Here is a 48,155-nt window from a genome sequence, read left to right on the forward strand (position 1 = left end):
GAGCCAGCGTGCTGTGGGCTCTCCTGCGCGACAACCGGGTATTCACCCCCGCCCCACCAGTCGCGCAGGCGGCTTGACTCAGTCATTGAAACTCCTTTCGCGGGGTCAATCGGCGAGGATGTCGCGGACCCTCGGGATCACCTTCGTGCCGTAGAGCTCGACCGCACGAAGGCGGGCGCTGATCGGTTGTGAGCCCGCGGTGTAGATGAGGTCGAATCTGCCGACACCGAGTGCGCGTACGGCGCGAGCGATCTTGCGTGCGACCGTCTCAGGCGAGCCGATGCACAAGGAGCCGTGCTCGATCTCGGTGTCGTATTCCTCCCGGCGCAGTGGCGGCCAGCCCCGCAGCGCGCCAATGCGGTCGCGCATGATCCGGTAGCTCGGCCAGTACACCTCACGGGCTTCTTCGTCGGTGTCGGCGACGAAACCGGGCGAGTGCATCCCCACCGGATGCGCGACGGTGTTGAACTGCGCTGCCGCGCGCCGGTAGAGGTCGATGTAGGGCGCGAAGCGCTCGGGGGAACCACCGATGATGGCGAGCATGAGGGGAAGCCCGTAGCGGGCGGTGCGGACGACCGACTGGGGTGAGCCGCCGACACCGACCCAGGTGGTCAGGTGCCCGGACTCGGTGGTGGGGAAGACCTCGGCGTTCTCCACAGGGGCCCGCATGGTGCCCTTCCACGTGACGGGCTTCTCCTGGAGCAGCCGCACGAAGAGCTCGATCTTCTCCTCGAACAGCGCGTCGTAGTCGCTCAGGTCGTACCCGAACAGAGGGAAGGACTCCGTGAAGGAGCCGCGGCCCAGGATCACCTCGGCCCGGCCGCCGGAAAGAGCATCGACCGTTGCGAAGCGCTGGAACACCCGGACGGGATCGTCGGAGCTCAGCACGGTGACGCCGGAGGAGAGGCGGATACGCCTGGTGCGTGTGGCGATACCGGCGAGTACCGTTTCCGGGGTCGACACCGAGTATTCGGGCCGGTGGTGCTCGCCGAGTGCGAGGACGTCGACGCCGATGTCGTCCGCCAGGACGGCTTCCTCGACGACCTGCCGAATCGACCTCGCATGGGAGACGAGACCACCGGAGTCGTCCTCGGGCACGTCACCGAACGTGTCCAGCCCGAAAACGAGTTCAGACATGGGTGGACTCCTTACTGAGCAGCTCTCGTACGCGCGGGGCGACTTCACTGCCCAGCAGTTCGATCGTGCGGGCCCGGGCTCGACGAGGCAGGTGCATGATGTCGTACTTGAGGTCGAAGCGGCTCAGACGCAGAGCGCGGGCCACTTGGGCGATCTTGCGGGCGACGGTTTCCGGGGACCCGACGAAGAGCGCTCCGTTGTCGAGCTCCGCCAGGTAGCGTTCGCGGGTCGGCTTGTAGAAGCCTCGTTCCTCGGCCAGTTGGGTGACGACCGGCTCCCAGTACTGCCACCAGGTCTCGGTCGCCTCCTCGTCGGTGTCGGCGATGAGTCCCAGCGAGTGCTGGCCGATCGGTTGCGGGTCGTGTCCGGACTGCTGGAGCGCCCGCTGGAAGAGATCGACGTGGCCGGTGAACCGCTGTGGGCGTCCGCCGATGATGGCCAGCATCAGGGGCAATCCGTAGCGGGCGGCACGGACCACGGAGTGCGGGCTGCCGCCCACGCCGATCCAGGTGGGGATCCCGCCGGGTCGCATCCGGGGACGCAGCCGCTGCTCGACGAGCGGTGCCCGAAACGCCCCGGACCACGTCACCGCTTCCTCCCGCTGCAGACGCATGAAGAGTTCGAGCTTCTCGTCGAAGAGCGATTCGTAGTCGGCGATGTCGTAGCCGAACAAGGGAAACGACTCCGTGGCCGACGCACGCCCGAGCACGAGCTGGGCCCGGCCGCCGGACACGGCGTCCAAAGTGGAGAAATCGTGGTAAATCCGAACAGGATCATTGGTGCTCAGTACGGTCACCGAGGTGCCGAGGCGGATGCGTTCCGTGACGGCGGCGACAGCGGAGAGCAGTACGGGGGTGGCGCTGTCGACGTGTCCCGATCGGTAGTGCTCGCCGACACTGAAGACGTCCACCCCTGAGGCTTCGGCGAGCTCCGCCTCCTCGACGAGCAGCCGGACCGTCTCGGCGTCGTCGAGCGCGCGACCATTGTCCGTTGCGACCTCGCCGAACGAGTCGAGCCCGAATTCGAATGTAGAGGCCGTCATGGTCTCCTCCTCATGCGGTCCCGCAGGCAGCAGACCGTCCGGGTCATTTGATTGACGAGTCAAGCATTAACCTATATATTTGACATGTCAAGCAGAAGCACTCGGTGACGGGCCCCACACTCACGGCCCCCGCGCCGACCCACTTGCTGCGCCAATCAATTTTCTGCTTGCAGAGTCAAGCGCTACGATTCGCCCATGAGCAGCAGCAAGAAGCCGGCCGAGCCGATGAGTGCGGCCGAGGACGCCTTCATCCGCGCCTTGAGCCGGGTGCTGCTGGCGATGCCGCGCGCCGTTGAGCACGACATGGCACGCGGAGGGCTGCTACCACTCAGCGAGTACACGGCACTCATGCATCTCTCCGAAGCCGAGGGCCGGACGATGCGGATGAGCGAACTCGCCTCCGCGTCCAACCTCTCCCTCAGCGGCATGACACGCATCGTCGACCGCCTGGAGCGGCGAGGTCTTGTCAAACGCATGAGGTGTGACGAGGACGGCCGCGGCTGGAACGCCGTCCTCACCGACGCCGGTCTCGCCGCGTTGACGGAGTCCTGGCCGATCCACCTCGCCAGCGTGCGCCGACACGTCCTCGACCACGTCCAGGGCGAAGACCTGCATCAGCTCACCAAAGTGCTGCAACGCATCGCCACTGACCCCTGACTCATCTGGCATGCACGCTTCGAGTGCCCGCCGGGCGAGCGACGGCGCGGCTGCACTGGACCGCCGCACGTCACTCCGCGTCGGCGCGGCCGAAGGCCGCACAGCCCGGCGGGCACGGTGCGGTCAACGCACCGTCAGGCGCCGCAGGCGTGACACCGCCGTATGCGCGGACCCGTCGACCTCGAGGCTGACGTAGCGGGCCGTCTCGGAGGTGGTCAGCCGGCGCACGCGGCCCCGGCCGGTGAGGGGCCCGGTGTCCCGGTAGGTGATGCCGTCGGTGCTGAAACCGACCTTCGCGCCCGGCGCCGATCCCGCCGTCCACTCGGTCTCCACCAGGCGGAGCGGGCGGGCCGCGCCGAGGTCCACGACCATGCGGCCGCGCGCGCCCGGTGTCCACGCCGTGTGGGCGTCGCCGTCCACCGCCGCCGCGGGGTCGGACATGCCCTCCGGCAGCGGGCTCGTGGGGAAGACGGTCCTGCCGAGGGCCAGGTCGTCGTGCGGGTGGGCGGCCGCGCCGTCCAGGACGACGGTGATCGTCCGGCCCGCTCTGACGACGGCGACCGCGCTGCGCCCCTGAGCCCGGACGCGCAGGGTGCAGGAGGCCCCGGACAGGCGCACGGTCGCGCCGTCGACGACCTGGACCCGCAGGCCCGACGGCAGGCGTCGGCTCGTGAGAGGGGTGAGCGTGAAGCGCGGGGCGAGCACGACCGCCGTGGCTGCGGGCAGTGCGGCGTCCAAGGAGGTGCCGTCGGCGGTCAGCCGCTGCGTGCCCTCGAAGACCACCACGTCCGTGCCGGTGCGCGGGATCGTGATCCGCGTCCTGACGGACGCGTCGGAGAGGTTGAACAGGGTCAGGTGTCCGTCCGTCAGCGTCGTGCGCACCTCGGCGTTGTCCGCCGTGGGTGCGGCCCCCCGGGCGATCGCGCGCAGCTTCCCGGCCGACGTGCCGGGGAAGCCCTCGACGAGGAGGGGTGCCGCCGGACCGTCGCCAAGGACGATCTTGTCGTCGTAGACGCCGATCGGGTTCCGGCCGTCACGCACCACGAGCCCGGCGCGTCCCTCGACGTCGAGCCAGCCGCCGCGGCTGCTCACCGCCGGCCTCGGCCCGGTCGTCAGGTCCCTCCAGTCCCGGCCGTCCGTGGAACCCTGGATGCGGTAGGCGCGGCCGGCCGCCGATTCCCAGCGCAGGGTGACCCGGTCGACCCGGCGCTCGGCGCCGAGGTCGACGGCCAGCCAGCTGTCGGCGCGCGGGCGGTCGGCCTTCGACACCGCCCAGCGGGTGGCCGCGTCGCCGTCGACCGCGAGCGGCGCGCCCTTCCCGGCGTCGGCCGACGAGGCGGTGGCCGACCCGCCGCGCGCGAGGTCCGCGCCCTGGGCCCCGTCGCGCACCTCGAAGGCGTACAGGGAGTACCCGTAGGCCGGGTCGGGCCGCACGCCGAGCATGCGGACGTGGCGCACCGTCGTGGGGGTGAAGCCGAGGTCGTCGACCCGTCCGGCAGGTGTGTCGCGGGAGGTGTCGCGGGCGCGGACGGCCGCCTCGCCCTCCTCGAAGCGGTAGGTGCGCGCGCCGTCGAGCCCCGGCATGCCGGGCATGGTCAGGTTGTGCACCTCGAGGTGGCCCTCCGCGTCGGCGGTGCCGCTGCTCGCGTAGACGACGGCGCCCGTCGGGAGCGTCGCGAACCCGGCCCAGCCGCCGTCGAGGCGCAGCAGCGTCGCGCTGCCGTCGAAGCCGTCGCGCAGGGACTCGTATACGCGCACGGTACGGCCCTGAACCCGCGCGTCGGTGGCGGGCAGGAACATCGGGGTCGCGCCGCTGAGCCGGAACAGCCAGTCGTCATGCCCCGGCTGCCAGGCGAACTTCACGAACCCGGGCTTCGTCACGGCACCGGCCCACGCGGTGCGCGACTGGTGCGACACCAGTCCGGGGCCGGTCCCGAAGTCCGTGACGCCGGAGGCCCGCGCGAACAGTTCCTCGCGCGAGAGCGCCTCGACGGGCCGTCCGGACGCCGCCGCCCACACATGCAGCAGGTAGCTGATCGCGATCTCGGCGCGTGCCTCCGGCTCGTACTTCGGCTCCCCCGAGAACTTCGCCAACCGGTACTCGGGCGGATACTGCTGGTACGCCTCCAGCCGCGACGCCAGTTCCCGCTCCGCGCGCGCCGCGGCCCGGTCGCGCATCACCTGGGAGAGGAAGGCGAGCGGGATGACGTCCCTGCCGTAGAGGTGTTCGCGGTCGTCGACCATCGGCATCAGCGGTTCGCCCGCGTCGCTCATGACGCCCAGCAGCGTGCGCCACAGCGGCTGGGCATTCGGCTGCCGTGCGAGAACCTGCGGGAGGGGGCGTCCGGCGGCCAGGAAGTGCGCGGCGTTGCGGCCGGAGGTGCGCCACAGCTCCTCTTGGTAGTGCGGGCCGAAGGAGCCGTGGTTCTCGACGATGAAGGTGTCGTACAGGTTGCGGGCGGTGTTCTCGGAGACGGCGACGCCGTCCACGCGAGCGGGGTTGGCGAGGTCGGCGGGCGGCAGCCCCGCCTCGTTGCGCGACCAGATGCCGTACCACGTGGCCCAGTCGGCCGCGCGGCGGTCGTCGTGGGCCCACGCGAGCGCCGGTGCGAGGGTCTGCGCGTACAGGCCCATCTCTTCCAGCTTGGTGTCGCCGATATGTCCGCCGCTCAGGCCGTTCGGCGTCCAGTCGCCCGAGGCGGGGTCGTCGCCGCTGCCCAACGACACGGTGTAGGCGGCCTGTTCGCGGACGATGGTCTCGACGTTCTGCCGGGTCGCGGTGTCGAGGTCCTTCCACAGCAGCCGGGCGGCAAGGACGAAGTACGACTGGAAGGTGGTGTCGAAGAAGAGCGTGCGGCCCCACTCGTCGCCGCCGGTGAGCCGGTTCGACGCGGCGAAGTGACGGATCGTGGCGAGCGTGCGCCGCTCGAGGGTCTCACGGTCGGTGCCCGCGCGCGCCGCGTCGTAAGTGCCGTGGGTGAGCAGGACCGCGTTGCCGAGGACCACGGCGAACCCGAAGTCCTTGGCCCGGTAGTGGCCCTGGGCCTGGTCCCACTGCGTCTCGGACCACCGGGTGTGGTCCAGGAGCACCCGCAGGTAGGTGGCCGCGACGGCGTCGGGCGGCGTGTCCGTGCGGCCGTGCGCCGCCTGAGCGCTCGCGGCTGCGGTGAGCGGGGGCAGGGCGGCCAGCGCGCCCGTGAGACCGGCGAGGTGCAGGAAGCGGCGGCGGTCGAGGGGCAGGGATTGATGCGACACGGGGCGATACCTCGGAGTCTGGACAACGTTGTCAGAAGAGGGGCGCCGCACATTCTTCGGCGGTCCCGGTCCGCGCGTCAACGGGTGTGACGTCGGCCGTTCACCGGTTTTCGCGGGGGCCGTCCGTGCGGCCGGGGTGTTCCGGGCAGGTCTCGTCGACCGGTGGGGGCAGGGCCGCCCACCGGCCGGGGGGTCGTGCGGCAGTCCGGGCCGCTGCCCGTGTCACATCCGGGGCCTGAGCCACCTCAGCTTCGCCGCCGACTGGTACGGCCCGCCGCCCTCGTGCCCGTTGAAGTCGTACACCTCGATGGACTTCTCCTGGTGGGCCCAGGCGTTGAAGGCCGCGAACACGGTGGAGGGCGGGCACGTCTGGTCCTCGAGGGCGGTGGAGAAGAGCGCGGGTGCCCGGCCGCGAGCGGCGAAGTGGACGCCGTCGAAGTAGGAGAGCGTGCGCAGCGCGTCCTCGGTGCGACCGCGATGCGTGCGAAGGAACAGGCCGATCTCCCGGTACGGGGCCGAGTCCGTCAGGGTGACGGCGCGCGGGAAGTCGCACAGGAACGGCACGTCCGGGGCGACCGCCAGCAGGTCGGGGACCAGCCCTCCCACCGCGAGGGAGATCCCTCCGCCCTGGCTCTCCCCGATGACCGCCGTACGGGAGGCGTCGGTGAGCGGGTGCGCGCGGGCGGCCTCCACCGCCCGCACGGCATCCGTGAACACCCGCCGGTAGTAGTAGTTCTCGGGCGCGTCGATCCCGCGGGTCATGAATCCCGGGTAGGCGGGGGCGGCGCCCACCGGGTCCGGAGTGCCTCCGCCCCCGCCCCAGCCGCTGCCCTGCCCGCGGGTGTCCATCACGAAGTGCGCCCGGCCGGTGGACGCCCAGAGCAGGTGCTCGTGGGGCAGTCCCCGCCCGCCTCCGTACCCCACGAACTCCACGACGAGGGGCACCGGTTCGGCGGCCTCCGCGGGCAGCGTCAGCCAGCCCTTCACCGGGTGACCGCCGAAGCCGGCGAACGTGGCGTCGTACACCCGCACCGTGACAAGGCCCGTGTCGACGGGCTCGAAGCGGGCGTCGAGGTCGTGCTGCCGCGCCTCCGTCAGTGTGGCGGACCAGAACGCGTCGAAGTCGTCCGGTTCGGCGGAGGCGCTGCGGTAGCGGTGCAGCTGTTCGCGCGGAAGGTCGAAGAGCGCCATGCGGGACTGTCTTCCTCAGGAGGGCGGATGATCAGGCGGTGCGTACCCGGTTCCGGCGGGGGCCGGGTCTATCCGCGGGCCATCGCGATGGATCCGGCGAGGCGTTCGCCCGCTTCGTAGATCATGTACGGGACGCCGCCGTCGGTGCCGAAGGAGGGGGCAGCGGCCCGGCCGTTCTCGGGTGCCGATGAATGGGAGTCGTAGAAGACACCGAGGTGCTTGCGGAGCGAGAAGTCCGCCCCCACTTCGGTGATCATGAGGTCGCCGCCGCTCGCCTTGTCCTTGTTGTAGACGACGAACGCGGAGCCGCCGCGGGTCAGCAGGTGCGGGCCACCGACGTTGATCGCGCCGACGTCCGAGTGGCGCACCAGCGGTGTCTGGGCGAAGGTCCAGTTGCGGCCGTCCGCGGACCAGCCCCAGCCGATGTCCCGGTGGTCGGTGGTGTTGTTGGTCATGAACAGCATGACGTAGCGGGCGCCACGGGAAGGCAGTTCGTGCCGGAACACCCGGGCGTAGGACGTCTCGGTGGTGCCGGCGGGCATCATGGACGTGTTCAGGACCACCTTGTCGTAGGTGAAGTGGATCCCGTCCTTCGAGCGGGCGAGGCGGGTGGTGGTGTTCTCGCCGTGGAAGTACAGCCAGAACTCCTTGACGTCCTCCTTCCACAGCACATGCGGCGAGGAGACGTGGCTGACCGAGTAGTGCGGGTCCCATCTGTTGGACACGATCGGGTTCGACGGGTACTCGGTGAACGGGCCTTCCAGGGAGTTCCCGTAGGCCAGGCAGATGCCGCCCGGCGCGTCGTGCGGCGCGTAGTAGAGGTAGTACCGGCCCAGGGGGTTGGCCAGCTTGTCGTAGACCCCGCGGATCGTGGGGAAGATGATCTCGCCCGTCGGGTTGTACTTCAGCTTCGACGGGGTGAGCAGCGTGCGGACGTAGGTGTAGTCCGGGAATCCGCCGGGCGCGGCCGAGGCGGACGGCGTGGCCAGCCCGCCGACGGTGAGCGCCGCGCCGGACACGGCGGTGGCGCGCAGGAACATACGGCGGTCGAGGCCGGACTGCGGCTCGGGCATGATCGGCTCCTTGGGTCGGATACTGCGGGTTCGGTGGCCGGGGGTTGGGTGGCTACGGGGTTGGGGTGGTTACGGGGTTGGGTGGCTACGGGGTTGGGTGGCTACGGGGTTGGGTGGCTACGGGGTTGGGTGGCTACGGGGTTGGGTGGCTACGGGGTTGGGTGGCTGCGCGGGCCGGTCGAGGCGTGGGGCGGGCCGGCTCCGTCACAGCTCGGTGAAGGCGGTGACGCACAGACCGCCGAAGGCCACGGCCCACACGTACGGCAGGGTGCGCAGCATCACCTGGTGCGGGGAGACGCCCGCGTACTGGGCGCTCCACACGGTCTGGGTGCTGGTCGGGTCGGACACGCCGAAGACCTGGTTGTACGAGGCGGTCATGCCGAGGACGGCGACGGCCGGGTAGATGCCGGTGGCGACGAGGACGCCCGCGATGCCGGCGCCGAGGCCGAAGACGTTCAGGGGGCCGCGGAACAGGCACAGCGGCACCAGCAGGGTGAAGACAAGGATGAACAGGACGGTGTTCTGCGGGCTGACGGCCTTGACGAGGGGCTGCAGGGCGTCGACGGCGCCGGGCAGCTTGACCGCGGCGAGCAGGATGCCGATCGCCACGAAGAGGGTGATGGGCGGGGCGGCCACCTCGAATCCGCCGTAGAGGGTGCGCAGCAGGCGGCGGTTCATCTCCCGTGGCCGCGTCGTCGTCACCAGCGCGTACAGCACGCCGCCGAGGAGCGAGGGGATGATGGCCACGTCCAGGCCGAGGGCGAGGGTGAGCGGGACCGCCGGGGTGAGCAGGGCGTACCAGGGGGCGTCGCCGAGCCGCCGGCGGCGGTCGCCGCGCGAGGGCCGGGCCTGCACCGACTTCAGGGACCAGGTGTGCTCGACGCCGCGGCGCCGGGACTCCACGAGGACATAGGCGACGGCGGCCACCAGCGCGAACGGGAACAGCTTCACCATGAAGCCGCGCACCGTGTCGACGGGCAGGTCCAGGGCGGTGGAGAAGAACTGCCACACCGGCAGCTCGAAGGGCACACCGACGGCGATCCCCATGAGGACCGTGCCCGCCGCGGTCACCTTGGGGATGCCGACCGCGATCATCGCGGGGATGCCGATCAGACCGGCGAGCATCGCCGCGGGCGCCGATCCGGTCACGGTGCCGACCACCGCGGACACGGCGAGCACGCCGAGGGCCACGAACACCGGCCGATCGCCGCCGAATTCGACGATTTTACGGACCAGGGTGCCCGCGATACCGGTCTCCTCCAGGAGCTTGCCGAGCCATGAGCCGAGCAGGATCGCGATCATCGTGGCGGCGAGCGCGGGCGCCCCCTCCTGGAGCACCGTGTCGAGCACGCTGCCCTTGCCGGTGAGCGGCGCGTCCGCCAGGAACGCGATCACCACGGCGAGCAGCACCAGGGCGAACGCCGTGGGCAGCTTGCGGGTGAGCATGGCGGCTACTCCCGCCGCCATGACGAGCAGAATGACGACACCCATCGTTCAGTTCTCGCTTTCACAGGACACGGCGGCGGCCAGCGCCTCCGTGAGCAGCAGAGGGCTGCGGCCCAGGCCGCAGACGGCGTGGGCGTAGGCGTGCGCGGCGACCTCGTCCGCGCCCGCGACGTACGCGTACAGGCGGCGCCGCCCGAACCGCAGTGCCGTGTGGCCCAGCGCCCGCTTGAACTCGGCGCGGACCGCGGCGTGGTGGAGCCAGGCGTGCGCCTGCTCGTGGGCGAGGGCGGCGGCGCGCACCGACCCTTCCGGGAACCAGTGCCGCCAGCCGCGCTCGGCGACCAGCCGCTCGGCCCGCTCGACGGTGTCGGTGTACACCTCGACCACCGGCGGCCGGGAGCGGTAGCGGGCCAGCAGCCCGGCGTCCAGCCCGCCGTCCCGCTCCACGACCCGCACGGTCGCGGCCCGCGGGGTCATCCGGTGGCCGAACTCCGTCGCCGCCACCGCCCAGTGGCGCAGCAGCACGGGGTCGCGGCCCTCGTGCGTGGGTGTCCCTCCGAGCAGCCGTACCGCGAGGTCCACGTCAAGGTCACCGCTCATGTCCGCGACTCCACGACGGCGACGACCGGCTCCCCGGCGCCGCGCGGACGCAGCTCGGCGCGGGCCAGGGCGAGCAGCGCCTCGGGCTCCAGGACACCGGAGAGGTCCGCGATCCGGCCCCCCACCAGGAGCCGCACGGCCGGGGCCCGTACGCCTCCGTCACCGTAGGAGGTCGCGTCGCGGACCAGCGCGGCGAGCGCCTCGCCGGAGCCCTCCACCGTCATCGTCTCCACCCGCGCGTCCGCCGCGCCGAGCCGCACCACACCGTCCGCGTCCACCACCCGCACCGGATGGCGGTCCGCCCGCAACCGGCGCCGCACCTCGGTGCCGTAGACCGTGTACGCGTCCGTGCCGGCCAGCGTCCGCACACGGGTCTCGGGTGTCTTGAGGCTGGTGGCGGCGGCGCGCAGCCGCTCGTCGGCATCGGCGCGGTGCGCCCGGTCCTGGGTGCGCAGCTCGGTGGCGCCCGTCGCGACCGCCCGGACGGTGTTGGTCTGCGGGTCGACCGTCACCTCCACCTCGACGCCGTCGGCGGCGGCGCCCTGGGCGACGACGGCCCGCTCGGCCTCGGCGCGTACGGCGAGGATCTGTTCCTGGGTGGCGCCGGGCACGATGCGCTCGACCTGCTCGCGCACCAGCGCCAGCGCCACCCCGATGGGGCTGATGACCTCGCTGTGGCGGGCGATGCGTCCTTCGAGCCCGGCGGAGGCGGCCAGGTGCGGGGTCACCGCCGCCGCTCCCCCGCCGCCGCCCACGAGGAGTGCGGTGTCGCGGTCCAGGCGGTAGTCGCGGATCATGGCGTCCACCACCGACCTGACCTCATCCGTCCCCGCGTCGAGCACCGACCGCGCCGCACCGGCCACGTCCGTGCCGAGCGTGGCGGCCAGCGGGGCGAGGGCGGCCCGCGCGACCTCCTGGTCGCTGCGTGCGAAGTCCTCCTCCCCGACCCGTCCGAGCGCGTTCGCCGCGCACGTCATCGTCACCGCGAACCGGCCGCCCGCCGCGTCGAGGACCACGTAGTCGTCCGGGTCACCGGCCATCGGCCGCACCATCGCCACCCGGGCGTCCCGCAGTTCCTCGAGCGAGGCGAAGCAGGCGTATGGCAGGCCCGCGATGTGCGCGCTGCGCGGGCCCACGCCGGCCACCTGCCCGCGGGAGACCCGCACCATGGAACCGCCGCCGACCCCGACCGTGCGGACGTCGAGGGCACTCAGATAGGAGGTCTTGCCGAGGATCGTCGCGTGGCGCACCGCCACCTTTCCCCGCCGCACCACGCTGATGTCGGTCGAGGTGCCGCCCGTCTCCAGGAACACGCCCTCACTGACCCGCTCTTGCATCAGCGCCCCGGCGACGCCTGCCGCCGGGCCCGACAGGATCGTCAGCAGCGGACGCCGGCGCATCTCGTCCAGCGACATCACACCGCCGTCGCAGCGCATCACCATCAGCGGCGCGGTCACCCCGGCCTTGGTGATGGACGCGTCCACCAGATCGGCCGTGGTCAGCATCCGCGGCAGGATCGCGGCGTTGACCACCGCCGTCCGGGTCCGCTTGTGCAGCCCGTACATCGAGGTGATCTCGTGGGCCGCGGCCAGCGGCAGCCCCGTGGGCCGCGCCACGTCGAGCACGGCCTGTTCGCCCTCGGGCCGGTCCACCCCGAACGGCTCCGTGGCGACGAGGACCTCGGCCCCCTCGGCGCGCACCCGCTCCACGGCCGCCCGCACCTCGGCCTGCGCGGACGGGTCGGCCACGTGCGCGTACACCAGCGGAAGCCGCTTGCCGGGGGTGAGCTCGAGCTTGCCGAAGGCGGCGAGCCGCCGCGTGATCACCGCGCCGGGCCCGCCGCCGATCCCGATCAGCCCGACCGTGGCCACATCGCCCTCCAGCAGGGCGTTGGTGGCCTGGGTCGTGCCGTGCGCGAGGAACACGACGTCGCCGGCCGTCCGGTCGACCTTCGCCAGGAGCTGTTCGAGCGCCTGGACGATGCCGTGGGCGACACCGTCCTCGTGGTGGTGGCTGGTGGGCACCTTCACCTGGCCCACCAGTGTGAGCGTGACGGCGTCGACCGCCACGGCATCGGTGAACGTGCCACCCACGTCGATGCCGACGCGGATGCGGCGGTCTGGAGTCATGGCGGGCACCTCCTTGTGTGTTGACGTGCTTCAGGTAGTCCAGGACGGGGGCCGGAAGTGCTGTCGGACGGGATCAGTAGCCGCGGATGTCGGGCCAGCGGCGCTGCACACCCGCCCGGTCCAGGAGGCGGCCGAACTCCTCGAACCGCTTGTCCTCGGCCTGCACCTGGTGGGGCTCCACGCCCTCGTCCAGGCAGTGCGCGGCGAGCGCGCCCGCGACCTCGCCGACGTTCCACTCGACCGGGTGGAGCCGGTAGCAGCCGTTGGTGATGTGGGTGGTGCCGATGTTCTTGCCGGCGGGCAGCAGGTTCCGCACCCGGCGCGGCACCAGCGCGCCGAGCGGGATCTCGAACGGCACGGAGCCGACATCGATGTACGAATCGCCGCCCGTGGAGGGGTGCAGGTCGATGCGGTAACCGCCCACGCCGACCGAGTCGCGGTAGCGGGTCCTGCCGTAGGGGCCGACCACGTCGATCGCGACGTCCTGCTCGACGACGGTGGTCACCGCCTTGATGCGCCGCGACTCGCGCACATAGGCCGCCTTGGCCAGACCGTCCGCGGTGCCGGTGACGTCCGGGCGGATGCGCAGCCCCGGGAAGCCGGTGCCGCCGTCCGCCCTTGGTGCCTCCGTCTGCAGCCAGTACAGCACCGACAGCGACAACTGGCGGGCCTCGTGCAGGGCTTCGGCCTCCTGGCCGATGTACGGCTTGAGCCAGTAGTCGTTCAGCGGCCAGTTGACGAGGGTGATGTCCGAGCCGAAGGCGCCCGGCCGGTGCAGTCCGCGGGCGAGGATCCGGCGGAATCCCCACAGCTCCTTGTCCCCGGCGTCGGCGCTCTGGTCGGCGCTGACCGCCAGTGGGTCGAGGTCCGGGTTGGGCACGAAGGTGCGGGGCACGGACTCCAGGGTGCGCGGGTCGGGCGCCTCGAAGCCGAGCAGCGGACCCGGCCAGAAGTCGGGCCGGTAGGCACGCCAGAAGTCGTAGTCCTCGGGCCGCTCCACGGTGTGCTCCTCGCCCTCGTGGTGCGAGAGCGCGAAGCACACGGTGATGCCCTGCTGGTTCTCGGGCCGCGCCACGGCGGGGGCGTGCGGCTCGCCGAACTCGTCCTGCGCCTCGGCGCCGTTGGCGTGCTCCACACCGGCGAGGGCGAGCAGCTCACCGGTCTCCGTGGCGTCGACGACGTACCGGGCGGTGAACGTGGTCCGCCCACCGGAGCGCAGGTCGCGCACGGTCACCGCGCGGATCATGTCGCCGTCCGTCTCTGCGGAGACGGCGCGGTGCTCGGTCAGGACGGTCAGCAGGCCCGCGGCCCGGTACGGGGCGAGCATGCCCTCGAGGACGGCGAGTGCCACCCGCGGCTCATGGCACAGCTTGCTGACCCGGCCGGCTCCCGGGTTCAGCTCCGCGAGCCCCAGCGCCTCGGCGCGCAGCGGGTACCACTGCCGGTAGTAGGCGCGGATTCCCTCGCGCAGCGCCCGGTAGGTCGCCGTCGTACCGAACCGCTCCACCCAGGGGTGCTCGTCCGGCGGCACCGCCTGCGCGGTGAGCTGACCGCCGATCCAGTCCGTCTCCTCGGTCATCACCACACGCCGGCCCGCCCGGCAGGCGCCGAGCGCGGCGGCGACCCCGCCGAGGCCGCCACCGACGATCAGGATGTCCGGTTCCGCTATCACGCTGCTCCTTGGGGTCGTATCCGAACCGCGGTGTGCGAACCGCGGTGTGCGTCAGGGGGCGTCATGGCCGCCGGCCGGGCGGACCCGCCGTCTCGCCGGTACGGAACGCGCAGGCCACCAGTGGTTCGTGGGTCTCCTCGCCGGCCACCATGGCGGCGAAGAGCCGGACGGCGGCCGCGCCGAGCTGGTGCCGGGGCACGTCGAATCCCATGGGCACAGGCGCCGCGGCCAAGTCCGGCGGCGGGCCACCGAGCAGCCCGAGCGAGACGTCCCCGGGGCAGCCGAGACCCGCCTCCCGGACGGCGGCGTCCAGCGCGCGCCAGGCCGCACCGGTGTCCGTCTCCTCCGCGACGAACGCCGTCACCCCGTCCTCGACCAGCGCGCGCACCCGCTCCGCCGTCACCTCGCCCGCCGGGTCGGCGCAGCGCAGCACCGCCTCCGGTCCCGCGTCGCCGCCGACGGCCGCCAGCCCCTCCACAAAGCCGCGCTGACGATCCGTGGACGCCGGGGCGTCGTCGTCCTCGCGCACCAGGACGATGCGCCGGTGACCCAGCGCCGCCAGATGCTCCACGACGGCGCGGCTGGCGCTGACGTAGTCGGCGCCGACCCAGGCCAGCCCCTCCAGTTCCTCGCGGCGGCCCAGGTGGACCACCGGGAACCCGTCGGCCACGAGCCGCTTGAGCTCGGCGCCCGGCGCATGACGGCCGAGGAAGAGGCAGCCGTCGGCCAGGCGCACCCGGCTCAGCGCGTCCGGCCCGCCCGCGCTCGACCCGGTGAAGAGCACCAGGTCGTAGCCGCGGGCGGCCGCCTCCTGCTCCACACCGACGAGGAACGGGTAGTACGAGTGCTGCACGTCCGTCGGGAACGTCGCGGTGAAGCTGAAGACGCCCAGGAGGTTGTTGCGCGCGGCGGCCAGTCGCCGCGCGGCCGGGTCGGGCACGTACCCGAGGCTGCGGGCGGCGCCGAGGACGCGCTGCCGGGTCTCCTCGGAGATCGTCGCCGCCTTGCCGTCCGTGCGGGCCGACAGCACCAGCGAGACCGTGGCCTGCGAGACTCCGGCGAGCTGGGCCACCTCCGCCTGCCGCGGGCGTGACGTACGGCCGACCGAGCCCGGATTCCGCCCCGGCTTCGCCCGCTTCCTCGACTGCTCCACGCGTGATTCCTTCTCCCCGCCGATAGGTAATGCGCATTACCTATGCGCATTACCGAGCACTCTGCGGGTGGCGTGTGGAGTAGGTCAAGACCTGTGCGGCGGCTTTCCGTTGAACGGCACCGCGATCGGCACCGGATTACGCCCGGCTCTTCGGCCTGCCCGCGTGCGCGGCGGCGTGGCCCAGTGAGCGGCAGGCGACCACGGCCCAGGCGGCGACGAGCAGCGCGTAGAGGACGACGGCGGGCCAGGTGAACAGCGGCGAGCCGGTACGGGCGGCGAGGGCGCCGGTGCCGGTGACGCAGGCGCCGAGCGGGAAGATGAAAGACCACCAGGTGGGCGCGAAGGGCAGCCCCGCGCGGAGCTCCCGTAGGGTCAGCGCCGCGGCGAGTACCAGCCACAGCATGGCGAAGCCCCAGACCCCGACTCCGCCCAGCAGCGCGAGGGCCGCCGCGCCCCGCACGTACGGCGCGGGCAGCGCGCTCGGCGCCGCCGCGGCCAGCGCGCCCAGCCCGGTCACGACCTGGCCCAGCGCCCCCAGGCCGATCCACACCGTGGGCACCATCGCACCCGTGGGCGCGTCATGGTGCACCAGGCGGCTGTAGACCATGGCCAACACCAGTAGCGCCGCCACCAGGCCGAGCCCGAACATCGCGTAGCAGCCCAGCAGCAGGGCCAGTCGCGGCTGCCCGGCAGGCGTGTGCGGGACCAGCAGCGCACCCGTCGTGGCGGAGACCAACGGCGGCACCACCGGCATCAGCCAGCCGCCGAACGCCGCGTCCGGTGCGAAGCGATGCCGGGTGACCATCAGGTACGGCACCGCACAGGCCGTGGCGAGACCGAGTGCGGTACCGAGCACCCACAGCACGCAGTCCACGTCCAGTGCGGCCCGCGTCCCGATCACCGGCGGGCCCAGTTGCAGCGCACCGGCGCCCACCGTGAGCAGCGCGACGGCCGGCGCGCCGAAGAATTGCATGTGCATCGGATCGGCGGCGTGCAACCGCAGCGCCCGCTGCCGGACGTAGCCGGCCGTCAGGACGACGAGCAGCAGACCGGCCCCCGACCAGACCACCGTGGCGGCGGCCCGCAGTCCGGGGAAGCTTCGGGGCAGGGTGACCACCGCGTTGGCGACGATGCCGGTGCCCATGACGGCCGCGAACCAACTGGGGCCGAGCGGCCGACGGCCCGTTGCGTTCGCCGTGGGCACGGGGGTTCCGAGGGCGGGGAGCCCCGGGTCCACCTCGCGCTCGGTCGGGACGGCTCGGGCACTGCTGGGGTGGGGTGTCACGGCGTGGAACGCCTCTTTTCTCGTCTTGGGGATCACCGTCGTGAACCGGCCGGCCGGGTGGCCCGAGCCCGACAGATCCGGGTCGCGGCCAAGTCCGTCGACCCGTTGGCCTCACGAGGCTATGGCGGCCTCTCGTGCCTGCCGCATACCAGCGCGCGCCACAACACCCTCACATCGGGACTGGACGGGGATCGGGACTCGCCGGGGGGAGCCCTCGCCCCGGCGCGGGGATCCCGTACCCGGCCGTGACATCCCCGCGCCGCTGGGAGCGCCTGGGCTCGCCTGCCCCGACGGTGGGTCACGGTGCCGGGCGCGTCTGCCCGGCTACGCCTGCCGGGGCGAGGACGCCCTGCGCCGGCAGGCCCGCTCCATCCTCCAGGGCAGGCCCGCCCCCCGTCCGCCTCCTGCGGCGCCCCCTGGGGGCCTTGGGCAACCGGGCCCTCACCCAGGTCAAGAAGACCCACACGGACGTGGCGCGCATCGCGGGATTCCCGGTCAATGCCCGCTGGATGCGCGAGAACCTCGTTCACGACACCCGTGACGACCTCATCGCCGTCCACTCCCCCGCCCTGGCCGTCACCGGCGCCAAGGACATCCAGGTCGACCCCGCGGACCTGGAGGAGATCCGCCGGCTGGTGCCGGGCAGGACCGAGATCCACCGCGTCCCGGACCTCACCCACATCCTGCGCCGCGACCCCGCGCACCACACCCTCCGCTCCTACCGCCGTCTCCTGCGCGGCCCGGTCGACCCCGGTCTCCTCACCCTCATCGCCACGTGGCTCACCCGCGAACTGGACGCCACGTCTGGGGAGATGACCCGCGAGGGCCGGACGACCGCCCCCTGACCCCCGGGCGCCCGCACGCCCGCCCCCGCACACGCACGGCAACCCAACGGACACCCGGCGAAGGATATTGGCATGAGCACCTCATCTCTCCCATCCCCCGTGTCTCCGGCCGCTCCCGACAGCCGCCGAGGCGACCTGATCCTGTTCATGGCCATCGCCTTCGCCCTGAGCTGGGCGGCTTGGTTCACGGCGATCGGGCTCGGCGGATCGGCGACGAGCCCACCCACCGCCCTGCCGTATCCGTTCGGCGCCTTCGGCCCGTTGATCGGCGCCCTGGTGATCCGGGTCCGCCGCGGCCGACGCGGTGAGCCCGCCCCCGAACACGCCGTCCGGTTCCGGCGGAAGACCCTGCTGTGGGCGCCACTGCTGCTGGTACTGGCCTCGGCGACCGTACCGTCGGCCGCGCTGCTTGCGCACGCGGCGGGTGACCCCGCGCTGAGCCTGCAGGACGCGAAGGATGTCTTGAAGGACGCCGGTGGGCCCGCGGCGTTCCTGGTCAGCATGGTGATCTCCGGTCCACTCTCCGAGGAGCCAGGCTGGCGCGGCACCGCCTACCCGAGGATGCGCGCGTCGATGGGCCGCTTCCAGGTCGGCCTGGTGCTGGGTGTCATCTGGGCCGTGTGGCACCTGCCGCTGTTCTTCATCGACGGGACCGTCCAGAACGATCTGGGCCTGGCGACCCCCAGCGGCGTGCTCTTCGCCGTCAGCGTCATCCCGATGGCCATGCTGACCGCCTACGCCTACGAACGCGCCGGTGTCGTCGCGTCGATAGCGGTGCACTTCGCCGTCAACACGACGATGGTCCTGCTGGACGTCAGGACCCCCGTGACCCAGTCCATGATCATCGGGATCCAGGCGATCGTCGCCGTGCTCCTCCTGGCCACCAGCCGCCCGGCGGGCAAGCCCGCCACGGACGCCCCGGTCGCCCTCGCGGCCCCGGCACCCCGGACGGACGGCACCGCCCGCGTCTGACAGCCGCCCCGCCACGGAAGAAGGACGAAGGACTCCGACCGATGCGACGAAGAGCGCGGACGGATGCCCGGACGCCGCCGGTCGATTCGGGCTCCGATCACTTCGCCTCGTCGGAGTCCTCAAAAAGCCGCCACACACACCCACTTCCTGCCATATATGGTGGACGGGTGAGTTCACATGACCTGGAGCCCCGGCGTCCGTCCCCGCGGGTGGAAAAGATAGACAGCGCGCTGGCGGTACTGATCATCATCGGGATCGCTTCCGGATCGTTCTGGCTGGCCTCCGGCCTCACCTCGTCCTACATGTGGCTTCTCACCTGACACGCCCCTGCTCAGGCTGTACCGCACCGACCACAAGCGCGCGCCGGGTCACGACCGCCGTCTCCGGGCCGGGCACGATGGTCAGCGGGCCCGGGGCATGCGGCGTCGCGCCGGGCCGCTGAGAGGGGAACCCGGTTCAGTCCGGCAGGCCCCACGGCTTCGCGTCGCCGACGGCCGGTACGTCGCGCGGTCGCAGATCCGGGTGGGCGCCGCGCGGGGCGACGACGGCCGTCTCGTCCCGGCCGAGCGGGATCTCGATACGGCCGGGTCCGGTCTCCCGGTACCGCAGTCGGCGGCCGTGCTCGTCCCGTACGTCGATGGCGCCGGCGATGCCGTGTTGCAGCACCAGCGGCGCACCCGCCTCGCTGTGGACCCGCACCCACCGGGTCCGGCCGCCGGAGCGGTCCGCGTCGACGAGGAACGCGCCCTGGGCGCGCAGGGCCTGGAACGAGACGTCCGGCCAGCGCCGTGACACGGACGGGAAGACCCGGACGACGCCTCCATGGCTCTGTATACCCATGTCGAGGATCGACTGGGCCGTGCTCAGAGGGCTCTCGATGCCCAGGTTGGTGTCCTCCGCGTACATGGTGTTCGCGGTCATGTAGCAGTCCATGTAGGACTCGTCGAAGAGGTTCCCGGTGAAGGTGGTGAGGAAGTCGAGGGCGTCCTCGGGCCGCCCCATCCGCGATGCCATCGAGGAGGCCGCCGCGTAGCTGTACCCCGCCCAGAGGCTGCGGTCCTCGGTCCAGTGGTCGAAGGTGGTGCGCATGATGTCCCGGTCGGCCGACCGGTCCCAGGTGAGCTCGTGCAGCGGGTACAGCCACAGCATGTGGGAGAAGTGGCGGTGGGAGTCGGCCAGTGGTGTGCCGGCACCGATCGTGACGCCGGTCGCATCGCGCGGGTAGTCGACCAGACGCCGCAGGATCTCCCGCCAGCGCCCGGCGCGCGGGTTGTCGGTGCGGAGGATGCGCAGACAGTCCAGGAGCGTGGCGCAGCCCCAGCGGAGCAGGGAGAGGTCGTAGGTGCAGTCCACCGCGTCCGCGTACTCCGGGGACCGGGTGAGCGGCAGATGCAGCTTGCCGTCACCGCCCTCGCAGAGGAAGTGGTCGTAGTAGTTCACCGCTTTGACGAGGATCGGGTAGAGGACGTCGCGCACGATGCGGATGTCCATGGTGTGGCGGTAACTGAGCCAGACGTTGTGCATGGCCCAGGAGAGGTTGCCGTTGTTGTCGGTCTTGGTGGCGGTGCCCGGGACGCCGACGGTGTGGGCGCCGGGGCGCAGCGTCCAGTCGGAGGGGTGGGACAGGGCGTAGATCTGCTCGTTCGGGATCTCGGGCGGGAGGGACAGCGGCAGATTCTTCTCGAAGTCCTTGAAGGTGGAGGTGACGGAGTCGAGTTCGAGGTGGTTGGAGCCGTGGATCAGCCAGGTGGCGATCTGGACGTTGAGGTTCCACCAGACCGCGGTCCAACTCCCCCCGGTCTCCGGGTACCAGGGCCCCCATTCGGACATCGAGGGTCCTCCGGCGCGGGTGGCGCAGGCGGCCTTGTAGAGCTGGATCCAGTAGAAGTCCTGAATCCGCTTGTCGGGCACGGAGAGCAGGCTGCGCTGGTAGAAGCGGTTCCACCAGCCGCGGTGCGCGCCCACCAGTTCGTCCGGGTCCTCGGCCAGGGTGCGCGCCACCTCGGCCACGGCGAGTTCGGTGGTTTTCGACAGGTCGTCGGGGTAGCGGTAGACGATGTGCGCGGCGAGCAGCCTGCCGGTGCCGACCCGGCGTTCACGCCAGGCGGTGGCCCACCCGCCGCCGGCGATCAGCGGCTGTTCGACGTAGTGGGTGTCGCCCGTGGAGCCGGTGCGGGGGTCGGGGTTGCCGGTGTAGTCGGCGGGCTTGCCCTTCGTCCGGGGCGAAGCGGCGGGCATCCAGGTGAACGACCAGGCCGCGCTCTCCTCGCCCGCGCTCGGCCGGGTGGAGATCAGGAGTGCCGTACGGGCGTTGTGCACCAGCATCGAGAAGCGGACGCTGCCCCGGGTGGTGGTGACGGTGCCGGTCAGCTCGGCGTCCCAGATGTCCAGGGTCCAGTCGACACCGGTCACCTCCCCTGCCAGCGTGAGGTCGAAATGTCCTATGGGCAGCCGTGAATAGCCGTACGTGGCGGCCCACTGGGGTCGCTGGTCCTGTACGTGATAGTGACTGACCATCACTTTCACGGAGTTGGCCGTGGCGCCCCGGTAGACGTTAACCCCGAGCAGGCCGTTGGCCAGGAAGGGACCGTCCTTCCAGTCACCGGGCATCCGCCGCCACCGCAGGGCCGCTGCCCTGGCCAGCCGTTCGGACAGGCTTCCCGCCTCGCCGGCCCGCCGGGGCGCGGCCCAGGCGGTCCCGGATCCGCCCAGCCGCCCCCCGGCCCCGAGCGCCACCGCCGAGCCGGCTACGGCCGCCGAGCCGATCACACCTCTTCGAGAGATCCCGTTCCCTGTTGGCGCGGTCACGTATGTGCCTCCCATGGACGGTTGTGAACTACCGGCATGGTGCAGGCCGCATGAGCTTCAAGGGAAGACCTCCGACGTATCAGGATCCCGAAGAACCCATATCCGCAGGTTAGTTGGACCGCGCAGCGGCTGCGAGGCGATGGAGGACATCAGCCAACCGATGTATAACCCTCTCGCGGGGTCGTGACGGCGCGCTGCCCGCCCCGCGCGGTGCCGCGCTCGCCCAGTGTCGGACCCGGTCCGGTGTCAGGGACCCACATGGAGGTGGGAGGCCCAGAGGTCGGGCCTGTCGGGGTGGGCACGACGGAGTTCCGCGGTGGCTGTGTGCAGGGCTTGGGCGGCATGGTCGGGGCCATGAGCCGCGATGACGGTGTAGAAGTGGTCGGCGATGTCGGCCGCCGCCAGGTCGTCGATGCGCCAGTGGGTGCCGATGACATGACGGAAGCCCGCCAGGTGGAAGGCGCCGGTGATGTGCATGGCTTCGTCGGCGCCCAGGAACATGACATCGCTGGTGGCGCAGGCTGACAGGTAGGCGAGGTCGGCGTCCAGGCCGAACGGCAGATCTCTCGGGGTGAGTGGCTGGTCGTGCAGGAACAGGCGGCTGCGGGTGGGTTCGCGGGTGTCGGCTTGCGCATGGCAGGCGAAATGGACGATTTGGGTGCTGGGCAGGGCCGTCAGGACGGCGTCGCGGGTGGCTTGCTCGTTGTGCAGGATCGTGGCCGAGAGCAGGCGGGAGAGGCTGTTCGCCTCGGATGCGGCACCCGGCAGCGACGCCTGGCCGGAAGTTCTGCTCATTGCCACCACAAGAGCTCTGCCCGGGGAAGCGGGGCGCCGACGCTCGGCGGGCAGGGCCCGGACGGTGGGCAGATACGAGGACACCGCTCGGTCCATGACGCCGTCGTGACCGTCGCCTGCGGCGTGCAGGGGGAAGAGGGACATCACGCCCACCGGGCACCACCAGAGGCGGGACCCCTGCCACCCCGTGGCCTTCAGCGCCTCCAGCACGGGGCGGGCGGCCGTGTGCCAGAGCCAGGTGAGGACGTCGATGACGTCCTCACAGGCGCCGGAGGCGAGGGCGTCCTTGAGGGCCTTGTGCCGGGCCCTGGCCTTGTGGAGCCTGAGGCCGGGCAGGGCGACGGGGTGGACACCCGACGGAGTGACGAGCAACGCCAGACCGCCGGTCTCGATCGCGCTGACGGTGACGATCGGACCACGGGTGGCGTTACGGCATAGACCGCGGGCGGTGACGTCCGGAGTGGTGCGCCATCCCGGCGTCGGCGCGGTGTCGGCGAGGATGCCGCGCGCTTTTTCCAGGAGTTCCAGGGCCCGATCAGGGCGGTTGGCCACGACCGCGGCGTCGGCTGCCTTCGCACCCAGACCGGCGTGGACCGACAACATGAACTCGCGGTCCTCGTGGTAGGGGCTGCTCAGGCCGACCTCGGACAGCAACTCGACGGCTGCCTCGAAGGCCGACAGCCGCTCCGCGGTATTCACCGTGGAAAGCGACGCCAGCTCAGTCTGCTCCAGACTGATCCGCATCCGGTATCTGGCCGAGAGAGCGGGGAGGGCGAGCGCCTCGGCGATCGCCGCCCTGGCGTGGTCGAGATCGGTGGCGTCGCCGGTGCCGCCGAAGCGCAGCCGGCGGGCGCCGCTGAGATCGAGCAGGATGCCCGCCCGCTGTTGGGCGGGGGCGAGCTCCAAGGCGCGTTCGCCCGCGGCGATGGACTCGTCGAGGTCGGTGATGTCCCGTGTCAGGTCGTACCGGTACCCGAGGGCGGCGGCGAGCAGCGCAAGCGGCAGGTAGCGGTCGGGTGCGTCAGCGACGGCTTCCCGAAACCGGTCGATCGCCTCGGGCAGGGCATCTCGCTCACCGCGCAGGGCGAAGCGCGTCATGTGGACTTTGCCGAGCCCGCACAGGAAATCCGGGCGACGACGCGAGTCGGTCGCGGCCACGAGGTCAAGGGCGGCGCGGCCGTTGTCGACCGCGTTGTCCAGGTCCCCGGGCGAGCCCATCCGCCGGTACCAGTGCATCTGGGCCTGGCTGAGCGAGTACAGGGCGTCCGCCCGGGAGAGGTCGTCATCGTCGGGGAGTTTGCGCAGTACGCGTTTCCTCAGGGCGAGGACTGTGAAGAGGTGCTCGCTGTCCTCCGTGCGCTCGTACTGGGCGAATGCGATGTCGGACTGGAGAGCGGTGATCTGCAGCTCACGGGTCAGGCACAGGGTGGCCTCGAGGATCGCTGCCGCGGCCCGGTCGAGGTCGTCGCCGGAGCGTGTCGTGCGGTAGCGCACGAAGTACAGCGAGGCGATCTGCCACTTGATGAGCGGGTAGTCCTGGTGGTTCCGCAGGACCAGCTCCTCGGCCTGCTCGGCCCGGGCGATCGCCTCGGTCACGATGCCGGGGTCCCGGGCGGCAGCGGACCAGATGCTGAGGGCGCGTGACAGGACCAGCAGCCGGGTCGGCAGGTGCGGGCCGGGAAAATCGACCGAGTCCCGCAGGAAGCCAATGGCGCGGCGCAGATCCGTGGTGTTGGGGTCGCGCAGGAACCGCTGATAGAGCTTCTCGCCGAGGGAGAAGAGGAGGGAACATCCGATGGCATCGCGCGCTGAGGTATGTGCGTATACGGCCAGCTCCTCCGCGCACCGCAGCGCGGCCTCGTGATCCTCCGCGTTCCCGGTCGCCTCGTAGCGTTCTTCCAGCGCCAGGAGAAGCTCATGACAGGTGGCGAGGCGGTCCCGGCGGCCCTGCGGGACAAGACCCGCGCGTGCCGCGGCGACGGCCTGGTCGAGGTTGGCGGTGTCGCCGCGCCGGGCGGCCAGCAGTCGCAGCGCCCGCCGCAGGGTCCGCTCGCGCTCCTCGCGCTGCGGATGGCCGTCCTCGGTCGCCATGACGATGCGTTGCCAGGCGAACGCCGCACGCTCGGCAAGTGCGGGATCGGGTGAGCTGCGGGCGTCCTCGCGCAGCCGTTCCGCCTCGCAGACGCCGTAGTCGGCGAGGAAGGGGAGCATGTCGGGCGGCAGGGCGATGTCCGCGTACAGGAGGCAGGGGGTGAGCGTCCGGATGGCCATGAGCAGGTCGGTTCGGTCGTGCGCCGCAAGATAGCGGTAGAAGAGGAAGACACCCAGCACCTGGGACGCCTCGGTGTCCGCGTCGTCCCAGCTCTGCCAGGCCTCCGAGAGGGGCCTGGTCATCTCGTCCGCGAAGGTGAGCCCGACGTCGTCGGTCTCGTGCACCCGATTGATGCAGGCGATGAGTTCCTGTAATGCGTGAGTGTCCATCAGTTCGTCTCCGGTGGCGTCTGGTCACCCGCTCACAGCGCGCTGACGGCGGGTGAGGTCCACGAACGTGTGGGCTCCGAGAAAGAACGCCGGCACCAGCGCTATCACGACGAGCGGCTGAGGTGTACGGAAGAACAGGGCGATCACACCGAGACTCAGGCTCAGCGCCGAGGTGATCGAGGCCGAGGTGACCGATCGGCGCAGAATGAGCGGCGGAAGGCACAGCAGGAGGCAGGCTGCGCCCCCGATACGTACCGGCCAGCCTTGCCAGATGCCGGGCGCGGACACCGATACCAGGATGGCGAGCAGGACGGCCATGCCGAGCCAGGCATCGCGGCGGATCGCGCGATCGAGAAAGGCGGCCCTGACCAGCCAGGCGAGTTCCCCCACAATGCCGGCCGCACAGACGGCGAGGACCGTCCAGCGGCCGCCGGTCGGCTGTCCTCGTGGCACGCAGATGACGAGCAGCCCGGCGAGCAGCGCGATGATCCCCGCATGGTAGAAGCCGCGTGCCGTGTTCGCCCAGCGCTGTGCCTGCCGCAGATGGCTCTCCTGCATACCGGTCAGGAACCGGCTCGGAGCCCCGTCGGTCACCTCGTCGGGAAACCACTCCAGAAGGTCGCCCGGAGTGCACATATAACGTCGTGACCATGCCGTCGCCTGAATGGTCGCGATCTGCAGCAGACCGGACAGGACGAACAGCGCCAGAGAGGCGTCCGGCCACCGGCTGACGGCTACGGGGCCCGGGGCCGACTGCAGCGCCACCACCGCGAGCGTGAAGCTTCCTCCGGCGAGCAGCGGGGCGGCGAACCCGCCGACCGCCTGGATGCTGTCCAGGTAGCCCATCGGGACGGGTGGCCGCCAGCTCATGTGCCGGCCGCTCTCGGGCACTCCGCGGTGTGATCGCCGTCGACCCCGCCGCAGGAGCAGGAGTAGCCGCGCCCGGCGATGCCCCGGACCTCGGAGACCGCGCGCTCGAAGGTGATCCGGGGCGACGGCAGTGCCAGCACGCCCGCCACGGCCGAGCCGACGGCGATCAGGTCCGCCGTCTCCGGCACCACGATCAGCATGCGAAGGTCGCCCGGCCCAACCGGCATCACCTCGACGAGGTCCGCGCCGAACGGCGCGAGAGCGGTACCGACCAGCTCGTCGTCGGGTGGTTCGGTCTGCTGCCACGTCCCGCGTAACCGCAATATCAGTTCTTCCCGCACTGGGCCATCATGCCCGTGCTACGCCCCGGGGATTCCCGGAACCGCGGACAGAGCCATGTTCAAGGAGCGCCAACGCCCTTGCCGGACGCACTCCACGCCCGCGTCATGTGTTGTCCAAGCCCTGTCAATTCTGCCCAGTGGCCGCCTGTTCTAGGGTTCACGACCGTGGGACCTCGGCGTCGGCCGACGGCGGGGGAACGTTCACCGCACTCCTTGGAGCCAGCGTGAAACGTCGCACCCTCCTGCGTGCCGCCGTCATCGGCGGCTCCTCGGCAGCTCTCGGCGGAACCCTGTGGCGCGGCGCCGCGTACGCCGCACCGGCGCAGCCGGGCGCCGGCCCGTACGGGGCGCTCGGTTCGCCGGACGCCAACGGCGTACGGCTGCCCGCCGGGTTCACCAGCCGGGTCATCGCCCGTTCGCGGCAGGCGGTCGCCGGCACCTCGTACACCTGGCACGACGCCCCGGACGGCGGGGCCTGTTACGCCGACGGCAGTGGCTGGATCCATGTCTCCAACTCGGAGATCAACCCGTCGGGCGGGGCGAGCGCGGTGAGGTTCTCATCGACTGGGACGGTCACGGGCGCCTACCGCGGCCTCTCCGGTACCCGGCAGAACTGCGCGGGAGGCAAGACCCCGTGGAACATCTGGCTGTCCTGTGAGGAGGTCGACCGCGGCTACGTGTACGGGGCGCCGGTTCCGGCACCAGTGGCCCCGTGACCTGGGCGGCCGTACCGGATCCGACCGGCGCCACCGCCACCCGCAACCAGGTGGCCGGGGCCAAGCGGTTCAACGGCGGCGAAGGGTGCTACTACGCGAACGACACCTGCTGGTTCACCACCAAGGGCGACCATCGGGTGTGGCAGTACGACGCGGCCGCCCAGACGATCGAACTGGCCTATGACGATTCGCTGGTGACCGGCGGCACGGCCCCGCTGACCGGTGTGGGCGACGTGACCGGGGCCTCCTCCGGCGATCTGTTCGTGGCCGAGGACGGCGGGAACATGGAGATCTGTGTCATCACCCCGGATGACGTGGTGGCCCCGTTCCTGCGCGTCGACGGCCAGTCGGGCTCGGAGATCACCGGCCCGGCGTTCTCGCCCGACGGCAGGCGGCTGTACTTCTCCAGCCGGCGCGGCACCAGCGGCAGTTCGTCAGGCGGTATCACCTATGAGGTGACGGGGCCGTTCCGCAACTGACGGGCCCGGTGAAGCGGGGCCGGAGCCGCTGCCGGTCGAGGGCCCGGCAGCGGCTTCGGCAGGCCTTCCTGGTCGAAGAGGCCGGCGATATGGATGAGCGATAGGCTGACGCGGGACCCGCACGAGACCAGGGGAAGGGGCTGACCATGACAGTGCCGCATACCGAGAACGACGGTCCGCTGATCCCCATGCCTGCCCTCACGCTTCCCGCATTGCGCCAGGCCGTGGCCACAGTGGCACCTTCCCGGTTGCCGGAGTTCTTCGAAGACATGCAGGAGGCATTCATCCGGGCGGGTGAAGAGGACAGTGTCGTGCCGATCCGGATGTTCTACCGCCAGTGGGGGGTGACCGTGGAGATCGAGCGGCATCCCCGGACAGCCGAACGGCTGCACGCGGCCGAGGCCGCCATGGACAGCGAGGACGCGGACGTGCGGGCCCGCGCCGTCCGCGAGGCAGGGGAGATCGTACGGGCCGCGCACCGAGAGGTCGCCGGTGGCTGACTGGCACTGGGAAGCCGACCCGGGCGATCTTCTCGATGAACTGCCACCCGGGGCACGCACCGAGGCTGAGCAGCTGGCACAGGAGATCGCCGTGCGCGAGTCCATGGTTTTCCTCGAAGGCGCCTCGTACACCGGTTCCGGCCCCGGGCTGCGCACCGAGGCCCGGGGCCATCTCATGCTCACCTATCTCACCGACGTACGCGGCGAGCGCATCGTGGTGCTCCAGGCCACTTGGTTCGGCTGACAGACGCCGCCGCCTCCGCTAGTCCAGCGGGCAGCTCGTGAGCAGTGTCGCGGGGCCCGCGTCGGCCGGGCGGTGAACGGTGTGGTCCGCCGGGGGGCGGCCCTTTCCGGTCAGCCACTGTTCCAGTGCCGCGAAGGCGGAGCGGTGGCAGGGGACTACCGGGCGGAGCTTGTCGGGGTAGGCGTCGACGAGGGAGTCGACGTGGGTGCCGTCCTCGATACGGTAGTAGCGCAGCAGCGCGCCCCGACCGGACCGGTGCACCATGCGGGCGTAGACGTCCGAGTCCTTGCTGATGGGCAGCAGCGCGTCGAGCGTGCCGTGCAGGGTGATCAGCGGTTTGCCGATGCGTCCGGTCAGTGCGACGCGGTCGACAGCACGGTGGACCGCGGGCGGCCGGGTGGCGTAGTCGTAGTCGGCGTCACAGCCGGGGGTGCCCGGGGCGCAGTAGGGGGTGCCCGCCTCGGTCGCTCCGTCGAAGTCCGGGTCGGCTTCCTCGCGGTAGATGCGCTGGGTCAGATCCCAGTAGACCTGGTGGTGGTACGGCCACAGAAACTCCGAGCCCGCCGGGTAGCCGGCCTTGCGCATGGCCTTCCGGGCGTCCTCGGCTCCGGCCCCGCCGGCGGCGTACGCCGGGTATGCGCGCAGCGCGGGCGGCAGGAAGGTGAGCGGGTTGGGGCCGTCGGAGCGCCACAGAGTGCCCTCCCAGTCCACTCCCCCGTCGTACAGCTCTGGGTGGTTCTCCAGCTGCCAGCGCACTAGGTAGCCGCCGTTGGACAGGCCGGTGGCGAGGGTGCGGACGGGGGGCCGGCGATACCGCTGAGTGACGACGGCTCGGGCGGCGCGCGTGAGCTGGGTGACGCGCCTGTTCCACTCGGCGACGGCGCCACCGGGCCTGCGGCCGTCGCGGTAGAAGGCGGGACCGGTGTTGCCCTTGTCGGTGGCGGCGAAGGCGTAGCCGCGGGAGAGCACCCAGTCGGAGATCGCACGGTCGTTGGCGTACTGCTCGCGGTTGGCCGGTGTACCGGATACCACCAGACCGCCGTTCCAGTGGTCGGGCAGCCGGATGACGAACTGCGCGTCGTGGTTCCAGCCGTGGTTGGTGTTGGTGGTCGATGTGTCGGGGAAGTAGCCATCGATCTGGATCCCGGGAACGCCGCTCGGTGTGGGCAGATCCTTGGGGGTGAGTCCCGCGAAGTCGGCCGGATCGGTGTGGCCCGAGGCCACCGTTCCGGCTGTGGTCAACTCGTCCAGGCAGTCGGCCTGTTGGTGGGCCGCACCCGGTACGTGCGGCAGGGCGTATCCGGAGCAGCGGCCGCCCGGTGTTCCCTCCGCGCCGGCCGCGGGCACCGCCGCGACCGATGCGACGACGAGCGAACAGGCGCCCACGAGCGACAGTACTCCAAGAGCGGCACGCCGTCCGGGCCGTCCGCGGGGTGGGGCGGAGGCTGTGCGGGGTGGAGACATCCGATTCTCCTCCGAGTCGAGTGGTGGACGAGCGGGAGGCTAGGGGCACGGTCACCACACGGGACATGTGCGGGCCCGCCATGGCGGCGGCCCGGACAGGGGTGCCGGACACCATGACGGGCCGTTTCACCTCGCCGAGTACGACAGCCGCGGATGTGCGAGCGGGAGCAGCCGCTGTCGGCGACAGTGCCCCTAGCCGCCGAGACCGAAGAACTTGGTGATCCAGTAGCTGGAGCAGATCGAGTCCAGGAAGTACGGGGCCCCGGTGCTGCCGCATTGTTCAGCGCCGGTGCCGGGGTCGACCGGCGTGCCGTGGTTGATGCCGGGGACCTTGTTGACCTCGACGGCCACCGTGCCGTCGGATGTCACGTACTCGTCGTGCTGGGTGGCATTGGGACCGATGCTGGAGGTGCGGGTGGGCGTCTGGGACAGCCCGTGCAACGCCGTCCACTGATCGCGCAGTTCGGTGGCGTTGCGCGGCACGACCGTCGTGTCGCGGTCCCCGTACCAGATGGCGGCCCGCGGCCACGGTCCCTCGTACGACGGGTACGCCTCGCGCACCCGCTGGGCCCACTCGCCCGGACCGAGGTCGAGCCCGGGGTTCATGCACTGGTAAGGGCTGTTCATTTTCGTGCAGTTGTAGGGCAGGCCCGCGACGACCGCGCCGGCGGAGAAGACATCGGGGTAGGTGGCGAGCATGACCGAGGTCATGGCACCGCCGGCGGACAGTCCGGTGACGTAGACCCGTTTGGAGTCCCCGCCATATGCCGACACGGCGTGGCCGGCCATCCGCCGAATCGACAGGGCCTCGCCCTGGTCACGCCGATTGTCACCGGCCTGGAACCAGTTGAAGCACTTGGTGAGGTTGTTCGACGAGGTGGTCTCCGCGAGCACCAGGACGAACTTGTCGCGGTCCGCGAGTTCGGGCAGCCCTGAGTTGTCCGCGTAGACCTGGGCGCTCTGTGTGCACCCGTGGAGCGCGACGACCACGGGCGCGTTCGCGGGCAGCGACGCCGGCTTGTACACATACATGTTCAACGCCCCAGGATTGGAGCCGAAGTTGGTCACCTTCGTGAGGGTGACCGCGGCGTTCGCGGCGGGCGCGGGCCCGGCGAGAACGGCTCCGAGCACGAGGGCGGCGACGGGGAGGAGCCGGGCCGCGATGCGGCTCCATCGACTCCGTGGCGGTGCGTGGTGTGGGGGAACTGGCATGGAAGTGCTCCTTCGATTGATGCGCTCCCGGTGTTCCTGAGGCCGCCGACGCGTCGCTGTGCGCCGGAAGCACCAGACATGGCCGGAACCGTAGAATCGGCCGTGGCCCGTCGCCATGGCCCCAGGCACCACAAGCGAATTCGCCGCCGTCGGCGTCACACGGATTGCGCGGTCGACAACCGATCTGCTAATTGGCTCGGCCGTCACAAGCCGGCCACCTACCTTGTCCCGCACGCGGCGACCGGCCGCGACCTTCCGCCGGGTTTCTGGGAGTTCCGGACCTTCCGGTCCGGCGGCGGCACAGCCCCAGCCCGTTTTGGGGCGGTCGGAAGGGCCCGGTCGGCGCCGGGTCAGAGCCTGAGTCCCGCGGAGACCTCCAAGATCTGGTGACGAAGCCAGCGGTGGGCCGCGTCCTGGTTGTTACGGGGATGCCAGTACATGGCCTCGGTCAGCGTGGTCATGGGCACCGGTAGCGGCATCGTCCTGAGCCCCGTCCCCTCGGTCTCACGTGCGAGGAGTCCCTGGAGCACGGTGACCAGACGGGTCCCGGGCACCACATGGGGAGCCATGGCGAAACCCCCGATGTCGGCGGCGACCCGGAGCCGGGCGCCGAGGCGGTCGAAGTAGGACTCCACGATCGAGGTCATCGGCCCGTTCACCCCGAGAAACGGCAGCCGTCGCATCTCCTCGACGGTGATGGTGTCGCCCACCCCGGGGTGGTTCTCGTCGACGGCCACCACGAACTCGTCGGTGAACAGCGTCTCGCTGAAGAAGCCGGACAGATTCTGGGCAAGACTGGTCGGCCAGATCAGCAGATCGCACTGTCCTCGGCGGAGCTGGTCGATGAAGTCGGCTTGCGCGGGGAAGACGTTGATGCGGATATTCCACGACGTCGCCTCCACTTTGCGTAGAATCGGCCAGATCAGCACCGCCTGGGCGTAGTCGCTGGCGATCACGGTGAACGTGCGGGGAGGGCCGTCGGCGGGATCGAACGTCCTGCTCGCGCCCATGACGGCCTGGACCGCCGCGAGGGCCTCCTGCGTCGGCCGCACCAGCGACTCGGCCAACGGGGTCAGCGTCATCCCCCGCCCCTGCCGCACGAGCAGCGGATCCCCGAAATGGCTCCTCAGCCGGGCGAGCGAGGCGCTCATCGCCGGTTGTCCCACGAAGACCCGCTCCGCCGCCCTTGTCACACTGCGTTCGGCCAGCAGAGCGTCCAGGGCGATGAGAATGTTGAGATCGATATTGCCAAGGTCGTCCGACATGTGTGCGCCGCTTTCCCAGGGGACGGTCACGCCCGCCGGCATGGTGCCCGGCAGGCTGTCGGCTCGCGCACGCGGAGGCCCGCGGGAACGGCCTGACTCACATCTTCCGGTTCGCCGCGGGCATCACGTCGGCGAATCAGCAAACGCCAGGCGTTTCCCCAGGGATTCGGGTCCGCCGGTGGCGGAGCTGCCCCGGCGGAGCTGCCCCGGGGCGCGCGCCGCGCCGATGTGCCGCGGCACAAAGGGGGCAGCCGCACGCCACCGGGGTTATCGACCGGCCGAAGCGACCTTCGTGCCTCAGAGCACCCTGTGCTCGGTCTCAGTCAGCCACTCGGCCACCAGGGCACCCGTACGGGAAGCGTGCTCCTCCATCAGGGTGTAGTGATCACCAGCCGTGGTGCGGATATCGGCCTCTGCGACGACCGGCGCGGAGCCGTCACCGGCCAACAGGGGCACGTCGGCCCGTACGGACAGCACAGGCACGGGCAGCGGCGCCGCGGTCCATTGTGCGAACAGGTCGCAGTTCCATGCCATCGCCGACAGCCCGGTACCGGTCAGGCCCCGCACGACGTCACGGCGGTCCGTCATGCCGCGCATCAGCGCGGAGACGAACTCGTCCATCCGGTCCGGCGGGGGCAGATACGTGTCCAGCAGCACGACCGACCGAAGCGGCGCGCCGCGTTCGCTCAGCAACGCGGCCATCGCCAGGGCGAGCAACCCTCCCGAGGAGTATCCGACCAGGACGAACGGGTCGTCCCCGGTCCTGGCGAGGACCCGTTCGGTCTGCACCTGGGCCAGGATCTCCCCCGACTCCGCCAGTGGCTCACCGTCGAGGAATCCCGGGGTGGCCAGGACGTCGACCGTGCGGCTGCCCCGGAATCCGGAGGCGAACCGGGCGTAGGTGTAGGCCCCCGCGAGCGGCACCAAGGGGGTCAGGCAGACCAGTCGGGGGGCTTCGGCGCCCGACCCCAGCGGGGTGAAGGCGGGGGTGCCCGGTTCGGTCCGGAAGGTCGGGCGGTTGCGGGCGACGGTGCGCAGCAGGTCGAACGCCCGCGTCCCGTCGCCCGCCTCGAACGCCGCCGCGCACAGATCGGCGACCAGGTCGGCCGACGGTGGTGCGGGCGCGGTCGCCGCGTCGGGTTCGGCGCTCAGGTGGGTGAGGAGGTGCTGGGCGAGCCGGGCCGGGGTCGGATGGTCGAAGGCGATCGAGGTGGGCAGCCTGAGCGAGGTGGCCGAGGCAAGGCGGTTGCGCAGTTCGACGGCGGTCAGCGAGTCCAGACCCAGCTCCGCGAACAGGCCGGCCGGGTCGATCTCCTCGGTGCCGCCGTAGCCGAGCACATCGGCCGCCGTGGCGCGCACCATCTCCAGCAGCCCCTCCTCGGTACGCGCCGGCTTCGCGGCGGCGGTGCCCGCCGCCTTGCGCGGCCCGCGCACCAACCCGGCCATCAGACGGGGCGGGGCCGGCAGATCGCGGAAGGTCGCCAGGTTCAGCCGGGCGGCGACGACCTGGGCGTCCCCGCCGGTGGCGACGGTGTCGAAGATCGCATGGCCCTGCTCCTCGGCCAGTGGCAGCAGACCCGACCGCGTGAAGCGTGCGTGGTCGAGCCCCGCGGTCATGGCGCTGGGGAGGTCCCACAGCCCCCAGTCGATCGACACCGCGGGCAGCCCCTGCGCCCTGCGGTGCTGGGCGAGGGCGTCGAGCACGGCGTTGGCGGCGGCGTAGTTCCCCTGCCCCGCCGCGCCGAACACACCCGCGGCCGAGGAGAACAGGACGAAGGCGCTGAGGTCCATGCCCTGGGTCAGCTCGTGCAGCAGGTGCGCGCCCCCGGCCTTGGGCCGCAGCACCGTCTCCAGCCGGTCGGGGTCGAGTTCGCCGATCGTCGCGTCGTCGAGCACTCCCGCGGCGTGCACCACGGCCGTGAGCGGGTGCTTGGCCGGGACGGCGCCCAGGACTCGGCCGAGTGACGCGCGGTCGGCGATGTCGCAGGCGGCCACGGTGACCGACGCACCGGCCTCGGCCAGTTCGTCCCGCAGTTCCCGGGCTCCGGGTGCGTCGAGCCCCGTGCGGCTCACCAGGACCAGGCTGCGCACGCCATGTGCCCGTACGAGATGCCGGGCCAGCGAGGCGCCGAGTCCGCCGGTGCCACCGGTGAGCAGCACCGTGCCGTCCGGGTCGAGGTCCCGGCCGACGGTCAGCACGACCTTGCCCACATGCCTGGCCTGGCTCAGATAACGGAACGCGCTCGGGGCCCGGCGTATGTCCCACGTGGTGACCGGCAGGGTCATCAGCTCACCGGTGGCGAACAGGGTGAGCAGCTCGGCCAGCATCTCGCCGATCCGCTCCTGCCCCGCGTCCGACAGGTCGAACGGCAGGTAGTCCACACCGTCAGGGTGATTCTCGCGGACGTCGGTCCTGCCCATCTCCGCGAACCGGCCGCCCGGGCGCAGCAGCCGCAGTGAGGCGTCCACGAACTCGCCCGCGAGCGAGTTCAGCACGGCGTCCACCCCCGTGCCGCCGGTGACCTCGGTGAAGGCCCGCTCGAAGTCGAGCGTCCGGGAGGAGGCGATGTGGTCCCGGGCGACCCCGAGTCCGGCGACGGCGTCCTGTTTGGGCTCGCTCGCGGTGGCGAACACCTCCGCGCCCCACACCCTGGCGAGCTGGATCGCCGCCATGCCGACACCGCCCGCCCCCGAGTGCACGAGGATCCGCTGCCCCGGCCGGAGGTCGAGCAGGTCGCGCAACGCGTAGTAGGCGGTGAGGAACACGGCGGGCACGCTCGCGGCGCGGGCGAAGCTCCAGCCGTCGGGTATCCGCGCCAGCAGCCGCTCGTCGGTGACGGCCATCGAGCCGAACGCGGCGTCGGCGATGCCGAACACCCGGTCGCCGGGGCGCAGGGAACGCACGCCGGGACCGGCATCGAGCACCACTCCCGCGGCCTCCACGCCGAGCCGGGTCAGATCACCGGGAACCATGCCGAGGGAGATCAGCACGTCCTTGAAGTTCACCCCGACGGCACGCACCGCGATACGCACCTGCCCGTCGGCCGGCGGCTCGACCGTACGCGGGGCGAGCGCGAGATCCTCCAGGCTGCCCGTCGGCGAGGCGGTGAGGTGCCACGCCTCGCCGACGGGCGGTTCCAGCGCGGCCGGTCGCCGGGTCAGCCGTGGCGCATACCGGTCCGCGCCCCGCAGGGCGATCTGCGGTTCCCCGGTCGCCAGGGCGGCGGAGAGGTCGGCCGTGGTGACGGGCCGGTCGGTGTCGAGAAGGACGAACCGTCCGGGGTGCTCGGACTGCGCGGTGCGCAGCAGGCCCCACACCGCGGCCTGGTGGGGCACCAGTTCGTCCGAAGGCCGTACGACCACCGCGTGGCGCGTCAGCACCACGAGCGGTTCGGGACGGTCGGTGGCGAGCGTGGTCTGCACCGCGGCCAGTATCCGGTGCAGTGAGGACGAGTCGACGGCGGTCAGCACGATCGACGTGTCCGAGGGCACGGCGGACGGCTCGGGGAACACCGGCACGCCGAGACCGTGGTCGGCCTCAGGGCCGTCGAGCACCGCCCACCCGCGGTCGTCGGCGGGTTCCGGCTCCGGAAGCGGGACCCAGCCCACGGTGAACAGCGAGTCCGCGGGCAGGGCGCCCGTGCTGGGCTGGGCGAACGGCCGGGTGAGGAGGCGGCCCGCGTGGAACACGAGCGCTCCCGCCCCGTCGACGGCGGTGATCGACATCGCGTCGGGCCCCGCCGGGGCCAGGCGGACGAACAGCTCCCGCGCGCCGCGCGCGTGGAGTTCGACATCGGACCACAGGAACGGCAGTCCCGGCTCGTCCCCGCCGGCGAGCGTCATCGCCTGGCAGGCCGCGTCCAGCAGGGCGGGATGCAGCTGGAACCGGTCCGCGGGGACCGCGTCGGCCAACGCCACCTCGGCGAACAATTCGTCGCCCGCCCGCCACGCCGCGCGCATGCCGCGGAACGACTCGCCGTACCGGTAGCCGACGCTGTCGAGTTCGGCGTAGAAGGCATCGAGCGCGACCGGTTCGGCGTCGGGCGGCGGCACCGGCGTGAGCGGAGGAAGCGGTGCCGCCGACGCCGAGAGCCGGCCCGTGGCGTGCCGCACCCAGTCGTGCTCGCCCCGGCTGTGCACCGAGAACGGCCGGTCCCCCGACTCGTCGGGGCCGTGCACGGTCAGCTGGATCCGGATGTCGCCGCCGGTCAGTACCAGCGGCGCCGCCAGGACGAGTTCGGCGACCCCGCGGCAACCGGTCTCGTCGGCGGCCCGGACCGCCATCTCCAGGAACGCCGTACCCGGCAGCAGCACCGAGTCCCGCACCACATGGTCGGCCAGCCATGGCTGGGTCCGAGTGGAGAGGGTGCTGGTGAACACCACGTCCGGCGAACCGGCGAGCTCTTCGGCGGGGCCCAGCAGCGGATGTGTCTGGCCGGGGCGCCGCGGTGGCTGGGCCGTCGGCCAGAACCGCTTGCGCTGGAAGGCGTACGTGGGCAGGGCGACGGTCCGTCCTCCGGGCAGCGCGGGACTCCAGTCCACCGCCACCCCGCGGGTGTGGGCGTCGGCGAGCGAGCGCAGGAAGCGGTCCATACCGCCGTCGTCACGGCGCAGCGACGCGACGGTGTGCACCTGCTGGTCCAGTGCTTCCGCCGTCTCGTGCAGGGCGGTTGCCAGCAGCGGGCGCGGGCTCATCTCGATGAACACGGTGTGCCCGTCCTCGATCAGCCGGCGGCCGGCCGTCTCGAACAGCACCGGGCTGCGCAGGTTGCGGTACCAGTAGGGCGCGTCGAGGGCGGCGGTGTCCAGGCGTTCCCCGGTCACCGTGGAGTAGAACGGGACGTCGGTGCCGCTCGGGCTCAGTTCGGCCAGCTCCCCCAGCAGCGCGTCCTCGACCGCCTCGACGGCGGAGGTGTGCGAGGCGTAGTCCATCGGCACCCGCTTGGCCGCGGGAACGGCTTCCAGTACGCGGTCGAGCGCGCTGTTGGGCCCGGCGACCACCGTGGACGACGGCCCGTTGAACGCGGCGATCTCAACGCCGTCGAAGCGGACGTGCTCGGGGGCGACCGGAACGGACAGCACTCCGTGGTCACCTGAGAGGCGGTCGGCGATCACCCGGCCGCGTCGCACGACCGCCACCGCCGCCTGTTCGAGCGGCAGCGCGCCCGCCACGCATGCGGCGGCGTACTCACCGAGGGAATGCCCGACCACGGCGGCCGGAGTCACGCCGTAGGACTCCCACAGCCGGGCCAGCGACACCATGACGGCGAACAGGGCGGGCTGGACGACATCGGCCCGCCGCAGCATCTCCTCGTCGCCGAGCGCCTCCAGCAGGTCCCAGTCTGCTTCGGTGGCCATCGCCCGCGCGCACTCGGCCATCGAGTCCGCGAACACGGGCGAGGACTCGATCAGGGCCCGTCCCATCCCCGCCCAGCTTGAGCCCTGGCCGGGGAAGACGAAGACGGGGCGCGGGTCCTGGCCGGCGGCCACGGCGGACACCACCGAGGGTGCGGAGGTGCCGCCGGCCAGCGTGGTGAGCCCGGCGGCCAGTTCGGCGCGGTCCCGGCCGAGGACCACGGCCCGGTGGGACGCTTGCGATCGTGTGGTGATCAGGGACCAGCCGATGTCGATCGGATCGGTCCCGCCGTCCAGCAGCGCGGACAGACGGCTCGCCTGCGCGGCGAGGGCGGCCGGTCCCCGGCCGGATACGGCCAGCGGGATCAGCGCCGTCTCCCCGGTGGCCCGTGGCTCGGCGGGCGGTGGCGTGTCGGCCTCCAGCACGACGTGTGCGTTGGTGCCCGAGATGCCGAACGCCGAGACCCCGGCCCGGCGCGGTGCGCCGGTGTCGGGCCACTCAGTCCTGGCGTGGGCCAGCCGGACACCGCCCGCCGTCCAGTCCACATGGGACGAGGCCGTGGTGGCGTGCAGGGTCGCGGGCACGGTGCCGTGGTGCATGGCCAGCGCCGTCTTGATCACGCCCGCGACGCCGGCGGCGGCCTGGGTGTGGCCGATGTTGGACTTGAGCGTCCCGATGAGCAGCGGGCGTGTCCGGTCCTGCCCGTAGGCCGCGGAGAGGGCGTGTGCTTCGATCGGGTCGCCTAGGGGTGTCCCGGTGCCGTGCGCCTCGACCACGTCGACGTCCAGCGCCGAGAGGCGGGCGTTCGCCAGGGCCTGGCGGATGACCTCCCGCTGGGCTCGGCCGTTGGGCGCCGACAGGCCGTTGGACAGGCCGTCCTGGTTGATCGCCGAACCACGCACCACGGCCCATACACGGCGTCCCGCGGCACGCGCCTCGGACAGGCGCTGCAGCACGAGCATGCCCGCGCCTTCGGCGAATCCGGTGCCGTCCGCGGAGTCGGAGAACGCCTTGCACAGGCCGTCGGGGGCCAGCCCGCCCTGGCGGGAGAACTCGGCCAGGCCCAAGGGGGTGGTCATGACCGTCACCCCTCCCACGAGCGCCGTGGTGCAGTCGCCGTTACGCAGGGACTGCGCGGCCAGGTGCAGGGCGACCAGCCCGGAGGAGCACGCCGTGTCGACGGTGACGGCGGGACCTTCGAGCCCGAGCGAGTACGCGACCCGGCCGGAGAGCACCGAGCCCGCGCTGCCGGTGCCCACGTGACCGGTGGCGTCGTCGGCCTCGGCGCCGGTGAGGAGCGCGTAGTAGTCCTGGCCGGTGCTGCCGAGGAACACTCCGGTGCGGCTGCCGGCCAGGCTGCCGGGCGCGATGCCGCCGTGTTCCAGCGCCTCCCACGAGGTCTCCAGGACGAGCCGCTGCTGCGGGTCCATGGCCAGGGCCTCCCGGGGGGAGATCCCGAAGAACTCCGCGTCGAAGGCCGCGATGTCGTCCAGGTAGGAGGCCGTGGTCACGCAGTCGTCGGGCAGGGCTGCGAGGTCCCACCCCCGCTCGCGCGGCGGTGGCCCCACGGTGCTGCGTTCCTCGGCGAGCAGGTTCCACAGCTCGTCGGGCGAGGTGACGCCGCCGGGAAGGCGGCAGGCCATGCCGACGATGACGATGGGATCGGTGGTGACGGCCGGGTCGGCCACCGTGCGCGTGCGGGTCGCCCCGCCCGGTGTGCCGCCACCGGCCTCCGCGCGCAGGTGGTCGGCGAGCGCGGCGGGCGTCGGGTGGTCGTAGACCACGGTGGTCACCAGGGAGAGCCCCGTCACGGCGTTGAGGCGGTTGCGGAAATCGACGGCGGACACCGAGTCGAATCCCAATTCATGGAACGGCCGGTGCGGGTCGACGTGCGCCCCGGAGGCGTAGCCGAGCACGGCCGCCGTCTGGGCACGTACGACCGCGAGCGGGTCGGTGGCGTCCGCCGGGGCGGTGCCCTCGGTGAGCAGCGAGCTGACCTCGGGGATCTGCGAGAGCGCCGGATTCGGCCGCAACGCGGTGACCGCCGTGTGATAGCGGTCCCATGCGATGTCGGCGAGCACGATCGCGCCGTCACCGTGTTCCACGGCCGTCCGCATCGCCGCGGTCGCGTCCTGCGGGGACATCCCCGGCACTCCGTGCCGTCGCGCGGCCTCCCCGAGGGGGCCGTCGCCCATGCCGTCCCCGGCCCACACACCCCAGCCGATCGACGTGGCCGGCAGCCCCTCGGCACGCCGGTGTTCGGCCAGCGCGTCCAGGTAGGCGTTGGCCGGTGCGTAGGTGCCCTGGCCCGAGGCGCCGACCGTGCCGGCGAGCGAGGAGAACAGCACGAACGCGTCGAGGTCCAGGTCACGGGTGAGCTCGTGCAGGTTGGCCGCGCCCTGTGTCTTGACCGCCAGGACCCGGTCGAACTGCTCCATGGTCAGGGCGTCGATGGCGGCGTCGTCCAGCACGGCGGCGGTGTGCACCACGGTGCGCAGCGGTGTCGCCGGGTCGACGGAGTCGATCACTTTGGCGAGGGCGGCGCGGTCGGACAGGTCGCAGGGGACGATGCTGATCCGTGTCCCGAACTCGGCGAGTTCCGCGGCCAGTTCACCGGCGCCGGGAGCTTCCGTCCCGCGCCTGTTCACCACGATCACATGTTCCGCGCCCTCGGCCGCCAGCCAGCGCACGACATGCCGGCCGAGTCCGCCGGTGCCACCGGTCACCAGGGCGGTGCCGCGGACCTGCCAGTCGCCGCTGTCCTCCGGACGCACGGGGGCCCGCAGAATCCGTCGTCCGAACGCTCCGTGCCGGTCGATGCGGACCTGGTCCTCGTGGGTGTCATCCGACAGCACGGCGGCGATCCGGCGGCGGCCGGTGTCGTCCAGCGGCTGCGGCAGGTCGATCAGACCGCCCCAGGCGCGCGGTCGCTCGAACCCGGCCACCCGGCCGAATCCCCAGGTCATCGCTTGCGCCGGGGAGCGCGTGGCGTCCCTGGTCACGCACCACAGCGGTGCTTCGACGCCCGCCGCACCCAACTGCTGTACCAGCCGCACGGTCCGGGCGAAGCCCTGGGGGACGGCGGGGTGGTCCTGCTCGGGGTCCTCGTCGTGGGCCAGCAGCGCGAGGACACCGGCCGGTTCGGGGAGGGCGGCGAGGTCGGCCTCGCCCGGGGCCCGGACGGCCACTTCGGCGCCGTACTGCCGCAGCGCTTCGACGACGCTGTCGGACCAGGCGTCGGGCGTGTCCGTGACGACCAGCCAGGTGCCGTTCAATACCGGATCGGCGGACAGCCGCAGCGGCGTCCAGTCGGTCCGGTAGCGCAACCGGTCGAGGGGGCTCTCCGCCACTGCGGGGGCGCTGGTCGTCCGCTCCGCGGGGGTCACCCAGTAGCGCTCGCGCTGGAACGGGTACGTCGGCAGCTCCACGGCGCGCGCCTCGGGCAGCGCCACGGTCCAGTCCACCGGCAGGCCCTGCAGATCGGCGGCGGCCAGCGAGGTCAGCATCCGGTGCAGCCCGCCGTCGTCGCGGCGCAGGGTGTCCAGCACCGGGCCCGCGGCGGTGGTGTGCGCGAGCACGGGGTGCGGGCTGACCTCGACCATGACCCCGTGTCCGTCCCGTACGAGGACGTCCATCGTGTCGGCGAAGTTCACCGTCTGCCGCAGGTTGCGGGACCAGTACCCGGCGTCCAGCGCCGTCGTGTCCAGGCGGGAGGTGGTCACCGTGGAGTAGAACGGCACGTGTCCCGGGCGGGGCCGAACCGGTGCCAGCGCCGCCAGCAGGTCGGTCTCGATCCCGTCGACATGGGGCGAGTGGGCGGCGAAATCCACCCCGGCGAGCCGCCAGCGCATGATCCCGGCGGCCGACAGGCGGCGCTCGACGTCGTCCAGCGCCGCCGGGTCACCGGAAATGGTCACGTTCTGCGGCCCGTTGACGGCCGCGATCGACACGGCGCCCTTCCCGTCGTCCGCCAGCAGCTCGCGCACCCGGTCCGGCGGGGCCATCACCGACATCATCGCGCCGCGCCCGGACAGCCGCTCGCGGATGAGGCGGCTGCGCAGCGCCACGATACGGGCGCCGTCCTCCAGGGACAGGCCACCGCTGACGCAGGCGGCGGCGATCTCGCCCTGGGAGTGGCCGATCACCGCGGCGGGCTCGACACCGAACGAGCGCCACAGCACGGCGAGCGAGACCATGACCGCCCACAGCGCCGGCTGCACGATGTCGACCTGGGCCAGCGCCTGTTCATCGGACAGCACCTCCCGCAACGACCAGTCGACGTACGCGGACAGCGCCTTGTCGCAGTCCTGCACGGCCTCGGCGAACACCGGTGACTCGTCCCACAGCCGGGCGCCCATCCCGGTCCACTGGGAGCCCTGTCCCGGGAAGACGAACACGACCCGCTCCCCGCGGGCCCGCCGGCCTACTCCGAGTACCCGCTCCCCCAGGGCGAGCGCGTGCAGCGCGTCGAGCGCCTCGGCACGGTCGTGCACCGGCAGCACGGCCCGGTGCGGAAACCGGGCTCGCGTGGTCGCCAGTGTGAACGCGACATCGGCCACCGGCTCCTCGCGCTCGAGAAGATGGGCGCGCAGCCGGGCCGCCTGGGCGCGCAGGGCGCTGTCGGTCCTGCCGGACAGGATGAGCGGCACCGGACCGGAGTGCTCCGTGCGGGGCCGTTCTTCGGGCGCGGGGACGTCCTCCACGATGACATGCGCGTTGGTCCCGCTGATCCCGAACGACGAGATGCCCGCGCGGCGCGGGCGGTCGACGGCGGGCCAGGGCCGGGCCTCGCGCAGCAGGCGCACCGGGCCCGTGGACCAGTCGACGTGCCGGGACGGCCGCTCGACATGCAGGGTCCTCGGCAGCCGGCCCGCGCGCAGCGCCTGCACCATCTTGATCAGGCCGACCAGCCCGGCGGCCGACTGGGTGTGCCCGACGTTGGACTTCACCGAGCCCAGCCACAGGGGGTGCCCGCGGTCCCGGCCGTAGGTGGCCAGCAGGGCGTCCGCCTCGATCGGGTCGCCCAGGGTGGTGCCGGTGCCGTGCGCCTCGACGGCGTCGACCTCGTCGGCGCGGACCCCGGCGTCGGCGAGCGCCTGCCGGATGACCTCTTCCTGTGCGGCGCCGTTGGGCGCGGACAGCCCGTTGGAGGCGCCGTCCTGGTTGATCGCGGACCCGCGCACCACGGCGAGTACCGGGTGTCCGAGCCGCTGGGCGTCGGACAGCCGCTCGACGAGGACCGCGGCGACACCCTCGCCGAAGTTGGTGCCGTCGGCGGCGTCGGCGAACGCCTTGCAGCGCCCATCGGCCGCGAGGCCGCCCTGCTTGGAGATTTCGACGAACCCGTGCGGTGCGGAGATCACCGAGACACCGGCGACCAGCGCCTTCGAGCAGTCGCCCTTGCGCAGCGCCTGGGCGGCCAGATGCAGGGCGACCAGGCCCGATGAACAGGCGGTGTCGACCGTGACAGCGGGTCCGCGCAGGCCGAAGGTGTAGGCCACCCGTCCGGAGGTGACGCTCGGCGCCGTACCGGTGGCGACGTAGCCCTCCGCGGCGTCCGGGTTGTCCAGGAGGCGGATCAGGTAGTCGCCCGGGCCCGCGCCGACGAACACGCCGGTGCTGCTCTCCCGCAGCGCGTCGGGCGCGTATCCGGCGCGTTCGAACACCTCCCAGGCCGCTTCCAGCAGCAGCCGCTGCTGCGGGTCCATCGCGGCTGCCTCGCGGGGCGAGATGCCGAACAGGTCGGCGTCGAATCCGCCCACGTCGTCGATGAAGTAGGCGTCCGTGGCGAAGGGGCTGAGGGATTCCAGGTCCCAGTTCCGGTCCCGGGGGAAGGGGGAGAGCACGTCCCTGCCGGAGTCCACCAACTGCCACAGCTTCTCCGGCGAGTCGGCGCCGCCGGGCAGGCGGCAGGCCATCGCCACCACGGCGATCGGCTCCCTGGCCGCTTCGGTCAGGGCCCGGTTGTGCTCCCGCAGTCGCTCCGTCTCCTTGACCGAGGAGCGAAGCGCGTCGACGAGGCGGTCGGGTGAGATCGTCATGTCGGTCATCCTTCGGAGGTGTGCGGGTCGGCCGTGCCGAGCGCGAGGGACATCAGCTCCTCCACGTCGAGGCCGTCGATGTCCACGTCGGTCAGCGCCCCGTCGCGCCGGTGCTCCGCGCCGGCCTCCTCCGAAGCCGCGTCGGCCTCGGGAAACAGCTCGGTGGCCAGCTTCCGGGCCAGCGCCTGAGGGCTGGGGTGGCTGAACACCGTCGTGGCGGGCAGCCGGAGCCCCGTCGCCGAGTTGAGGCGGTTGCGCAGTTCGACGGCGCTGAGCGAGTCGAAGCCGATCTCGCTGAACGCCCGCAGCGGCTCCACCCGGTCGGCGGTGAGCCCGAGGACAGCGGCCGTATGCGCGCACACCAGGTCGGTGAGCACCCGCACCCGCTCGGCGGCGGGAACACCGGCCAGCAGCTCGGCGGTCGAGGTCTCGGCGACCGGCGTCGCGGCGACCACCCGGCGGACCCGGCGGCGCACCAGGTTGCGCCACAGCGGCGGCAGCTCCGTCTCGGCGGACGGATCGACGTCGATGGGCAGCAACAGCGCCTCGTCGCGGGAGAGCGCCTGATCGAACAGGTCCAGCGCGGTCGACGCGGGCAGCGCGCGGACACCGGAGCGGGCGATCCTCGCCCGGCCGGTTTCGCTGAGCGTCGCGGTCAGCTCACTGGTGTCCGCCCAGAGCCCCCAGGCCAGCGACTGCGCGGGCAGGCCATCGGCGGCTCTGCGTTCGGCCAGTGAGTCGAGGAACGCGTTGGCAGCGGCGTAGTTCGCCTGCCCGGCGTTGCCGGTGACGCCCGCGGCCGAGGAGAACAGCACAAAGCCGGCGAGGTCGTCGGAGCGGGTCAGCTCGTCGAGTACCGCGGCGCCATCGACCTTGGGGCGGAAGACCGTATCGACGTCCGCCCGGTCGAGCGAGCCGACCAGTCCGTCGCTGAGGGCACCGGCGGCGTGCACGACGGCGGTGAGCGGGCGCTGTGGCGGTATCGCGGCCAGGACGTCGCGCACGGCCGCCCGGTCGGCGACGTCGCAGGCGGCGAAGGTCACCGAGGACGCGCCGAGCGCGGTGAGTTCCGCCCCCAGCCCGGCCGCCGCCTCCGCGTCCTTCCCCCGGCGGCTGAGCAGCAGCAGGTGCCGGACACCGCGCTCGGCGACCAGGTGCCGGGCGAGCGTGCCGCCCAGTGTGCCGCTCGCGCCGGTGAGCAGCACCGTCCCCGCCGGATCCCACGCCCGGGGCACGGTCAGTACGACCTTGCCGACGTGGCGCGCCTGGCTGATGTATCGGAACGCCTCCGCGGCGCGGCGGACGTCCCAGGCCCGGACCGGCAGTGGCCTCAGAGCGCCCCGCTCGATCAGGGAGGCCAGCTCGGCCAGCATGGTCCGGATGCGGTCGGGACCGGCGTCGAGCAGATCGAACGCCCGGTAGCGCGCGGCGGGGTGACGCAGGCGGATCTCGTCGGCGTCCCGGATATCGGTCTTGCCCATCTCCAGGAACCGGCCTCCCTCGGCGGTCAGCCGCAAGGAGGCGTCGATGAATTCGCCTGCCAGCGAGTTGAGTACGACGTCGATCCCGTGCCCGCCGAGCGCCGGGCGGAAGTCGTCCTCGAACCGTGTGGTCCGCGAGGACGCCAGGTGGGAGGGGTCTACGCCGCCGGCCCGCACATCGCGCCACTTCGTGGGGTGGGCCGTGGCGAACACCTCGGCTCCCAGATGCCGTGCGATCTGCACCGCGGCCATGCCGACACCGCCGGCCGCCGCGTGGATCAGCACCCGGTCTCCGGGCCGGACACCCCCGAGGTCGGTCAGTCCGTAGTAGGCGGTGAGGAAGGCGACCGGCGCCGCCGCTCCCTGGGCGAACGTCCAGCCGACGGGCAGCGGCGCCAGCGTGCGGTGATCGGCCACCGCGACAGGCCCGGCGTAGGCGCCGGTGACCAGGCCCATCACCCGGTCGCCGACCGAGAATCCGGTGACGCCCGGTCCGATCTCGGTGATCACGCCTGCCGCCTCGCCCCCTTCGGGCCGGTCCTCGCCGGGCACCATGTCGAGTGCGACGAGGACTTCCCGGAAGTTCACGCCCATCGCGCGCACGGACAGGCGGACCTCGCCCTCCGCCAGCGGGGCCAGCACACCAGGAGCGGGCACGATGCCCAGGTCGTCCAGGTTGTCCGCGGAGTTCAGGTCCACGCTCCACGCCTCGGTGTCCGGCGGCGGGGTGAGGGCGGGCAGGGTGTCGTCGTCCGTGAGGCGGGGGGCGAACAGCCGGTCGCCCCGCACGGCGACGACGGGTTCGTCGCCGACGAGAGCGGCGGGCGGCAGTTGCGGCGGGTCGGCGTCGGGATCGAGGTCGATGACCAGGAAACGGCCCGGGTGCTCGCTCTGCGCCGAGCGAACGAATCCGGCGGCGGCCGCCGCGGCGGGGTCGGGCGCGCGGCGCCGGCCGACCGGGAACGCCCCCACCGTCACCAACGCGAGCGTCATGGCGGCGAACCTGTCGTCGGACAGCCATGACTGGATCGCGGTCCTGGCACGCTCGGTGAGCTCGTAGGCGGCGGCCGTCGTGTCGCCGGGCCGCGGTGCAAGACTCAGCAGGGCGATGCCGGGCGCGGGCTCGGTGCCCACCGCGGCGGCCAGCGCCTCCACACCGGCATGCCGGTCGGCGTCCAGGCCGTCGAAGAGACACCGGCCGGACTCCGGGCGGTCGGACAGGACGGCCGTCCTCGGCGGGGGTGACGTGGCCGCGGGCGTCTCCATCCAGTCGACGCGCAGCAGCTTCGCGGTCCGCCCGCGGTGCGTGGACACCGGCCTGCCCCCGGAGACCATCCTGGTGACGACCTCGCCGATGGTCAGGACCGGGACGTTCGCGGAGTCGGCAGCCACTATCGACACGCTGTCGGTGCCCAGCGGCTCCATCCGTACGCGCAGCGCGCGGGCGCCGGACGCGGACACGGAGATGTCCGACCAGGTGAACGGCAGAAACGTCCGGCCCTCCGCCAGGCTTCCGTGTGCCATTACCTGCAGCGCCGAGTCCAGCAGGACCGGGTGGAGCACGAAGTCTTCGGGAGAGGCCGCTTCCGGCAGGACGATCTCGGCGTAGCGCACGTCCCCGTCGAGCCACACCCGACGCACGCCCTGGAACACCGGCCCGTACACGAGCCCGTCCTCCGCGAGGGCGTCGTAGAAGTCGCCAAGGTCGGCCTCGACGGCGCCGGCGGGCGGCCACGCTTCCCACCGCGGCACTCCGGCGGCGGGCTCGCGGGCCACGGTCGCGGTCGCGTGCAGCACCCAGCCCGTCGTGGTGCCCGTCGCGCGCGAGTGCACCGTCACCTCGCGACGCCCCTCGCGGTCGCCTCCCACCGCCACCTGGACGTCGACGCGCTCGTGGCCGTCGAACACCAGCGGTGTGTGCAGGGTCAGTTCCTCGACGCGCCCGCAGCCGGTCTCGTCCGCCGCCCTGAGCACCATCTCCACGAAGCCCGCGCCGGGGAACATCACCGAGCCGAGCACGGCGTGGTCGACCAGCCAGGGGTGGGAGTCGATGGACAGCGAGCCGGTCAGCATGGCGCCGCCGGTCTCGGCGACCTCCAGGACGGCACCGAGCAGGCCGTGTCCGGCACCGGTCAGGCCGACGGCGGACACGTCGCCGCCGTGTCCGGCGTCGGTGAGCCAGTAGCGCTCACGCTGGAAGGCGTAGGTGGGCAGGTCGACGAAGACGGGAGGGCGGCCTGCCCACAACGGGCTGAAGTCCACCGCCGTGCCGGCCGCGAACGCCGCGGACACCGAGCGCAGAAACTGGTCCACGCCACCGGAGCCGCGGCGCAGCGTGCCCACCGTTGTCGCGGGAACGTCCATCTCGGCGAGGGTGTCCTGCACCCCGGGCATCACCACGGGATGGCTGCTGACCTCCACGAAGACGTCGAAGCCCTCGTCGGCGAGGCCGCGTACCGCGGAGTCGAGGCGGACCGGGCGGCGCAGATTGCGCAGCCAGTACTCGGCGTCCAGTGCGGTTCCGGACTCGAACCGCCCGGTCACGGTGGAGAAGAACGGCACGTCGGCCTGCCCGGGGGTCACGGTCTTCAGCGCGCGCAGCAGATCGTCGGCGAGCGGGTCGACCTGTGCGGTGTGGGAGGCGTAGTCCACCTCGATCCGCCGGGCCCGCACTCCTTCTCGTTCGCAGTGGGACATCAGGTCGTCGAGATCCTCGGGCGTGCCGGACACGACCACCGACTGCGGGCCGTTGACCGCCGCGATCTCCAGCTCTGTGGACCGGGAGGCGACCAGGTCGGTCGCTTCCACCAAGCCGAGCGGGACCGAGACCATCCCGCCACGCCCGGCGAGTTTCTCCGCGATCAGCTTCGACCGCACGCACACCACTCGCGCCGCGTCCTCCAGCGACAACGCACCCGCCACACACGCCGCCGCGATCTCCCCCTGCGAATGACCCACCACCGCGGACGGCTCCACACCAAAAGACCGCCACAACCGCGCCAACGACACCATCACCGCGAACAACACGGGCTGCACCACCTCAACCCGCCCCAACGCCTCCTCATCCCCCAGCACCTCGGCCAAGGACCACTCCACCAACCCCTGGAAAGCCCCCGCACACTCCTCCATCGCCTCGGCGAACACCGGAGAGGACCCCAGCAACTCCACCGCCATCCCCACCCACTGCGACCCCTGCCCGGGAAACACGAAGACGACGTCGTGTGCGGACACACGCGCGGTGTCCGTGACGACGGCGCCGCTGGGCTGCCCGTCGGCCAGGGCGCGCAAGGCGGTGCGCGCCTCGGCGCCGGTGCCCGTGACCACGACCGCGCGAGAGCGGAGAGCCGCCCTGCTGGTGCACAGCGCACGGGCGAGGTCGGTCAGGTCGTGGCGGTCGACGGCGTCGAGCAGTCCTTCCGCCTGGGCCCGCAGCGCGGCCGGAGTGCTCGCCGAGAGCACCAGCGGCATCACCCTGTCCGTGGCCTCGGGCGGCGCAACGGGTTCGTGCGCGAACTCCTCGAGGATCAGGTGTGCGTTCGTGCCGGACGCACCGAAGGAGGAGACGGCGGCGCGGCGGGGGCGGTCCACCCCAGGCCACGCACGGGCCTCCCTCAGCACCTGGACCGAGCCCCATTCCACCTTCGA

25 protein-coding genes and 2 pseudogenes are annotated in these 48,155 nt (G+C 72.1%); 7 read left to right on the top strand and 20 right to left on the bottom strand.

The annotated features are described in order from the left end of the window. Window positions 1–105: 105 nt before the first annotated feature. Window positions 106–1,137, bottom strand: a complete 1,032-nt coding sequence (locus ACFYOY_RS46550) for an LLM class flavin-dependent oxidoreductase (RefSeq protein ID WP_388594040.1) — start codon at window positions 1,135–1,137, stop codon at window positions 106–108. Then, the gene (locus ACFYOY_RS46555; protein WP_351901704.1) at window positions 1,130–2,179 is read right to left on the bottom strand and encodes an LLM class flavin-dependent oxidoreductase; all 1,050 of its coding nucleotides are present in this window, start codon (window positions 2,177–2,179) and stop codon (window positions 1,130–1,132) included. Before ACFYOY_RS46555 ends, ACFYOY_RS46550 begins: the two co-directional genes overlap by 8 nt. 195 nt (window positions 2,180–2,374) lie before the next feature. On the opposite strand from ACFYOY_RS46555, the gene ACFYOY_RS46560 reads away from it, so the two are divergent. Then, complete coding sequence (locus ACFYOY_RS46560) at window positions 2,375–2,836, top strand: MarR family winged helix-turn-helix transcriptional regulator (RefSeq protein ID WP_388594043.1); 462 nt, start codon at window positions 2,375–2,377, stop codon at window positions 2,834–2,836. 123 nt (window positions 2,837–2,959) lie between these two features. Here the strand turns inward: ACFYOY_RS46560 and ACFYOY_RS46565 are convergent, their stop codons facing one another. From ACFYOY_RS46565 to ACFYOY_RS46605, 9 genes are all read right to left on the bottom strand, one after another. Beyond that, a complete protein-coding gene (locus ACFYOY_RS46565) occupies window positions 2,960–6,091 on the bottom strand; it encodes a discoidin domain-containing protein (protein ID WP_388594045.1) in 3,132 nt (1,043 codons plus the stop codon). Window positions 6,092–6,313: 222 nt separating this feature from the next. Then, window positions 6,314–7,282, bottom strand: coding sequence for an acetylxylan esterase (locus ACFYOY_RS46570; protein WP_351904426.1), 969 nt, complete (start codon window positions 7,280–7,282; stop codon window positions 6,314–6,316). Between the two features lie 68 nt (window positions 7,283–7,350). After that, a complete protein-coding gene (locus ACFYOY_RS46575) occupies window positions 7,351–8,355 on the bottom strand; it encodes a hypothetical protein (protein WP_351904429.1) in 1,005 nt (334 codons plus the stop codon). 204 nt (window positions 8,356–8,559) lie between these two features. Further along, window positions 8,560–9,846 (bottom strand): TRAP transporter large permease subunit, encoded by a 1,287-nt coding sequence (locus ACFYOY_RS46580; protein ID WP_093467874.1) that lies wholly within the window; start codon window positions 9,844–9,846, stop codon window positions 8,560–8,562. A 3-nt stretch (window positions 9,847–9,849) separates the two neighbouring features. Continuing rightward, window positions 9,850–10,401: a hypothetical protein gene (locus ACFYOY_RS46585; RefSeq protein WP_351904435.1), complete on the bottom strand. Its 552-nt coding sequence runs from the start codon at window positions 10,399–10,401 to the stop codon at window positions 9,850–9,852. After that, window positions 10,398–12,530: a hydantoinase/oxoprolinase family protein gene (locus tag ACFYOY_RS46590; protein ID WP_388594050.1), complete on the bottom strand. Its 2,133-nt coding sequence runs from the start codon at window positions 12,528–12,530 to the stop codon at window positions 10,398–10,400. The genes ACFYOY_RS46585 and ACFYOY_RS46590 overlap by 4 nt, the downstream gene beginning before the upstream one ends. 73 nt (window positions 12,531–12,603) lie before the next feature. Further along, the gene (locus ACFYOY_RS46595) at window positions 12,604–14,202 is read right to left on the bottom strand and encodes an FAD-dependent oxidoreductase (RefSeq protein ID WP_388594052.1); all 1,599 of its coding nucleotides are present in this window, start codon (window positions 14,200–14,202) and stop codon (window positions 12,604–12,606) included. A gap of 61 nt (window positions 14,203–14,263) precedes the next feature. After that, window positions 14,264–15,355, bottom strand: a complete 1,092-nt coding sequence (locus ACFYOY_RS46600) for a LacI family DNA-binding transcriptional regulator (protein ID WP_351904444.1) — start codon at window positions 15,353–15,355, stop codon at window positions 14,264–14,266. Between the two features lie 136 nt (window positions 15,356–15,491). After that, window positions 15,492–16,640, bottom strand: coding sequence for a TDT family transporter (locus ACFYOY_RS46605; protein WP_388594055.1), 1,149 nt, complete (start codon window positions 16,638–16,640; stop codon window positions 15,492–15,494). Window positions 16,641–17,065: 425 nt separating this feature from the next. On the opposite strand from ACFYOY_RS46605, the gene ACFYOY_RS46610 reads away from it, so the two are divergent. From ACFYOY_RS46610 to ACFYOY_RS46620, 3 genes are all read left to right on the top strand, one after another. Beyond that, complete coding sequence (locus ACFYOY_RS46610; protein ID WP_388594058.1) at window positions 17,066–17,485, top strand: hypothetical protein; 420 nt, start codon at window positions 17,066–17,068, stop codon at window positions 17,483–17,485. A gap of 72 nt (window positions 17,486–17,557) precedes the next feature. Beyond that, entirely contained in the window at window positions 17,558–18,457 is a 900-nt protein-coding gene (locus ACFYOY_RS46615) for a CPBP family intramembrane glutamic endopeptidase (RefSeq protein WP_388594060.1), read from the top strand. 167 nt (window positions 18,458–18,624) lie between these two features. Then, window positions 18,625–18,777, top strand: a complete 153-nt coding sequence (locus ACFYOY_RS46620; protein WP_162953227.1) for a hypothetical protein — start codon at window positions 18,625–18,627, stop codon at window positions 18,775–18,777. A 136-nt stretch (window positions 18,778–18,913) separates the two neighbouring features. Here the strand turns inward: ACFYOY_RS46620 and ACFYOY_RS46625 are convergent, their stop codons facing one another. From ACFYOY_RS46625 to ACFYOY_RS46640, 4 genes are all read right to left on the bottom strand, one after another. Further along, a complete protein-coding gene (locus ACFYOY_RS46625) occupies window positions 18,914–21,265 on the bottom strand; it encodes a glycoside hydrolase family 95-like protein (protein ID WP_388594063.1) in 2,352 nt (783 codons plus the stop codon). 246 nt (window positions 21,266–21,511) lie between these two features. After that, complete coding sequence (locus ACFYOY_RS46630) at window positions 21,512–24,541, bottom strand: CHAT domain-containing protein (protein WP_388594066.1); 3,030 nt, start codon at window positions 24,539–24,541, stop codon at window positions 21,512–21,514. Between the two features lie 24 nt (window positions 24,542–24,565). After that, window positions 24,566–25,411, bottom strand: a complete 846-nt coding sequence (locus ACFYOY_RS46635; protein WP_388594068.1) for a hypothetical protein — start codon at window positions 25,409–25,411, stop codon at window positions 24,566–24,568. Continuing rightward, window positions 25,408–25,752 carry a hypothetical protein gene (locus ACFYOY_RS46640; protein ID WP_351904462.1) on the bottom strand — a complete coding sequence of 115 codons (345 nt, stop codon included), beginning with the start codon at window positions 25,750–25,752 and terminating at the stop codon, window positions 25,408–25,410. Before ACFYOY_RS46640 ends, ACFYOY_RS46635 begins: the two co-directional genes overlap by 4 nt. A 224-nt stretch (window positions 25,753–25,976) precedes the next feature. On the opposite strand from ACFYOY_RS46640, the pseudogene ACFYOY_RS46645 reads away from it, so the two are divergent. The 3 genes and pseudogenes from ACFYOY_RS46645 (at window position 25,977) to ACFYOY_RS46655 (ending at window position 27,691) form a co-directional block, all read left to right on the top strand. After that, window positions 25,977–26,947 (top strand): annotated as a pseudogene (locus ACFYOY_RS46645) (alkaline phosphatase PhoX). Window positions 26,948–27,093: 146 nt separating this feature from the next. Further along, window positions 27,094–27,447: a hypothetical protein gene (locus ACFYOY_RS46650; RefSeq protein WP_351904465.1), complete on the top strand. Its 354-nt coding sequence runs from the start codon at window positions 27,094–27,096 to the stop codon at window positions 27,445–27,447. Next, the gene (locus tag ACFYOY_RS46655; protein ID WP_351904468.1) at window positions 27,440–27,691 is read left to right on the top strand and encodes a hypothetical protein; all 252 of its coding nucleotides are present in this window, start codon (window positions 27,440–27,442) and stop codon (window positions 27,689–27,691) included. Before ACFYOY_RS46650 ends, ACFYOY_RS46655 begins: the two co-directional genes overlap by 8 nt. Before the next feature lie 18 nt (window positions 27,692–27,709). Here ACFYOY_RS46655 and ACFYOY_RS46660 read toward each other — a convergent pair whose 3' ends face one another. The 5 genes and pseudogenes from ACFYOY_RS46660 to ACFYOY_RS46680 form a co-directional block, all read right to left on the bottom strand. Then, window positions 27,710–29,155 (bottom strand): 3-hydroxybutyrate oligomer hydrolase family protein, encoded by a 1,446-nt coding sequence (locus tag ACFYOY_RS46660; protein WP_388594072.1) that lies wholly within the window; start codon window positions 29,153–29,155, stop codon window positions 27,710–27,712. Between the two features lie 195 nt (window positions 29,156–29,350). After that, window positions 29,351–30,367 (bottom strand): annotated as a pseudogene (locus ACFYOY_RS46665) (alpha/beta hydrolase family esterase); the annotation flags it as partial. A 350-nt stretch (window positions 30,368–30,717) separates the two neighbouring features. After that, on the bottom strand, window positions 30,718–31,632 hold the full coding sequence (locus ACFYOY_RS46670; RefSeq protein ID WP_351904474.1) for a LysR family transcriptional regulator: 915 nt from the start codon (window positions 31,630–31,632) through the stop codon (window positions 30,718–30,720). Window positions 31,633–31,929: 297 nt separating this feature from the next. Beyond that, on the bottom strand, window positions 31,930–43,029 hold the full coding sequence (locus ACFYOY_RS46675; protein ID WP_388594075.1) for an SDR family NAD(P)-dependent oxidoreductase: 11,100 nt from the start codon (window positions 43,027–43,029) through the stop codon (window positions 31,930–31,932). Between the two features lie 5 nt (window positions 43,030–43,034). Beyond that, entirely contained in the window at window positions 43,035–48,149 is a 5,115-nt protein-coding gene (locus tag ACFYOY_RS46680) for an SDR family NAD(P)-dependent oxidoreductase (protein WP_388594077.1), read from the bottom strand. Window positions 48,150–48,155: the final 6 nt, after the last annotated feature.

It is taken from the genome of Streptomyces sp. NPDC007875 (genome assembly GCF_042868035.1).
In the GTDB taxonomy this organism is placed as follows: Bacteria; Actinomycetota; Actinomycetes; order Streptomycetales; family Streptomycetaceae; genus Streptomyces; species Streptomyces antimycoticus.

Bases quoted from the DNA above. Each gene is read 5' to 3' on its own strand.
- ACFYOY_RS46550 (WP_388594040.1), bottom strand. From the start codon at position 1,137: ATGTCTGAACTCGTTTTCGGGCTGGACACGTTCGGTGACGTGCCCGAG.
- ACFYOY_RS46670 (WP_351904474.1), bottom strand. From the start codon at position 31,632: ATGTCGGACGACCTTGGCAATATCGATCTCAACATTCTCATCGCCCTG.
- ACFYOY_RS46555 (WP_351901704.1), bottom strand. From the start codon at position 2,179: ATGACGGCCTCTACATTCGAATTCGGGCTCGACTCGTTCGGCGAGGTC.
- ACFYOY_RS46570 (WP_351904426.1), bottom strand. From the start codon at position 7,282: ATGGCGCTCTTCGACCTTCCGCGCGAACAGCTGCACCGCTACCGCAGC.
- ACFYOY_RS46590 (WP_388594050.1), bottom strand. From the start codon at position 12,530: ATGACTCCAGACCGCCGCATCCGCGTCGGCATCGACGTGGGTGGCACG.
- ACFYOY_RS46635 (WP_388594068.1), bottom strand. From the start codon at position 25,411: ATGAGCTGGCGGCCACCCGTCCCGATGGGCTACCTGGACAGCATCCAG.
- ACFYOY_RS46615 (WP_388594060.1), top strand. From the start codon at position 17,558: ATGAGCACCTCATCTCTCCCATCCCCCGTGTCTCCGGCCGCTCCCGAC.
- ACFYOY_RS46580 (WP_093467874.1), bottom strand. From the start codon at position 9,846: ATGGGTGTCGTCATTCTGCTCGTCATGGCGGCGGGAGTAGCCGCCATG.
- ACFYOY_RS46650 (WP_351904465.1), top strand. From the start codon at position 27,094: ATGACAGTGCCGCATACCGAGAACGACGGTCCGCTGATCCCCATGCCT.
- ACFYOY_RS46660 (WP_388594072.1), bottom strand. From the start codon at position 29,155: ATGTCTCCACCCCGCACAGCCTCCGCCCCACCCCGCGGACGGCCCGGA.
- ACFYOY_RS46585 (WP_351904435.1), bottom strand. From the start codon at position 10,401: ATGAGCGGTGACCTTGACGTGGACCTCGCGGTACGGCTGCTCGGAGGG.
- ACFYOY_RS46560 (WP_388594043.1), top strand. From the start codon at position 2,375: ATGAGCAGCAGCAAGAAGCCGGCCGAGCCGATGAGTGCGGCCGAGGAC.
- ACFYOY_RS46675 (WP_388594075.1), bottom strand. From the start codon at position 43,029: ATGACGATCTCACCCGACCGCCTCGTCGACGCGCTTCGCTCCTCGGTC.
- ACFYOY_RS46575 (WP_351904429.1), bottom strand. From the start codon at position 8,355: ATGCCCGAGCCGCAGTCCGGCCTCGACCGCCGTATGTTCCTGCGCGCC.
- ACFYOY_RS46630 (WP_388594066.1), bottom strand. From the start codon at position 24,541: ATGGACACTCACGCATTACAGGAACTCATCGCCTGCATCAATCGGGTG.